Source organism: Streptomyces sp. NPDC048504 (assembly GCF_043200035.1).
GTDB lineage: Bacteria > Actinomycetota > Actinomycetes > Streptomycetales > Streptomycetaceae > Streptomyces.
The window spans coordinates 56,138-113,010 of record NZ_JBICXA010000018.1 but is presented as its reverse complement, the minus strand read 5'-3'; the positions used below and the strand labels follow the sequence as shown (position 1 = coordinate 113,010).

54 protein-coding genes are annotated in these 56,873 nt (G+C 68.8%); 35 read left to right on the top strand and 19 right to left on the bottom strand.

The window, feature by feature from the left end; all coding sequences use genetic code 11:
- Positions 1–561: 561 nt before the first annotated feature.
- Positions 562–1,128: a Uma2 family endonuclease gene (locus tag ACGFY9_RS36995; protein WP_393761655.1), complete on the bottom strand. Its 567-nt coding sequence runs from the start codon at positions 1,126–1,128 to the stop codon at positions 562–564.
- 176 nt (positions 1,129–1,304) lie between these two features.
- Between ACGFY9_RS36995 and ACGFY9_RS36990 the strand changes: the two genes are divergently transcribed.
- From ACGFY9_RS36990 to ACGFY9_RS36970, 5 genes are all read left to right on the top strand, one after another.
- Entirely contained in the window at positions 1,305–3,338 is a 2,034-nt protein-coding gene (locus tag ACGFY9_RS36990; protein ID WP_393761653.1) for a thioredoxin domain-containing protein, read from the top strand.
- Between the two features lie 191 nt (positions 3,339–3,529).
- Positions 3,530–4,798, top strand: a complete 1,269-nt coding sequence (locus ACGFY9_RS36985; RefSeq protein WP_393761651.1) for a glycosyltransferase — start codon at positions 3,530–3,532, stop codon at positions 4,796–4,798.
- Positions 4,795–6,441 (top strand): ArnT family glycosyltransferase, encoded by a 1,647-nt coding sequence (locus tag ACGFY9_RS36980; RefSeq protein ID WP_393761649.1) that lies wholly within the window; start codon positions 4,795–4,797, stop codon positions 6,439–6,441. Before ACGFY9_RS36985 ends, ACGFY9_RS36980 begins: the two co-directional genes overlap by 4 nt.
- Complete coding sequence (locus ACGFY9_RS36975; protein ID WP_393761647.1) at positions 6,441–7,643, top strand: glycosyltransferase; 1,203 nt, start codon at positions 6,441–6,443, stop codon at positions 7,641–7,643. The genes ACGFY9_RS36980 and ACGFY9_RS36975 overlap by 1 nt, the downstream gene beginning before the upstream one ends.
- Entirely contained in the window at positions 7,640–10,054 is a 2,415-nt protein-coding gene (locus ACGFY9_RS36970) for a galactose oxidase-like domain-containing protein (protein WP_393761645.1), read from the top strand. The genes ACGFY9_RS36975 and ACGFY9_RS36970 overlap by 4 nt, the downstream gene beginning before the upstream one ends.
- Positions 10,055–10,073: 19 nt before the next feature.
- Here ACGFY9_RS36970 and ACGFY9_RS36965 read toward each other — a convergent pair whose 3' ends face one another.
- The 3 genes from ACGFY9_RS36965 to ACGFY9_RS36955 form a co-directional block, all read right to left on the bottom strand.
- Positions 10,074–10,706: a TetR/AcrR family transcriptional regulator gene (locus ACGFY9_RS36965; protein ID WP_393761644.1), complete on the bottom strand. Its 633-nt coding sequence runs from the start codon at positions 10,704–10,706 to the stop codon at positions 10,074–10,076.
- Positions 10,703–12,283, bottom strand: coding sequence for a DHA2 family efflux MFS transporter permease subunit (locus ACGFY9_RS36960; RefSeq protein WP_393761642.1), 1,581 nt, complete (start codon positions 12,281–12,283; stop codon positions 10,703–10,705). Before ACGFY9_RS36960 ends, ACGFY9_RS36965 begins: the two co-directional genes overlap by 4 nt.
- Before the next feature lie 145 nt (positions 12,284–12,428).
- Entirely contained in the window at positions 12,429–13,142 is a 714-nt protein-coding gene (locus tag ACGFY9_RS36955) for a hemolysin III family protein (RefSeq protein ID WP_327401650.1), read from the bottom strand.
- 328 nt (positions 13,143–13,470) lie between these two features.
- On the opposite strand from ACGFY9_RS36955, the gene ACGFY9_RS36950 reads away from it, so the two are divergent.
- From ACGFY9_RS36950 to ACGFY9_RS36920, 7 genes are all read left to right on the top strand, one after another.
- On the top strand, positions 13,471–15,294 hold the full coding sequence (locus tag ACGFY9_RS36950) for a phosphoenolpyruvate carboxykinase (GTP) (RefSeq protein ID WP_393761640.1): 1,824 nt from the start codon (positions 13,471–13,473) through the stop codon (positions 15,292–15,294).
- 251 nt (positions 15,295–15,545) lie between these two features.
- Positions 15,546–16,529, top strand: coding sequence for a serine/threonine-protein kinase (locus ACGFY9_RS36945; RefSeq protein WP_393761638.1), 984 nt, complete (start codon positions 15,546–15,548; stop codon positions 16,527–16,529).
- Positions 16,516–16,977 carry a hypothetical protein gene (locus ACGFY9_RS36940; protein WP_365305381.1) on the top strand — a complete coding sequence of 154 codons (462 nt, stop codon included), beginning with the start codon at positions 16,516–16,518 and terminating at the stop codon, positions 16,975–16,977. Before ACGFY9_RS36945 ends, ACGFY9_RS36940 begins: the two co-directional genes overlap by 14 nt.
- Positions 16,978–17,057: 80 nt before the next feature.
- Positions 17,058–17,969, top strand: coding sequence for a hypothetical protein (locus tag ACGFY9_RS36935; protein WP_393761636.1), 912 nt, complete (start codon positions 17,058–17,060; stop codon positions 17,967–17,969).
- Between the two features lie 32 nt (positions 17,970–18,001).
- Positions 18,002–18,763 carry a VWA domain-containing protein gene (locus ACGFY9_RS36930; protein WP_393761634.1) on the top strand — a complete coding sequence of 254 codons (762 nt, stop codon included), beginning with the start codon at positions 18,002–18,004 and terminating at the stop codon, positions 18,761–18,763.
- Between the two features lie 3 nt (positions 18,764–18,766).
- Entirely contained in the window at positions 18,767–19,558 is a 792-nt protein-coding gene (locus ACGFY9_RS36925; protein ID WP_393761632.1) for a PP2C family serine/threonine-protein phosphatase, read from the top strand.
- On the top strand, positions 19,555–20,715 hold the full coding sequence (locus ACGFY9_RS36920) for a hypothetical protein (protein ID WP_393761630.1): 1,161 nt from the start codon (positions 19,555–19,557) through the stop codon (positions 20,713–20,715). Before ACGFY9_RS36925 ends, ACGFY9_RS36920 begins: the two co-directional genes overlap by 4 nt.
- 4 nt (positions 20,716–20,719) lie before the next feature.
- Here ACGFY9_RS36920 and ACGFY9_RS36915 read toward each other — a convergent pair whose 3' ends face one another.
- The 6 genes from ACGFY9_RS36915 to ACGFY9_RS36890 form a co-directional block, all read right to left on the bottom strand.
- The gene (locus ACGFY9_RS36915; protein ID WP_393761628.1) at positions 20,720–21,331 is read right to left on the bottom strand and encodes a hypothetical protein; all 612 of its coding nucleotides are present in this window, start codon (positions 21,329–21,331) and stop codon (positions 20,720–20,722) included.
- On the bottom strand, positions 21,318–22,856 hold the full coding sequence (locus ACGFY9_RS36910; RefSeq protein WP_393761626.1) for a substrate-binding domain-containing protein: 1,539 nt from the start codon (positions 22,854–22,856) through the stop codon (positions 21,318–21,320). Before ACGFY9_RS36910 ends, ACGFY9_RS36915 begins: the two co-directional genes overlap by 14 nt.
- Complete coding sequence (locus ACGFY9_RS36905; RefSeq protein ID WP_393761624.1) at positions 22,853–24,070, bottom strand: toxic anion resistance protein; 1,218 nt, start codon at positions 24,068–24,070, stop codon at positions 22,853–22,855. Before ACGFY9_RS36905 ends, ACGFY9_RS36910 begins: the two co-directional genes overlap by 4 nt.
- 14 nt (positions 24,071–24,084) lie before the next feature.
- Positions 24,085–25,164 carry a substrate-binding domain-containing protein gene (locus tag ACGFY9_RS36900; protein ID WP_393761622.1) on the bottom strand — a complete coding sequence of 360 codons (1,080 nt, stop codon included), beginning with the start codon at positions 25,162–25,164 and terminating at the stop codon, positions 24,085–24,087.
- Between the two features lie 267 nt (positions 25,165–25,431).
- Positions 25,432–25,836, bottom strand: a complete 405-nt coding sequence (locus ACGFY9_RS36895; protein ID WP_393761620.1) for a hypothetical protein — start codon at positions 25,834–25,836, stop codon at positions 25,432–25,434.
- A 132-nt stretch (positions 25,837–25,968) separates the two neighbouring features.
- Positions 25,969–27,180 (bottom strand): pyridoxal phosphate-dependent aminotransferase, encoded by a 1,212-nt coding sequence (locus ACGFY9_RS36890; RefSeq protein WP_393761618.1) that lies wholly within the window; start codon positions 27,178–27,180, stop codon positions 25,969–25,971.
- Between the two features lie 180 nt (positions 27,181–27,360).
- Here ACGFY9_RS36890 and ACGFY9_RS36885 point away from each other — a divergent pair, with 180 nt between their 5' ends.
- Positions 27,361–28,197, top strand: coding sequence for a trypsin-like serine peptidase (locus ACGFY9_RS36885; protein ID WP_393761616.1), 837 nt, complete (start codon positions 27,361–27,363; stop codon positions 28,195–28,197).
- 81 nt (positions 28,198–28,278) lie between these two features.
- Here ACGFY9_RS36885 and ACGFY9_RS36880 read toward each other — a convergent pair whose 3' ends face one another.
- Entirely contained in the window at positions 28,279–29,874 is a 1,596-nt protein-coding gene (locus tag ACGFY9_RS36880; protein ID WP_393761614.1) for an amidohydrolase family protein, read from the bottom strand.
- Between the two features lie 25 nt (positions 29,875–29,899).
- On the bottom strand, positions 29,900–31,177 hold the full coding sequence (locus ACGFY9_RS36875) for an amino acid deaminase (protein WP_393761612.1): 1,278 nt from the start codon (positions 31,175–31,177) through the stop codon (positions 29,900–29,902).
- A 138-nt stretch (positions 31,178–31,315) separates the two neighbouring features.
- On the opposite strand from ACGFY9_RS36875, the gene ACGFY9_RS36870 reads away from it, so the two are divergent.
- The 5 genes from ACGFY9_RS36870 (at position 31,316) to ACGFY9_RS36850 (ending at position 35,838) form a co-directional block, all read left to right on the top strand.
- Positions 31,316–32,362, top strand: coding sequence for a sugar kinase (locus tag ACGFY9_RS36870; protein ID WP_393761610.1), 1,047 nt, complete (start codon positions 31,316–31,318; stop codon positions 32,360–32,362).
- Positions 32,359–33,120, top strand: a complete 762-nt coding sequence (locus tag ACGFY9_RS36865) for an IclR family transcriptional regulator (RefSeq protein WP_393761608.1) — start codon at positions 32,359–32,361, stop codon at positions 33,118–33,120. Before ACGFY9_RS36870 ends, ACGFY9_RS36865 begins: the two co-directional genes overlap by 4 nt.
- Positions 33,117–33,521, top strand: a complete 405-nt coding sequence (locus ACGFY9_RS36860) for a RidA family protein (protein ID WP_393761606.1) — start codon at positions 33,117–33,119, stop codon at positions 33,519–33,521. Before ACGFY9_RS36865 ends, ACGFY9_RS36860 begins: the two co-directional genes overlap by 4 nt.
- A gap of 109 nt (positions 33,522–33,630) precedes the next feature.
- Positions 33,631–35,106, top strand: coding sequence for a GntP family permease (locus tag ACGFY9_RS36855; protein WP_393761604.1), 1,476 nt, complete (start codon positions 33,631–33,633; stop codon positions 35,104–35,106).
- A gap of 75 nt (positions 35,107–35,181) precedes the next feature.
- Positions 35,182–35,838 carry a hypothetical protein gene (locus ACGFY9_RS36850; RefSeq protein WP_393761602.1) on the top strand — a complete coding sequence of 219 codons (657 nt, stop codon included), beginning with the start codon at positions 35,182–35,184 and terminating at the stop codon, positions 35,836–35,838.
- Here the strand turns inward: ACGFY9_RS36850 and ACGFY9_RS36845 are convergent, their stop codons facing one another.
- From ACGFY9_RS36845 to ACGFY9_RS36835, 3 genes are all read right to left on the bottom strand, one after another.
- Positions 35,839–37,209, bottom strand: a complete 1,371-nt coding sequence (locus ACGFY9_RS36845) for a M14 family metallopeptidase (RefSeq protein ID WP_393761600.1) — start codon at positions 37,207–37,209, stop codon at positions 35,839–35,841.
- 151 nt (positions 37,210–37,360) lie between these two features.
- Complete coding sequence (locus tag ACGFY9_RS36840) at positions 37,361–38,614, bottom strand: hypothetical protein (RefSeq protein WP_393761598.1); 1,254 nt, start codon at positions 38,612–38,614, stop codon at positions 37,361–37,363.
- A gap of 114 nt (positions 38,615–38,728) precedes the next feature.
- A complete protein-coding gene (locus ACGFY9_RS36835) occupies positions 38,729–39,247 on the bottom strand; it encodes a SigE family RNA polymerase sigma factor (protein ID WP_393761596.1) in 519 nt (172 codons plus the stop codon).
- A gap of 401 nt (positions 39,248–39,648) precedes the next feature.
- On the opposite strand from ACGFY9_RS36835, the gene ACGFY9_RS36830 reads away from it, so the two are divergent.
- Positions 39,649–39,873, top strand: coding sequence for an antitoxin (locus ACGFY9_RS36830; RefSeq protein ID WP_393761594.1), 225 nt, complete (start codon positions 39,649–39,651; stop codon positions 39,871–39,873).
- A 25-nt stretch (positions 39,874–39,898) separates the two neighbouring features.
- On the opposite strand, the gene ACGFY9_RS36825 is transcribed toward ACGFY9_RS36830, so the two are convergent.
- Positions 39,899–41,173: an MFS transporter gene (locus ACGFY9_RS36825; protein WP_393761592.1), complete on the bottom strand. Its 1,275-nt coding sequence runs from the start codon at positions 41,171–41,173 to the stop codon at positions 39,899–39,901.
- A gap of 113 nt (positions 41,174–41,286) precedes the next feature.
- Entirely contained in the window at positions 41,287–42,975 is a 1,689-nt protein-coding gene (locus ACGFY9_RS36820) for a chitinase (RefSeq protein ID WP_393761900.1), read from the bottom strand.
- 354 nt (positions 42,976–43,329) lie between these two features.
- Between ACGFY9_RS36820 and ACGFY9_RS36815 the strand changes: the two genes are divergently transcribed.
- The 14 genes from ACGFY9_RS36815 (at position 43,330) to ACGFY9_RS36750 (ending at position 55,040) form a co-directional block, all read left to right on the top strand.
- The gene (locus tag ACGFY9_RS36815; protein ID WP_393761590.1) at positions 43,330–44,172 is read left to right on the top strand and encodes a hypothetical protein; all 843 of its coding nucleotides are present in this window, start codon (positions 43,330–43,332) and stop codon (positions 44,170–44,172) included.
- A gap of 103 nt (positions 44,173–44,275) precedes the next feature.
- Positions 44,276–44,989 (top strand): Flp pilus assembly protein CpaB, encoded by a 714-nt coding sequence (cpaB, locus tag ACGFY9_RS36810; RefSeq protein ID WP_393761588.1) that lies wholly within the window; start codon positions 44,276–44,278, stop codon positions 44,987–44,989.
- 9 nt (positions 44,990–44,998) lie between these two features.
- Complete coding sequence (locus tag ACGFY9_RS36805; RefSeq protein WP_393761586.1) at positions 44,999–46,249, top strand: AAA family ATPase; 1,251 nt, start codon at positions 44,999–45,001, stop codon at positions 46,247–46,249.
- A 6-nt stretch (positions 46,250–46,255) separates the two neighbouring features.
- Positions 46,256–46,660: a TadE/TadG family type IV pilus assembly protein gene (locus ACGFY9_RS36800; RefSeq protein ID WP_393761584.1), complete on the top strand. Its 405-nt coding sequence runs from the start codon at positions 46,256–46,258 to the stop codon at positions 46,658–46,660.
- A gap of 1 nt (position 46,661) precedes the next feature.
- Positions 46,662–47,027 carry a TadE/TadG family type IV pilus assembly protein gene (locus ACGFY9_RS36795; protein ID WP_393761582.1) on the top strand — a complete coding sequence of 122 codons (366 nt, stop codon included), beginning with the start codon at positions 46,662–46,664 and terminating at the stop codon, positions 47,025–47,027.
- A 25-nt stretch (positions 47,028–47,052) separates the two neighbouring features.
- Positions 47,053–48,393, top strand: coding sequence for a CpaF family protein (locus tag ACGFY9_RS36790; RefSeq protein ID WP_033285200.1), 1,341 nt, complete (start codon positions 47,053–47,055; stop codon positions 48,391–48,393).
- 11 nt (positions 48,394–48,404) lie between these two features.
- Positions 48,405–49,346: a type II secretion system F family protein gene (locus tag ACGFY9_RS36785; RefSeq protein ID WP_393761580.1), complete on the top strand. Its 942-nt coding sequence runs from the start codon at positions 48,405–48,407 to the stop codon at positions 49,344–49,346.
- A 16-nt stretch (positions 49,347–49,362) separates the two neighbouring features.
- A complete protein-coding gene (locus ACGFY9_RS36780) occupies positions 49,363–50,253 on the top strand; it encodes a DUF5936 domain-containing protein (protein WP_393761578.1) in 891 nt (296 codons plus the stop codon).
- 24 nt (positions 50,254–50,277) lie between these two features.
- Positions 50,278–51,837, top strand: coding sequence for a histidine kinase (locus tag ACGFY9_RS36775; protein WP_393761576.1), 1,560 nt, complete (start codon positions 50,278–50,280; stop codon positions 51,835–51,837).
- Between the two features lie 60 nt (positions 51,838–51,897).
- On the top strand, positions 51,898–52,773 hold the full coding sequence (locus ACGFY9_RS36770; RefSeq protein ID WP_393761574.1) for a response regulator: 876 nt from the start codon (positions 51,898–51,900) through the stop codon (positions 52,771–52,773).
- A 211-nt stretch (positions 52,774–52,984) separates the two neighbouring features.
- Positions 52,985–53,182, top strand: coding sequence for a hypothetical protein (locus tag ACGFY9_RS36765; protein ID WP_329349594.1), 198 nt, complete (start codon positions 52,985–52,987; stop codon positions 53,180–53,182).
- Positions 53,182–53,784 (top strand): pilus assembly protein TadG-related protein, encoded by a 603-nt coding sequence (locus ACGFY9_RS36760; protein WP_393761572.1) that lies wholly within the window; start codon positions 53,182–53,184, stop codon positions 53,782–53,784. Before ACGFY9_RS36765 ends, ACGFY9_RS36760 begins: the two co-directional genes overlap by 1 nt.
- A gap of 34 nt (positions 53,785–53,818) precedes the next feature.
- Entirely contained in the window at positions 53,819–54,397 is a 579-nt protein-coding gene (locus ACGFY9_RS36755) for a hypothetical protein (RefSeq protein ID WP_393761570.1), read from the top strand.
- A 55-nt stretch (positions 54,398–54,452) separates the two neighbouring features.
- Positions 54,453–55,040 carry an OmpA family protein gene (locus ACGFY9_RS36750; protein WP_393761898.1) on the top strand — a complete coding sequence of 196 codons (588 nt, stop codon included), beginning with the start codon at positions 54,453–54,455 and terminating at the stop codon, positions 55,038–55,040.
- A 12-nt stretch (positions 55,041–55,052) separates the two neighbouring features.
- On the opposite strand, the gene ACGFY9_RS36745 is transcribed toward ACGFY9_RS36750, so the two are convergent.
- On the bottom strand, positions 55,053–55,346 hold the full coding sequence (locus ACGFY9_RS36745; protein WP_393761568.1) for a GntR family transcriptional regulator: 294 nt from the start codon (positions 55,344–55,346) through the stop codon (positions 55,053–55,055).
- Positions 55,347–55,510: 164 nt separating this feature from the next.
- On the opposite strand from ACGFY9_RS36745, the gene ACGFY9_RS36740 reads away from it, so the two are divergent.
- Both ACGFY9_RS36740 and ACGFY9_RS36735 read left to right on the top strand, forming a co-directional pair.
- Positions 55,511–55,834 carry a hypothetical protein gene (locus ACGFY9_RS36740; RefSeq protein WP_393761566.1) on the top strand — a complete coding sequence of 108 codons (324 nt, stop codon included), beginning with the start codon at positions 55,511–55,513 and terminating at the stop codon, positions 55,832–55,834.
- Positions 55,834–56,208 (top strand): hypothetical protein, encoded by a 375-nt coding sequence (locus ACGFY9_RS36735; protein ID WP_393761564.1) that lies wholly within the window; start codon positions 55,834–55,836, stop codon positions 56,206–56,208. Before ACGFY9_RS36740 ends, ACGFY9_RS36735 begins: the two co-directional genes overlap by 1 nt.
- 230 nt (positions 56,209–56,438) lie before the next feature.
- On the opposite strand, the gene ACGFY9_RS36730 is transcribed toward ACGFY9_RS36735, so the two are convergent.
- Positions 56,439–56,690: a hypothetical protein gene (locus ACGFY9_RS36730; RefSeq protein ID WP_393761562.1), complete on the bottom strand. Its 252-nt coding sequence runs from the start codon at positions 56,688–56,690 to the stop codon at positions 56,439–56,441.
- Between the last annotated feature and the right edge of the window lie 183 nt (positions 56,691–56,873).

Sequence of the window (56,873 nt, the reverse complement as noted above, 5' to 3'; positions counted from 1 at the left end):
TTGGCGGTACGGGAGCGGCAGTTCGGCTTTCAGCGAGCCGGAAGCCGAACAGACCTCTCTTGATCCTCCGACGCTGTTTGCGCCTCGCTCGTTGTTCTGACCTTGCCCTCGGATCAACGGGGGAGTGGAATGCCAAAGGTGCCTGAGAGCGGGCGCGTTGGACGTATGGCCGTTAATGAGGTGCGTGCGCTGCTGGAGCGGCACGGGCACATCGTGCAGGAAGTCGACGGCCGTAACGACCACGGCGAGGACCTGTACGTCAGGACGAAACCGCCGCTCTCTCTGGCTTCTGCCAATTGAGCCGCGACTGCCCCGTCCGCGTCACGCTCCTGATAGGCCGGGAGGGGCGGGGCGCCCTCCAGACGACTCGTTCGGTGTACGCCCAGATTCAGGGGCCGGGCGTCAGCCACTGGGCAGATCGGAATCCGGACCGCACCTACCGAGATGTGACGCGATTCTTCCTGCGGCGGAGGGGAACTCTTCGCTCGTGCTGCGCGCAGCAGGCGATCCCAGGCTGCTGGGTCGGCTGTGCTCAGTCACGAAGAAAAAATCTTCCGGCTGTCAGATGGTTCCCAAGTCCACGGTGACGGCGAAGGGCGCAGCAGCCTTGATCACGCCAGTGAACATCTCGCCGTCCCGATACGTCTTGGTGGCTGGGTCGAGAACGTACGTGTAGACGATCGGGACACCGGTGGCGGCCTGTTCGACCCGCCAGTAGAAGGGGATGCTGGCTTTGGCGTACTGGTCCACCTTCACGATCCGGTCCGTGGTCTCCGAGCCGGGCGACACGACCTCGACGACCAGGAGTACGTGTTCGGGGCGGGTGGGCGTGAGATCGATGGTTTCTGCCTGGTAGACGGCGACGTCCGGACGCCGGTTGGTGAGCGGAACGTCCTGCAGGCGCACGTCGAAGTCCGTGTCGGCGTTCCAGTCCGGGCCTGCGGCCGCGTCCAGGGCATTGGCCAGGATTCGGGCCAGCCGGTTGTGCCGCTTGGACGCGCTCGGGCTCACCACGACCATCCCGTCCACGATCTCGATGCCGGCGCACTGCTCCTCGGACCAGGAGTCGTACTGCTCCGCGCTGATCTGCAGGTGCATCCAGGCGGGCGCGACCATCTCGGCGGTCATGGCGTACCTCCTTCGAGGATGCTCGACAGTTCCGGTGCTGCTCGGCTCAGCGTACTGTCCTGTGCCGCCAGGGCGCCCGACTGCAGATGAGAGGTGTGGGGGCCGGAGCCCGCCGTGGGATCGGTCGCCCTTCAGGCGCGGGCCGCCGGGCCGCCGGGGAGCGACGTGAGAGGGTGATGGTCGTGAACCGACTGGCCCATGAGACATCCCCGTATCTGCTTCAGCACGCCGACAACCCCGTCGACTGGTGGCCCTGGTCGGCCGAGGCCTTCGGTGAGGCTCGGAGGACCGGTCGGCCGGTGCTGCTCAGCGTCGGGTACAGCAGCTGTCACTGGTGCCACGTCATGGCACATGAGTCCTTCGAGGACCAGCCGACCGCCGACTATCTGAACGAGCACTTCGTCAGCATCAAGGTCGACCGCGAGGAACGGCCCGACGTCGACGCCGTCTACATGGAGGCCGTGCAGGCGGCCACCGGGCAGGGCGGCTGGCCCATGACCGTGTTTCTCACGCCGGACGCCGAGCCCTTCTACTTCGGGACGTACTTCCCGCCCGCGCCCCGCCACGGCATGCCCTCCTTCCGGCAGGTGCTGGAGGGGGTGCGCAGTGCGTGGACCGACCGGCGGGACGAGGTCGCCGAGGTCGCCGGGAAGATCACGCGGGATCTGTCCCAGCGCGAGATCGACTACGGCAGCACCGAGGCCCCCGGCGAGGAGGAGCTGTCCGGCGCACTCCTCGGGCTCACCCGCGAGTACGACCCGCAGCGCGGCGGATTCGGCGGCGCGCCCAAGTTCCCGCCGTCCATGGCACTTGAGTTCCTGCTGCGCCACCACGCCCGCACCGGCTCCGAGGGCGCCCTGGAGATGGCGCGGGACACCTGTGAGCGGATGGCGCGCGGCGGCATCTACGACCAGCTCGCGGGCGGTTTCGCGCGCTACTCCGTCGACCGCGAGTGGACCGTCCCGCACTTCGAGAAGATGCTCTACGACAACGCCCTGCTGTGTCGTGTGTATGCGCACCTGTGGCGGAGTACCGGTTCGGAGCTGGCCCGGCGCGTGGCCGTCGAGACCGCCGACTTCATCGTGCGTGAACTCCGCACCGACGAGGGCGGGTTCGCCTCCGCCCTCGACGCCGACAGTGACGACGGGACCGGCAAGCACGTCGAAGGTGCCTACTACGTCTGGACCCCCACGCAGCTCACCGAGGTTCTCGGGGAGGCGGATGCCCGACTCGCCGCCGACTACTTCGGCGTGACCGAGGACGGCACCTTCGAGGAAGGGCAGTCCGTCCTTCAACTCCCGCAGGACGAAGGGGTCTTCGACGCCGCGAAGATCGAGTCGGTCAAGAGCAGTCTCCTGGACGCCCGTTCACAGCGTCCCGCCCCCGGCCGCGACGACAAGGTGGTCGCCGCCTGGAACGGCCTCGCGATCGCCGCACTCGCCGAGACCGGCGCCTACTTCGACCGCCCCGACCTGGTCGAGGCCGCCGTCTCCGCCGCCGATCTCCTCGTACGCCTGCACCTGGACGAGCACGCCAAGCTGGCCCGCACCAGCAAGGACGGCCAAGTCGGGGCGAACGCCGGGGTGTTGGAGGACTACGCCGATGTCGCGGAGGGCTTCCTCGCGCTGGCCTCGGTCACGGGGGAGGGGGTGTGGCTGGAGTTCGCCGGGTTCCTGCTCGACCACGTTCTCGCCGGGTTCGTCGATGAGTCCGGGGCGCTCTACGACACCGCCTCCGATGCCGAGCAGCTGATCCGGCGGCCGCAGGATCCGACCGACAACGCCACCCCGTCCGGCTGGACCGCCGCTGCCGGTGCCCTGCTGAGTTATGCCGCGCAGACCGGCGCCGAACCCCATCGCACCGCCGCGGAGCGGGCGTTGGGGGTCGTGAAGGCGCTCGGGCCGCGCGTGCCGCGGTTCATCGGGTGGGGGCTGGCCGTCGCCGAGGCCTACCTCGACGGGCCGCGCGAGGTGGCCGTCGTAGGGCCGTCGCTCACCGACGAAGGCACAAAAGCCCTGCGCCGTACGGCACTTCTGGGGACCGCGCCCGGGGCCGTGGTCGCCTTCGGGGTGGCGGGGAGTGACGAACTGCCGTTGCTCGCCGACCGGCCGCTGGTCGATGGTGGACCGGCCGCGTATGTCTGCCGTAACTTCACCTGTGACGCGCCGACGACCGACCCCGAGCGGCTGCGCACCGCGCTGAACAGGTGAAATGTCACGGTCGTAACCGTCCCAAACGTGACCTGTGCGAGAAATGCTCACGGGCGAGACTCAATGTGATGAAACACGCTCTTCACTGAAATCACCTGTCCGCTTCACAGACCGCCCATAGTCTCGGCCCCGGGACGCGACGGATGTAACTCACCGTCGCGCCGGGGGTATTGGGATCCTGGGGGGATCTGTTGCTGACGTCTGTCTTCATCGCTGTCGTTTCGCTGGCCCTGTTCTGGATGGCCGCCTTCACCCTGTGGTGGCAGATGCACGCGTGGCGTACGCCCGAAGTGCTCGCCTCCACCCGATTCAGCAGCCCGGACGGGGACGAGCACGTCTCGTTCTCCCTGCTGCTGCCGGCCCGGCACGAACAGGCCGTGCTCGACCACACCATCCAGCGCCTGCTGGAATCCACGCACACCGACTTCGAGATCATCGTGATCGTGGGGCACGACGACCCCGAGACTACGGCGGTGGCCAACAGTGCCGCCGAGCGCGACCCGCGCGTACGGGTCGTCGTCGACACGCACGAGAAGAAGAACAAACCGAAGGCCATGAACACGGCGCTGCCGCACTGCCGCGGCGATGTCGTCGGGGTCTTCGACGCCGAGGACCAGGTCCATCCGGCGCTGCTCGCCCACGTCGACCACGCGTTCCGGACGACGGGAGCGGACGTCGTCCAAGGGGGCGTCCAGCTCATCAACTTCCAGTCCAGCTGGTACAGCCTGCGCAACTGCCTGGAGTACTTCTTCTGGTTCCGGTCCCGGCTGCACCTGCACGCGCAGAAGGGGTTCATCCCGCTGGGCGGCAACACCGTCTTCGTGCGGACCGACGTCCTGCGCGAGGCCGACGGCTGGGACCCCAACTGCCTCGCCGAGGACTGCGACTTGGGCGTCCGGCTGTCCAGCGTCGGCAAGAAGGTCGTCGTCGCCTACGACTCCGACATGGTGACCCGGGAGGAGACTCCGGGCTCGCTGATGTCCTTGCTGAAGCAGCGAACTCGCTGGAACCAGGGCTTCCTTCAGGTCTACCGCAAGAAGGACTGGAAGCAACTCCCGGGATTCGGGCAGCGGTTGCTCGCCCGCTACACGCTGATGACGCCGTTCCTGCAGGCCTTCTCCGGGGTCATCATCCCGCTCAACGCCGCGGTCGCGCTCTTCCTGGACGTGCCGGTGGGCATCGCGTTCCTCACCTTCCTGCCACTGGTCACCGCCGCCGTCACCTTCGTGTTCGAGGTCGTCGGCCTGCACGACTTCGGCAAGCAGTACGGACTTCGCGTCCGCGCCGTCCACTATCTCAAGCTCGTCGTGGGCGGCCCCTTCTACCAGGTGCTGCTCGCCGGAGCCGCGATTCGCGCAGTGTGGCGTGAGCAACGCGGCCGTAACGACTGGGAGTTGACCTCCCACGTCGGCGCGCACCTCACCGAAACCGCAGTGATCCGAGAGGACGTTCCTGCGTGACTTCCACACTTCCCGCGGTGACCACCACGGTCCCCGCGCAGCGGCAGCCTGCGCCTGAAACCGGTTCGGCGGGTCGAACAGAGCCCCCGGGCAGACTCCGTTCCTCCCGCTCCGACCTCCTCCTCTGCGGCCTGCTCCTCGTCGCGATCCTCGTCGTGCAGGGCTGGAACATCGCCGACTACCCGACCCTCAGCGACGACGAGGGCACCTACCTCGCTCAGGCCTGGGCCGTCCAACAGGGCACCGGCCTGGCCCACTACACCTACTGGTACGACCACCCGCCGCTCGGCTGGATCCAGATCGCCCTGCTCACCTGGATCCCCGCGCACTTCAGCCCCGGCTCGATGACCGTCGGCACCATGCGCCTCGCGATGCTGGTCATCAGCGCGATCAGCGCGGTCCTCGTCTACGTCCTCGCCCGCCGGCTCTCGCTCCCGCGCTGGGCGGCCGGACTCGCCATGGTGCTCTTCGGGCTGTCCCCGCTGTCCGTGATCCTCCAGCGGGAGATCTTCCTCGACAACATCGCCGTGATGTGGATGCTGCTCGCGTTCTGCCTCGCCGCATCCCCAAGTCGCCATCTCTGGCACCACTTTGGAGCGGGCCTGGCCGGCGCGGCTTCGGTCCTCACCAAGGAGACGATGCTCGTCATCCTGCCCGCGCTGCTGCTCACCATGTGGCGCCACGGACACCGCGACACGAGGAAGTTCGCGCTCACCGGCGCCATCACCGCCTGCGTCCTGATCGGCTTCGCGTACCCTCTCTTCGCCCTGCTCAAGGGCGAGTTGCTCCCGGGCAGCGGCCATGTCTCCCTGTGGGACGGCCTCAAGTACCAGATGACCAGACCGGGATCGGGCTTCATCCTCGACCAGGGCACGGGCTCCTACGGCGTCCTCCACTCCTGGCTGTACTACGACCGCGTCCTGCCGCTGGGCGGCCTCGCCGGGGCGCTGCTCCTGCTGCTCACCTGGCGCTGGTCGGTCACCGCCCGCTCCCTCGCCGGACCGGCCATGACCGTGGCGATCCTCGCCCTGGTGTCCATGCGGCCCAACGGCTATCTGCCCGCGATGTACATCATCGGCGCGCTGCCCTTCCTCGCGCTCGTGCTGGCCGGGGGCACCGCCTCCGTCACCCACGCGGTACTCCGCAGATGGCGGAGCGAGGGGGAGAAACGGTACGTCACCGGGGGCCGCTACACGCTCGCCGTGGTCCTCGCGATCGCGGCCGGCGCCTATGTCGTACCGAAGTGGTACGACGGCGACCGCACTGCCATGACCACCGACGCCAACGCCCCCTACCGGGCCGCCTCCAAGTGGCTGTCCACCGAGGTCGCCGACCCGAAGGACACCCGCGTCCTCGTCGACGACGCGCTCTGGCTGGACCTGGTGCACGCCGGGTACCGGCCCGGGCTCGGGGTCATCTGGTTCTACAAGGCCGACCTCGACCCGGCCGTCACCAAGACGATGCCGCACGGCTGGAAGGACATCGACTACGTCGTGGCCTCCCCGACGGTACGGCGCGACGCGGTCGACCTGCCCAACGTCAAGGCGGCGATCGAGCACTCCACCCCGGTCGCCACCTTCGGCACCGGCGACGACCGCATCGAGATCCGGCAGATCCAGTCCGAGACCGTGGGAGCCCAGTGATGAGCCAAGAGTCCATGGTCCCCGGGGAGTTGGGCGATCCGGCCGTACGCGGCGCGGAGATCGCGGAGCCGGGCGCCGTCACCATCGTCGTACCGACCTTCAACGAGTCCGCGAACGTACGGGAGTTGCTGCACCGCATCACCGAATCCGTGCCGACCAGGCTGCCTTGTGAGGTCGTCTTCGTGGACGACTCCACCGACGACACCCCGGAGGTGATCTCCGAGGCGGCGCAGGACTGCCCGTTCCCGGTCACCGTGCTGCACCGGGAGGAGCCGGTCGGCGGGCTCGGCGGCGCGGTCGTCGAGGGGATCAAGGCGGCGACGTCCGACTGGATCGTCGTCATGGACGGCGACCTGCAGCATCCGCCGTCCCTGGTACCGGAGTTGGTCGGCACCGGCGAGCGCGCGAACGCCGGGCTCGTCGTCGCCTCCCGGTACATCAAGGGCGGCAGCCGCGAGGGCCTCGCCGGCGGATACCGCATCGCCGTGTCGCGCGGGGCGACCTGGCTGACCAAGACGCTCTTCCCGCGCAAACTCCGCGGTATCAGCGACCCGATGAGCGGCTTCTTCGCGATCCGGCGCAGCGTTGTGACGGCGGAGGCGCTCAAGCCGCTCGGCTACAAGATCCTGCTCGAACTCGCCGTCCGCAGCCGTCCGCGCCAGGTGACCGAGGTGCCGTTCGTCTTCCAGGACCGGTTCGCGGGGGAGTCCAAGTCGACGGCGCAGGAAGGCTTTCGCTTCCTCCGCCACCTCCTCGGCCTGCGCACCGCCTCGCCGGTCGCGCGCATGATCGTGTTCGGCCTGATCGGCGCCACGGGCTTCATCCCGAACCTGGTCGGCCTGTGGGCGCTCACCAAGACGGGCATGCACTACGTCCCGGCCGAGATCCTCGCCAACCAGCTGGGCGTGGCCTGGAACTTCTATCTCATCGAGCACCTCCTGTTCCGCGACCGGCGCCTGCACCGCAACTGGTGGGACCGGGCAGGCCGGTTCGCGCTGCTCGCCAACGCCGATCTGGTGCTGCGGATCCCGCTGATCGCCCTGTTCATCCACAAGTTCGGCATGGGCGCCGTGTCGGCGACCGCGCTCGCGCTGGTCATGACGTTCGTCCTGCGCTTCGTGGGCACAGAGGCGTTGGTCTACCTCCCGCGCCGTAAAGGGAGTCGCAAGGAGAGCCGTACAGCACCGAGGAGAGCCGTGTGAACAAGTACCGCAGAAGAACCGCCTTCGTCGGGGTGGGCGCCCTGACCGCCGGACTGCTGCTCACCTCGCCGCAGTCCGCCGAGGCCGCGAACCTGGTCATCAACCCGGGCTTCGAGACGGCGGGCAGTGACGGGATGCCGTACTGCTGGGAGAAGTCCGGCTGGGGCGACAACGACTTCGATTTCTCCACGACTTCGGACGCACACTCGGGTTCGAAGGCCATGAAGGTCACCGTGACGCGGCGGGTGGACGGCGACCGCAAGGCGCTGATCACCGAGTCGACGACCTGCGCGCCGGTGGTGACTGCGGGCAAGCAGTACGACCTCGGGCTCTGGTACAAGACGACGACGCCGGACGCGAACATCACGCTGTTCCGGCACGACGCGACGGCCGGGTGGCAGTACTGGACCGACCTCAAGACCCTGGAGATGCAGGGCAGTTGGACCCAGGCCACGGTCCGCACACCCGAAGTGCCCGCCGGTACCGACCGGATCACGTGGGGTGTCTCGGTCTACGGCACCGGGTCCGCGACCACCGACGACTACACGATGGACCAGGTCCCGGACACGCTTCCGCCCGCGACCTGTACGGCGACCGCCGAGGAGTGCGCGAACGGCCGTTGGGACGTGCTGCCGACCCAGAACCCGGTGCGCTCGATGCACTCCGTCGTCCTCAACAACGGCAAGGTGCTGCTGATCGCGGGGTCCGGGAACAGCGAGGAGCAGTTCGACGCGGGGACGTTCACGAGCGCGGTGTACGACCCGGTGGCCGGGACGTACAAGGTGATCCCGACGCCGAAGGACATGTTCTGCTCGGGACACATCCAGCTGCAGGACGGCCGGGTGCTGGTGCTGAGCGGCAACAAGGCGTTCCCGGTCGCGGGCGGGCACGGGTACGAGGGGTACAAGGACTCGTACATCTTCGACCCGGTGACCGAGACGTACAGCAAGACGAACGACCTCAACGACGGTCACTGGTACCCGTCGGCGACCGAGCTCGGCAACGGTGACGTCATCTCCTTCGGCGGGCTGCGCGAGGACTCGACGGGTTCGGTGACCGCCGAGTACTGGTCGGACGCCCAGCAGAAGTGGCTGCCGTTGTCGCAGGTCAACCAGACCTGGTCGTACTGGGGGCTGTACCCGTCGATGGTCCTGATGCAGGACGGCCGGCTCTTCTACACGGGAAGCCATGTCTTCGGGAACAACATCCCGGGGACGGGCAGCGCGATCTACGACTACTCCGCCAACACGATCACGTCGGTCTCGGGGCTCCAGAACAAGGACCAACGCGACCAGTCCGCAAGCGTGTTGCTGCCGCCGGCTCAGGACCAGAAGGTCCTCACCATCGGCGGCGGCAACATCGACTCCAACCCGGACGCGAACCGGCTGACCGACATCATCGACCTCAAGGCCGCGAACCCGACGTACACGGTCGGTCCCCAGATCCCGCAGGGGACAGTCGACTTGGGGAACGGTCCGGTGGCCGAGACCGGCGCTCAGGGCAAGATGTACGTGTCCGCCGTAGTCCTGCCGGACGGCACGGTGCTGGAGACGGGCGGCGGGCTGCACAACCGGGCGAACCCGGTGTACGAGGCGTCGATCTTCGACCCGGCGACGACGACGTTCGACCCGGTGGCGGCGGACCCCGAGGCCCGCGGCTACCACTCGTCCTCGTTCCTGCTGCCGGACGGCCGGGTGATGTCGACCGGTGACAACCCGGGCAACGGCACCTGGAACCACAACGTGTCGATCTACACCCCGCCGTACCTCCTCAAGGGCACGCGGCCGACGATCACTTCGGTCATCGACAACGAGTGGGAGTACGGCGACACCCAGACGATCACCGTCGACCGGCCCATCGCCAAGGCCGAGTTGATCCGCCCGGCCGCGGTCACGCACTCCTCGGACCCGAACCAGCGATTCGTGGATCTGCCGCTCTCGGTGGACGGCAACACGGTCGACCTGAACGTGACGAGCAATCCCAACCTGGCCCCGCCCGGCTGGTACATGCTCTTCGCGGTCGACGCCAACGGGGTCCCGTCGGTGGCCAAGTGGGTCCATCTGCAAGGCCCTTCGGCGCTCACCACGGACACCGCCTCCGCCCATGTCCACTCCTTCGCGGACTCCCTGACGGGCAAGGTCACCGAGCCCGGCAAGAAGCGCACCTCGCAGAAGGTCAGCACGACCATCTCCGGCTGCGACCGCCACTACGGCACGATCAACGTCTGCGTCCCGACCGTGTTCCCGTCGGAGGTCAAGTCGACTACTGCGGCCCGCTGTTCGTGGCTCCAGCAGAACGACTACGGCCGCCTGAAGGTCAACGGCAAGGACGACCCGCTGCGGCTCGACCCGAACAAGGACGGGGTGGCCTGCGGGAAGGGCGACGTGAAGACCGTAAAGAAGAAGGGGTAGTTGTCGCTGGAGCGCGGGCTCAGTCAGTGAGCCCGTGCTCCAGTACGTCCATCGCCCGCTCCATCAGGTCCGAGAGCTCCCCCTGGTGGCCGCTCTCCGCCCAGTACAAGGACGTCTCCATCAGGCCGCCGACGATGGACATCGCGTAGACCCGTACCTCCAGGCTCTCCGGGTCCCGGCCGGTGCGTTCCGCGATGGCCTGGCAGAGCATGTTGCCGGTGACCGACATGCTTTCCATCATCCGTGAGCGCACGGCCGGGACCTGGACCATGAGGTGGGAGCGGAGGCGGGAGATCTCCTGGTCCTCCTTGATGCCGAACTGGAGGGCCTTGCGGATGACGTACCTGAGGGTGACCATCCATGGTTCGTCGGCGGGGCGGGCCCGCAGCTCCTCCATGATGACCGGGTCGAACTCGTCCGTGATGACGATGTCTTCCTTGGTGGGGAAGTAGCGGAAGACGGTCGACGGCGACACCTCGGCGCGCTCGGCGATCTGCTCGATCGTGGTCGCGTCGTACCCCTGTTCCTTGACCAGTGCGTACGTCGCGGTGCGGATCGCCTCGCGGGTCTTGATCTTCTTGCGCTCGCGGAGGCCCAGTTGAGGGCGGTCGGCGGGGCTGAAGGGGGAGGGTGTTGCCGTCATGGTGTTCATTGTCCGGCATCCGCCAGAGCGATGGCCACGGCAGTGGCCGGGTCTTCCTCGGCCTCTTCCTGCTGGGAGGGCGCGGCCGGCGTGTTCGGCAGGAACGCCGCCGACAGCAGCGCGGTGACCAGGGCCGCGACGCCGCACACCAGCAGGACCAGGCCCATGCCGTGGACGTAGGCGCTGTTCGCGGAGGCCACCAGGTCTGCCGATCCTGCCTTCTGCGCCACCAGGTGCGCCGCTACGACGGACTCGCCGGCCGTGTCGGCCGCCTTCGCGGGCAGGCTGGTGACGTCGAGGCGGTCGCGGAAGGTGCTCGCGAGCAGGCTGCCCAGCAGGGCGATGCCGATCGCGGCGCCGACCTGGCGCATGGTCATGAGGAGCCCGGAGCCGCTGCCGGCCCGGTCGCGGGGCAGGGCACCCAGCGCGCCGTCCATCGCGGGGACGATCGAGAAGCCGAAGCCGAACCCGGTGATGGACAGCCACAGCGCGGTGAAGCCGTAGCCGGAGTCGACGGTCGTACGGCTGCCGAGCAGGGCGGCGAAGGCCAGCACCACGAGGCCCGCGCAGACCACGGCACGGGAGCCGAACTTGTTGACGAGCGGCTGTGCGGCCCGGGCCGCGATGATCAGGCCGCCCATCATGGGCAGCAGCCGGACGCCGGTGCCGAGCGCGTCATGGCCGAGGACCGCCTGGAGGTACTGCGGGAGCACGAACAGCAGGCCGGACAGGACGAACATCACCAGGGTCGCCGCGATCGAGCTGAACAGGAAGCCGCGGTGGCGGAGCAGGGTCATGTCGAGCATGGGGCGTTCCATGCGCCGCTCGCGCAGCACGAGCGCGGCGATGAGGATCGCGGCTCCGACGAGCATGCCCACGATCAGCGGGTCGCCCCAACCGCGGCTGGGCGCCTCGATGATGGCGTAGATGAGGGCGCCGAGGCCGGCCGCCGTGAACGCGGTGGAGAGGGCGTCGACCCGGGGCGAGGCGGGGTCCTTGGTCTCGGGCAGGAGGAAGACGCAGGCCGCTATGCCGATCGCGGCCATCGGGATGTTGACCAGGAAGACCGAGCCCCACCAGAAGTGGTTGAGCAGCCAGCCGCCGATGATCGGGCCGAGCGGCAGCCCGAGCGACGAGGCCGCGGAGATGATGCCGACGGCCTTGGTGCGCTCGTCGGGGCCGAAGAGGGAGGGCAGCACGGACAGGGCGAGCGGGGTGACCAGGGCCGCGCCGACGCCCATCACCGTGCGGGCCGCGATGACCCAGTTGACGTCGCCGGCCAGGGCGCCCGCCACGGAACCGGCGAGGAAGATGCCGAGCCCCGCGATCAGCATGCGGCGCCGTCCGAAGCGGTCGCCGAGCAGTCCCGCCGGGAGCATGAGCGCCGCGAAGACGATGACGTACGAGTCCGCCATCCACTGCTGCTGGCCGGTGGTGGCGCCGAGTTCGCCGGCCATCGTGGGCAGGGCGACATTGAGGATCGTCGTGTCGAAGCCGAGCGTGAGCATGCTCGCGACCAGGGCCCCGAGGGCCCACCAGCGGCGCGGGTCGCGCCGGACGGCATGGGGTTGAGTGACAGTAGCCATAAAATGAGAGTAGCTCTCAAAAGGTGGTTGATGTCAACCGGGATCTTCTGTCAAAACATGGCGATCGGGCGGCCGGCAGCCGAACGGGCATGAAAAATGGCCACGGCTCGAAAGCCGTGGCCATGAGGAGAAGGTGCCGCAGGTGCTACCCGTGCTGGTACGCCACCAGCGAGATCCCCACGTAGTGCACCAGGAATGCCGCCACCGTGAGGGAGTGGAAGACCTCGTGGAAACCGAACCAGCGCGGTGACGGGTTCGGGCGCTTGATGCCGTAGATCACGCCGCCCGCGCTGTAGAGCAGTCCGCCGACGACCACCAGGACCAGGACGGCGATGCCGCCCGTGCGCATGAAGTCGGGCAGGAAGAAGACGGCCGCCCAGCCCATCGCGATGTAGCAGGGGGTGTAGAGCCAGCGCGGTGCGCCGACCCAGAAGACGCGGAAGGCGATGCCGGCCGCGGCCGCGCCCCAGATGCTCCACAGCAGCCATTGGCCCTTGGCGCCCGGCAGCAGCAGCATCGTCAGGGGCGTGTACGTGCCCGCGATGATCAGGAAGATGTTGGCGTGGTCGAGTCTGCGCAGGACGCCGTCCATGCGCGGGCTCCAGTCGCCCCGGTGGTACAGGGCGCTGACGCCGAAGAGCAGGCAGGCCGTCAGGGCGAAGATCCCGCAGGCGATACGGGCCCGGGGTGTGTCGGCGAGAGCGGTGAGCACCAGGCCGGAGACGAGTACGGCCGGGAACATGCCGAGGTGCAGCCAGCCGCGCAACTTCGGTTTGACGTGGTCGGGGAGGGAGAGCGCGGAGGGACCGTGGCCGTCTGTCGGCGTGTCCGTGGGCGCGTCGGGGACGGACGCAGTCATGCGCTCAATCGTACCTACGGAACCGTAAGTTACGTATCAGTGCGGCGAGATGGGGGCCAGAAGTGGCCACTGTCTCATGCGTAGCCGACAACCGGGTACCCGGGGTGAATCGATGGTGACGCACGGAAAACATGCCGATGAGTGGTTGATGAGTGGCGATCCTCACGTCGCTCGTATGTGAGGCCCTCTGGACATATGGGCGGACGCGTCGGATGATCAAATGAGTGCGGTCGGCACCGGATGAGCGCCAAGATCGACCATCGTGAAGCATCCGGGTCGCGGCCCCCACGGGGCAACAAGGACAAAATCCCTCATCATAGGAGCAATCGTGGCGCGCGACATCGCGGCTCCCCCCGTCATCCCAACCGAACACAAGGAACTGATCTCGTGGGTCAACGAGATCGCCGAACTGACCCAGCCGGACAGCGTGGTCTGGTGTGACGGATCCGAAGCGGAGTACGAGCGGCTCAGCGAGGAGCTCGTCCAAAAGGGCACCTTCAGGAAGCTCGACCCGATCAAGCGCCCCAACTCGTACTACGCCGCCTCCGACCCGACCGATGTCGCCCGGGTCGAGGACAGGACGTTCATCTGCTCCGAGCAGGAGCAGGACGCGGGTCCGACCAACCACTGGAAGGCTCCCGCGGAAATGCGGGACATCTTCGCGGGAGAAAAGGGCATCTTCCGCGGCTCCATGAAGGGCCGGACGATGTACGTCGTCCCGTTCTGCATGGGCCCCCTCGGTTCGGACCTCTCCGCGATCGGCGTCGAGATCACCGACTCCGCCTATGTCGCCGTCTCCATGCGCACCATGACCCGCATGGGACAGCCCGTCCTCGACGAACTCGGTACCGACGGATTCTTCGTGCGTGCTGTGCACACGCTCGGAGCGCCGCTGGCCGAGGGCGAGGCGGACGTGCCGTGGCCGTGCAACTCCACCAAGTACATCTCGCACTTCCCCGAGAGCCGCGAGATCTGGTCCTACGGCTCCGGCTACGGCGGGAACGCGCTGCTCGGCAAGAAGTGCTACGCCCTGCGCATCGCCTCCGTGATGGCGCGGGACGAGGGCTGGCTCGCGGAGCACATGCTGATCCTCAAACTGACGCCCCCGCAGGGTGAGTCGAAGTACGTCGCCGCCGCTTTCCCGAGCGCCTGCGGCAAGACGAACCTCGCGATGCTGGAGCCCACCGTTTCCGGTTGGACCGTCGAGACGATCGGTGACGACATCGCCTGGATGCGGTTCGGGGAGGACGGCCGGCTCTACGCGATCAACCCCGAGGCCGGTTTCTTCGGCGTCGCGCCCGGCACCGGTGAGCACACCAACGCCAACGCGATGAAGACGCTGTGGGGCAACTCCGTCTTCACCAACGTGGCGTTGACCGACGACAACGACATCTGGTGGGAGGGCATGACGGAGGAGACTCCGGCCCACCTCACGGACTGGAAGGGCAACTCCTGGACGCCGGAGTCCGGTTCGCCCGCCGCCCACCCCAACGCCCGCTTCACCGTGCCCGCTTCGCAGTGCCCGATCATCGCGCCCGAGTGGGAGGACCCCAAGGGCGTGCCGATCTCGGCGATCCTGTTCGGCGGCCGGCGCGCCTCGGCCGTACCGCTGGTGACGGAGTCCTTCGACTGGAACCACGGTGTCTTCCTCGGCGCCAACGTGGCCTCCGAGAAGACCGCCGCCGCCGAGGGCAAGGTCGGCGAGCTGCGCCGCGACCCCTTCGCCATGCTGCCGTTCTGCGGCTACAACATGGGTGACTACATGGGCCACTGGGTCGATGTGGCCAAGGGCCGCGACCAGGCGACGCTCCCGAAGATCTACTACGTGAACTGGTTCCGCAAGAACGACGCGGGCAAGTTCGTGTGGCCCGGCTTCGGCGAGAACAGCCGGGTCCTGAAGTGGATCGTGGAACGCCTCGACGGCAAGGCCGAAGGCGTCGAGACCCCGATCGGCGTGCTGCCGGCCAAGGGCGCCCTCGACACCAAGGGCCTCGACCTGTCCGAGGCGGACCTGGACTTCCTGCTCACCGTCGACAAGGACGTGTGGCGCGAGGAGGCCGCCCTGGTCCCCGACCACCTCAACACCTTCGGCGACCACACGCCGAAGGAACTGTGGGACGAGTACCGGGCGCTGGTGCAGCGCCTGGGCTAGCGCCCACCGAAACTCCGCGGCCGGCCGCCGATTGTGCCCTGACCAGCAATGTCGTCACAGGCCGGCCGCGGTGGCAGTACGACGGGCAGGGCCCCGCACAACGGCGTGCGGGGCCCTGCCCGTTGCCGTTACACCAACGGGGCTCCACGGCGCACCCCTGACCGCCATTTCACGCATCTCCCCTGCCCAAGACGGGATTTCGGGGGACACTCGGGACAACCTGCAACGAACCCCGAAGTGAGGTGAGCGGGGTGCGCACACCGGTCAGCGATCCCCTGAGCGTGGGGCCGTACCGGATCGCCGGGCGGCTCGGCTCCGGCGGGATGGGATGGGTGTATCTCGGCCGTTCGCCGGCCGGGCGTGAGGTGGCGGTGAAGGTCGTACGGCCCGAACTGGCCGCGGAGAGCGAGTTCCGCGAGCGCTTCGCCCGCGAGGTCGCCGCCGCCCGGCTGGTCAGCGGCGCCTACACCGCGGCCGTCGTCGACGCCGACACCGAGGCCGAACTCCCTTGGCTGGCAACGATGTACGTGCCCGGGCCGTCGCTCGCCGAGGCCGTCAGATCGGACGGTCCGCTGCCCGAGGCGCAGGTCCGCAGGCTCGGTGCGTTCCTCGTCGAGGCGCTCCAGGCGATCCATGCGGCCAACCTGGTCCACCGCGACCTCAAACCGGCCAACGTGCTGCTCGCCTCCGACGGCCCCCGCGTCATCGACTTCGGCATCTCCCGCGTCGAGGGCGCCCCGAGCCTCACCCAGGCCGGGATCGTGGTGGGCACCCCGCCGTTCATGTCCCCGGAGCAGATGACGGCCGGTCAGATCGGCCCGCCCAGCGATGTGTTCTCCCTCGGCGGTGTCCTGGTGTACGCGCTGACGGGCCGCCCGCCGTTCGGCACGGGCGAGGCGGTGAGCCTGCGGGTCGTGCACCGCCCACCCGAACTGGACGGCGTACCACCGGGGATACGGCCGCTGCTCGCGCGGTGTCTGGCCAAGCGGCCCGAGGACCGGCCCCAACTGGACGTGCTGCTCGGCGAGTTGCTCGCGCAGCCGCGCCCCGCGACCTGGCCGCCGCCCGCCGTGGCCCGCACGATCGAGGTCCGGCGCAGTGAACTGGAGGCCCGGCGCGGGGGCGGCACCAGCCTGCCGGTGCCGTCCTGTCTGCTGCTGCACGCGCAGGCCCTGCTGGACGCGGGCCTCACCGACGACATGATCACGCAGGCGGTGGTCCGTGGCGACGCCTGAGGCCTCCCTCCCGCCCGGCCGGGACTACGACATCGGTTCGTCCTGGCGGCAGTTGACCCACACCTGGGGCGCCCGCCGGAATTACCACGTCGAGAGCGATGTCGATTCCGTCTCCCTGCAATTCGATCTAGAGGCGTCCGGGCGCACGCTCACCGTGCGTTTCATGACCACGAAAAGACTCCTTGTCGCCTTTGTCACCGACGGTCATTCTCTGCGCAAGGATCAATTGGCGATCGCCGCCGCCGCGTCGAACGCGTGGAACACCGAACAGCTGAATCCCATGCTCTCGGTATGGGACGTGCGCGGACCGAGACCGTGCCTCGCCGGGGTCTGCGACCTCCCGCTGACCTGCCGGATCTCCCAGGCGGATTTCGATGTTCTGGCCAGTGATTGGGTGGAACGGGCGCGACAGATGTTCACCCGTTGTCATCAGGTTTTCCAGCTTTAGAAGTGAATTGAGCATTCTCAGTCAACCCCTTTCGGCCACCGCCCTGTTGCCTCCACTATGGGCGCCAACGGGGGGTCGTCATGAGACATACGTTGTTCACCGCTCTGCTGTTCGGCTTGTTGATCGCGGTGATTCCGGCGGGGCCGGCGGCCGCGGCCGGCGCGGACTGCGGCAAGAACTTTCCGACGCGGCTGGGCTGTTGGCAGGACGCGCTGGACGACGGGGCCGTGGTCACGGTCACGCTGAACAAGCCGCTGGGCTTCGACGCCGGCCAGCAGGGCAGCCAGGCCGCCGTCCGCGCGGACCTCAAGAACCTTCGGGTCCAGGTACCGGCCGACGTCCACACCGGGCAGGGCGGCACCGCGCTGATCGTCCTGGCCGGCCACGCACTTGTCGACCGGGACGCCCAGATCGACCAGTTGGACGACAAGACCCTGGGCGAACTCCCCGCCTGCGGCAGCGACTTGTGCAAGGCGCTCAAGAGGTCCACGCTCACCGGCGGCCAACTGATCGACAAGAAGGTGGGCGTCGCCGAACTCGGGGGCGGACACAAGTCCACGGACTACACGCGAGTCCTGCTGTTCGCCCTGACCGCCGTACTCCTGCTCCTGCTCCTGGCCCTCCTCCTCGCGGTCCGCCGCTCCCGCACCCCGGCCGTCGCAGGCGCCACGGAGGCCCGCTCCGAGGAGACCACCACCGAGACCACCGCCCGGCTGCGCCCCGTCCCGCCCGCACCGGCCCCGTCCTCCTACGGCCGCCGGGTCGGCCCCCGCACCGGACCGTCCCGAACGGCCGTCGTGCGTACGGCACTTCACCCGCAGGGCTACGTCGAACTCGACCACGTCCTGTACCGCGCGGTGTGGGCCGAACCGGACCGGACGCCGCCCGTGCCCGGCGCGTACGTCGAGGTCACCGACGCCCACGAAGCCGACTCCGACGTCCTGTACGCCTTCCCGCCTGCCGCCCGGCACCACGCGCGCGGCACCTCGTGACCCCCGTACCGCCCGGTCGACCAGGAGACGCCATGCACAGCGAATACCCGCCCACGATGCCGGCGGAGTACGCCGACATCGAGTTCGAGAACAACGCGCAACGGCTGCCGCTCGTGCTGTGCCTGGACACATCGAGTTCCATGGCGGGCGCGCCGATCCAGACGCTCAACGACGCGCTCGCCGAGTGGACCAGGGAACTCCACGACGACGTCTCCCTCAGCTACAGCGTCGAGGTCGCCGTGATCACCTTCGGCGGCCGGGGCGTCGGCGCCTGGCGCGGACCCCAACTCCTCGACCCGCGCGCCCCGGTGAGCCCCTTCGTGCCCGCGCACGCCTTCCAGGCGCCCCGGTTCACCGCGTCCGGCGTGACCCTGATGACGGAGGCGCTGGAGCTGGCCATGCATGTCGTCGCGGCCCGCAAGGCGGAGTTGCGCGCCTCCGGACTCCAGTACTACCGCCCGCAGATCTGCCTGGTCACCGACGGCCTCCCCACCGATGCCACCGGCCACATGACCGACTCCTGGCACCGGCTGCTGCCCGTCCTCGCCGACCAGCAACAGGCCCGCCGCTTCCGGCTGTACGCGATCGGCGTCGGCGGCATCACCGACCGCGGCGAGCAGGTGCTCCAGGCCTTCGCGCCGAAGTTCAACGCGCGCATCCAGGGCTTCCCGTTCCGCGAGCTGCTGCAGATGATGTCGGCCAGTGCGAACGCCGAGCAGAAGGGCGCGGGCGACGAGGTCTTCGAGAAGATCTTCAGCCAGTTCAAGACCCAGCGTCCGGCCTGGGAGAGCTGAGCGGTGGCCGAATCGCCCTGGCGCATCCACGGCCTGAGCGTCGAGGGCTACCGGCACCGCCGTACCGGCACGCCCTGCCAGGACGCCTGCACCTACACGACCTCGGCGTCCGTGTCCGTCCTCGCCGTCGCGGATGGCTCGGGCAGCCGCCCGCACTCCGACCAAGGGGCCCTGCACGCCGTCGAGTTGGCGGCCGAGCACTTCCGGCGCCGGGCGGCCGCCGCGTCCGGCTGCCCGCCGGGGGAGGAGGTCCACGACCTGCTCTCGGACGCCTTCCACGACGTCAGCAAGATCTTCCTGGACACCTACGGCAGTACGGCCCCCGACTACGCGACCACCCTCACCGTCGTGGTCCTCACGCCCGGCTGGCTGGGCCATCTCAGCGTCGGCGACGGCTTCGTCGTGGTCCGCGCCGGAACGGAGGACGGGGAACGGCAGTTCCACCTCCTCCCGCAGCCGCCCGCCGTCAGCGAGTACAGCAACGAGACCGTCTTCCTCACCTCGCCCGACGCGCCCCGCCGACTGCGCACCGACTGCGTCGCGGACCCGCGCGTCGACGGCGTCCTGCTGTCCACGGACGGCCTCACGCAGGCCGCCCTGTCCCTCACCGGCGGCGGCCCGCCACAGCCCAACACCTCTTTCGTGGATGCGGTGTTGGGCTCCCTCGACACCCCTGGACCGGTGACCGACAAAGCGCACGACAGCCTCGCCGCCCTCCTGAGGTCGGACCGGCTCACCAGCCTCAACGCCGACGACAAGACCCTGCTGCGAGCCGTGCGCGCGGTGACCCCATGAGCGGCCGCACGGTCCACCTGGACGGCAAGCTCGTCACCCTCGCCGAACTCCCCCTCAAGGGCGGCGGCCAGGCGGCCGTCTTCCCGGTGGAGGGCGACGACACGATCGTCGTCAAGCTCTACCGCGACCGCCCCGGCCCGGACTTGGAGCGCCGCCTCGCCCGCATGCTCACGATGTCCCCCCTGGCCGCCCGCCCCACCGACGCCAACCAGCCACCCGAACTCGCCTGGCCCACCGCCATCGCCCGCAGCCCCGAGGGCGAGTTCCTCGGCTACGCCATGCGCCGCTTCGGCGAACCCCAACACGTCCAGCTGGTGGGCTTGTTCACCCGCGCCCAGCGCCTGCGCCTCTTCGGCGACCGCGCCGACTGGCGCTTCCTGCTCGGCGTCGCCTGGAACCTCGCCTTCATGACCGCCCGCATGCACTACGACCAGCTCGTCATCGGCGACTTCTCCAGCAGCAACGTCGTCGTCGACGCCAACGGCTTCGTCACGTTCCTCGACTGCGACTCCATCGCCTTCACCGACCCCGTCACCGGCGAGCCCTTCCCCTGCCTGATGCACACCACCGACTACTCCTCACCGGAACGCCAGTCGGGCGCCGCGGCCACCGAGGAGAGCGACAACTTCGCGCTGGCGGTGCTCATTTACCAGCTCCTCACGGCCGGCAACCACCCCTTCGGCGGCGTCCCGCACGAGAGCACACCCGAGTCGACGGTCAAGGACAACATCGCCGCGAGCGTCTCCTACGTCGTCCGCCCCGAGGCGGTCGTCATCCCCCGCGGCACCGTCGACCCCTCGGTCCTCCCGCCCGGCCTCCTGACCCTGGCCCACACGGCGTTCGGCGCGGGCGTCCACGCCCCCTCCGCCCGCCCCACCCCGGAAGTCTGGCTGCGCGCCCTGGACCAGGAGCGCTCCCGCGTCCAGGTCTGCCCGCAACGCCCCCTGCACTCCTACGGCTCCCACCTCCCGACCTGCCCGTGGTGCACGCGGGCCGCGGTGACGGGACACGACGTGTTCAACCTGCCGGTACGGCCGACGGTTCCGGTGGTACCGCCACCGCCGGGCGACGCGCAGGGCTCCCGGTTCGGCCCCCTGAAGGTGGTGGGCGTGGTGCTCGTACTCGTCCTGCTGATCGTCCTGATCGGGGTGCTCTGAGAGTTCAGCCGTTCTGCGAACGCCCCCGGTCCTCCAGATACCGCGTGTGCGACTCCTGCCGCCGCGCCTCCACCTCACGCAGGCTGGTCGCCAAGCCCTGCGCCTCCTCCTGAAGCACCGTCAACTGCCGTTCCAGGTGCCGCTCAGGGGGCTCGGTACCGGGTGCCAACCGCGTCCACCACCGCGTCCGTACGAACGTGTCGACCGCCTCCGGTACGTCCTGCCGGATCGCCCGCGACAGGATGTGCACGCCCTCCGGGTCCTGCGCGAGGTCGTGCGTGACCTGCGGATCGAGGAGCCCGGCGAGGAGCTGGTTCAGCTCGGTGAGCCGGCCCGCTGCGGCGGGCGGGAGTTCGATGCCGGTGAGGTAGCCGCCGAGCTTCTCGAAGTCGTCCCGCAGTTCCTCCAGTTGGGCCGACGGGTCCGGGAAGTCGGGCAGCGGCGGCCGCTCCGGCGGGGCGATCAGCGCACCCGCGCCGTACAGACCGACGACCACGACCGGCCAGTAGGGCCCGGCCACGCCGACGAACGTCAGCACCAGGCCGAGGAGTCCGCACGCGCTGCCGGTGAGGTTCTTGCGGGACTCCAAGTAGCCCAGGAACCTACTGGTAGCCACGGATCTCCTCGAAGGCGCCGTCCAGCGAGCCCTGTTGGGCGTCGAAGAGCCGGCCGCCGGTCAGGTCGGCGATGTGCTGGAGCTCCGCCTTGTCCGAGTCGCCGAAGAGGATGGGAAAGACGGGGATGTCCCGCTGGGAGGTGGGGAGTTGCCGGTAGAAGCCGTCGAACTCCTTCGCCTTGGCGCCGGTCGTGTTCTCGCCGTCCGTCATCAGCACGATCGAGGTGAACGTGTCGCCGCCGGTGCCGAGATGCTCGTACGCCTTCTCCAGCGAGGTGTAGATCGCGGTGGCCCCGTCAGCGCTGAGCGCCTTGGTGTCCTTGCGGATCGCGTTCAGCCCGGCCTGCGGATCACTCGGGCTCACCACATGAGTCCGCACCCTCTTCACGGCCGACCCGAACGGCATCAGCGTGACCTCCTCGCGCTGCCGGAAGTCGCCGGTCAGATCGGTGAGGGCCTTCTTCAGCCGGGACAGCCGGTCGCCCTCCATCGAGCCCGAGGTGTCCAGCACGTACACGGTCCGCGACGGACGGCGCAGCTTGTTCTCGTACGAGTCCAGGAGTCCGTCGGCGACGGACTGGCTGCCGGGGAACGGGAGTTCACGCCGTCGGCTGGTGTCCAGGCCGGACGCGGGAGGCACGGAGGCGACGACCGGGCGGCGGTGCGTGCCGGTGGTGATCAGCTGCTGCAGGGCGTCCGTGCGCAGGTCCGCCGTCACGCGCCGGACGTCCTCGCGGGTCGTGGCGTCCGTCGAGGCGAGGGACGTCAACGGGTAGTCGGCGGTGACGACTCCGTCGCTCGGGCGGATCACGGTCAGGCCCGGGATGCCCTTGAGGACGGACTCGTAGTTGAGCAACGCGTCGACGTTTCCCCGGCGTTGGTAGGCCGTGGCCAACCAGCCGGAGGAACCCGAGGTCAGCTTCTGCCCCTTGAAGAACTCCTTCAGCCGGGGAGTCGCCTTGGTGACGTCCGCGTCGGTGAGCGCCGACTGGGCGTCGGAGAGGGCGGAGGCGACCGAGATGAGGGTCGAGAAACCGGAATTGGAGCGGGACGGGTCCGTCATGCCGTAGGTCAACTTGCCGTCCTGGACGGCCTGTTCGATCTGCGACCAGGTGACCTTGTCCGGAGCCCAGCCCAGTGCCGTGACGGTGGCTGTCTTCACACCGATCGCGACCGGGCTCGACATGATCGGGGTCTCCGAGACGACCTTCTTCGCCGCGTCGGGCCGTAGCCGCAGATAGTCGTTCGAGGACAGCCACAGGGCGTCGTACTGACCGTCGACCTTGCCCTTCGCCAGGAGGTCCACCGCGTCGAGGGTGCCCATGTAGGTGGGGCGGATCGTGATGCCCGTGTCCTTGCGGACCTGGTCGAACACCGGGGTCATGTCGCTGAGTTCACTGGAGGCGAGGACGCGCAGGGTGCCGGGCTTGGGGGCGTTGTCGGCCTCGGCCTTCGTGTCATGGGCCGACGTGCAGGCCGTGAGCAGCGCGGCCGTGCCGAGGGCGAGCGCGAGGAGACGTCTCATCCGAGACCCCCTTCCAGGGCGCTCTGCGACCGGCTGCGCTCCAAGTACGTGCTGGCGTTCTGGAGTTCGGACGTCAGGGACTCCACGGTCGCAGCCATCACCTCGGTCGCCTGGACCTTGTAGGTGTCGATGGCGTCGAGCGTGCGGTAGATCTGCTGGAAGGCCGTGCGCAGCGTCTCCGCGCCCACCGCCGGGTCGGCCGCGATGCGCTGGATCTCGCCGCTCTGGGTGGAGAGCATCTCGGCATTGCCCCGGATGAGGTCCTCGGTCGTACCGCGCAGGGCGTTGACCTGGTCGACGACCTTGCGCTGGTTCTCCAGGGCCGAGGCGAGCATGACGGAGATCCGAAGGGCGGAGACAGTGGTCGTAGCCGCCCGGTCGACCCCCTTGATCAGCTCGTCGTTGTTGCGCCGTACGACGTCCATCGCCAAGTAGCCCTGTGCGCACACCGCGAGCTGGGTCAGCAGGTCCTGGTGCTTCTGCCGGACCGGGAAGAGGACGTCCGCGCGCAGGGTGTCGGCCTGGCCGGGGTCGGCGGCCTCGACGCCGGTGATGTGCTGCTCGACGGCCGTGTCGAGGGCCTGGGTGAGGACGACGTACTCCTGCAGCTTGCCCATGGTCTCCCAGAGGCGGACCCGCTCGGTCTGCAACGCCGCATTGTCGCGCCGGAGTTCGTCCTGGCCGCCGCGCAGCGAGCCCACGATCTTGTTCAACGTGCCTTGCGCGGAGGCGTACTTGGCGACGTGGTCGCGCAGCTTGTTGCCGCCCGGGAGCCGGGACAGGAGCTTCCGCCCCTTGGAGGCGGGCAGGTCGCGCGGGTCCAAGTCCTCGACGACACGCCGTAGTTCCACGAGCGAGCCCGCCACCTGCGACTGAGCGTCCCCGCCCTTCGACGGCAGGCTCCGCACGGTCCGCTCCAGCATCCGGTTGGACTGCGCGGTCGCGGTGCGCATCTCACCGGCGCCGAGCGCGCTGATCTCCCCTACCTTGCCCGCGAATTCGGGCGAGCGGGCATCCAGCGAGGCAAGCCCCTCGACGTAGGCGGCGGCCTTCTGAGCCATATCCGTACGGACGGAGTCATCGACGGGCACGAGCCCGCCGGCCTTCTCCTTGGGCACCGGTGCGACGGCCTCCGGCGGGGTGAGGGTGAAGACGTCGTCCCCGCTCTGGGTGTGCTGACTGCTGTTCTGGCTGGTGTTGAAACTGCTGCTCATGTGGTTCCCCCCGTTCAACCGCGCGCCCGGCGCGCCATGTCGTGCAGCACCGTCGAGGTGGGCACGGGCGCCTGCCGGACGCCGGTCAGCGTCTGGTTGAGATAGCTGGAGTGGGCGGCGGTGGCCGCGACGAACTCGGCGGTGTCACCCTGCGGCCGGAACCCGTGCCGTACGGCGAGCTTGCGCAACGTCGGGTCGCTGCTGAGGAGTTGACCCAGCTCACGGCCCTCCGGAGTGAGCGGTACGACGGTGTGGTCGCTGTTGGCCGTGGTGTCCGGGTAGAGCACGACGAGGTCGCCGACCGGCTGCTTGTCGAAGAGCAGTGAGGCCACCTGCGACTCGTACACGAGGACCAGCGGATTGCCGGCGCCGCTGATGAAGTCCCTGAACGGCGCGTCCGAGCTGGACTGTTGGGCACCCTGCACGCTGATCAGCTTGTGCATCAGGGGCGCGGTGCGATCCACATCGGCGCTACTGGCCGCCACCCGCCCGCCGCTTGCGACGTACGAAGCGGCGGCGAGGTACAGAGCACCCGAGTTGGAGGTCTCGGGGTCGGTGGTGGCGATGTAGAGGGTGCCGGTCAACTCCCCGTGTTTCGAGGCCCCCTTGAGTTGCTGCCAGGTCAGATCCCGCTTGGCGGCGTCGAGATAGGCGCCCATCTTCAGCGTGCCGCGGTCCTGGCTCTTGTCCAGCGTGGCGAGCCCGTTGTCCGCGAGCACCTGGGCGGCGCTGCGGTGGGCCACGACGACGAGCGGCGAGTAGAAGGGCCGCGGCAACGGCTGCCGCACCTTGTACTTGTCGGCGAGCGCGTCGGCCGGCGCCTGACTGGAGGGGAAGGCGAAGTCGTACCCCTTGAGGTTGAGCCCTTCCATGGCCCAGGACCCGGAGGTCTCCGTCTTCACGGTGAAGCCCTTGGCGGCGAAGGCCTTCACCACATCGGGATCGGCGAAGAAGTCCGCCTTCTCCGAACCGATCACACCACGCACGGTCTTCGTTGCCGTGCCCTTGTCCCCGTTGTCCCGGCCCGCTACGACGGCTGCCACCACGCCACCGATCAGCAACACCGCAAGGACGATTCCCGCGATACGTCTCACGAGGGGCAGCGTGCTCGCGGAACCCAACATTCCCCGAGGAAAGGGATGAACGGAGAGTGTCGGCCGGGTCCCGGATCAACACGGCCCAGAGGAGCGCCCCTTTAGGGGCGCGGGGCTGTATCGATATGCGGCTCCGCCGCGTGGGCGCGACCAGCCACAACGGGCGTGCACCCGTGGTTTTTAGGGGCGCGGGGAACTGCGCGACCAGCCACAGCGGACGCGCACTCGCAAGACAACAGAACCGCCACGGCGATAAGGCGCGACAGCTCAGGCGACCACAGTCACCGCATGCGCATCCATCCGCTCAGCAGACAGAATCGCCGCCGCAGTATCCGCCCGGGACGCAGCAACAACCAAGGCCCGCCCGGCAAGCGCATGAGCCCGCTGATGCAGGGCATCCAACCGCGCCGTAGAAGAGGGCACTGCCGCCCTGCTCGGCGAGGCGGCACCCCCACGCAACCGAGTCAACTGCCCGGCAAGCCTCTCCGCAGCCACGTCCAACTCGGCAGAAGGCTCCAGCGCCCGCAGTTCGTCGGTCACCGCAAGCAGCGCAGCGAGATGCCCCGCAAGCTGAATGTCCAGCTCCTCCTCACGCGACCGATGCGGAAAGTCGGAGGAAGGGGTGCGGGCCACCGTGCTGTGGACCGACTTCGTGCGGATCGGTTCGTACATGGCATGGTCTCCTGTGCTCAGACAGGAAACCATCCTAGCTTAGATCTCGTCTAAAGTTGTGCTGGCCGAAAAATTGGCCGGAAGGATCCCAAGAAAACCGCCCCGCGAGGTTTAGCGCGGCTCCACCACCGTTTACGGCTGGCTGTACCCGTCCAGGAAGTTCCCGATCCGCGTCACCGCGTCCCGCAGATCCCCGACCGACGGCAGCGTCACGACCCGGAAGTGATCGGGCTCGGACCAGTTGAACCCGGTGCCGTGGACGACCATGATCTTCTCCTGGCGCAGCAGGTCGAGCACCATCTGCCGGTCGTCCTTGACCTTGAACACCTGCGGATCGAGCCGCGGAAACAGATACAGCGCGCCCTTCGGCTTCACGCAGGTCACACCCGGGATCTGGGTCAGCAGGTCGTACGCGACATCCCGCTGCTCCTTCAGCCGGCCACCCGGAAGCACCAGGTCGTTGATGGTCTGCCGCCCGCTGAGCGCGGCGACGACCCCGTGCTGCCCGGGCATGTTCGCGCAGAGCCGCATATTGGCCAGGATCGTCAGACCCTCGATGTAGGAGTCGGCGTGCGCGCGCGGCCCCGAGATCGACATCCACCCGACCCGGTATCCGGCCACCCGGTACGCCTTCGACATCCCGTTGAAGGTGAGGGTGAGCAGATCCGGGGCGACCTTCGCGGTCGGGGTGTGCGTGGCGCCGTCGTAGAGGATCTTGTCGTAGATCTCGTCCGAGCAGACGAGGAGGTTGTGGCGGCGGGCGATGTCGGTGAGGCCCTTGATCATCGCCTCGTCGTACACGGCGCCGGTCGGGTTGTTCGGGTTGATGATGACGATCGCCTTGGTGCGGTCGCTGACCTTCCGCTCCACGTCGGCGGGGTCGGGCATCCAGTCGGACTGCTCGTCGCAGCGGTAGTGGACGGCGGTCCCGCCGGAGAGTGAGACGGCGGCGGTCCACAGCGGGTAGTCCGGCGACGGTACGAGGACCTCGTCGCCGTCGTCGAGCAGGCCCTGCATCGCCATGACGATCAGCTCGGAGACGCCGTTGCCGATGAAGACGTGTTCTACGTCCGTCTCGATGCCCAGGGTCTGGTTGTGCATCACGACCGCGCGGCGGGCGGCCAGCAGGCCCTTCGCGTCGCCGTACCCGTGCGCCGACGACACGTTCCGGAGGATGTCCTCCAGGATCTCGGGCGGGCACTCGAACCCGAACGCTGCCGGGTTCCCGGTGTTCAGCTTGAGGATGCGGTGCCCGGCCGCTTCCAGACGCATCGCCTCTTCGAGAACCGGGCCCCGGATCTCGTAACAGACGTTGGAGAGCTTGGTCGACTGGATCACCTGCATGTCGGTGAGCTTACGGCGCGGTAACGAGACTTGGCTCGTGCTTTCCGCCACATGAGACACCGCCGCGAACGGCCGGAAACCGCTCCTTGCCCCCTCCCCTCTCAACGATCACAATGCCCATGACAAAAAGGCGGCGGCCGGAAGATCTCCGGTCGTCTCGTCATAAGAGGGGACCCCCACATGAACAAGCCTCTCCTTGCCGCGCTCTCCACCCTGGCCATCGCCGGGGCGGGCGTGGCACCCGCGGTCGCCGCACCCCAGGTGGCGCCGAAGGCCGCCGCGGTGACCGTCGACTTCGCCGGTACCGTCTCGCTCAGCAACTGCTCCGGCTCGGTCATCCGCTTCCCGAACTCGACCGACACCGCTCCGGCGCTGGTCATGACCAACGGCCACTGCCTGGAGACCGGGTTCCCGGCGGCCGGTCAGGTCATCACCGGCCAGTCCTCCAGCCGTACCTTCGGGCTGCTGAACTCGGCCGGCACCAAGGTCGCCACACTCCGCGCCAACCAGGTCGTCTACTCGACGATGACCGACACGGACGTGACGATCTACCGCACCACCACGACGTACGCGGCGATCAAGAGCGCGTACAACATCAGCCCGCTCACCGTGAGCGCCACGCACCCGACCGCCGGCACCGCGATCAAGGTCGTCTCCGGGTACTGGAAGACGATCTACAGCTGCAGCATCGACGGGTTCGTGTACCGGCTGAAGGAGGGCGACTGGACCTGGAAGGACTCGGTCCGTTACACCTCCGCGTGCAACACCATCGGTGGTACGTCGGGGTCTCCGGTGATCGACACCAGTACCGGGCAGGTCGTCGCGGTCAACAACACGGGTAACGAGGACGGGGAGACCTGCACCGAGAACAACCCGTGCGAGGTCTCGGAGAACGGCACGGTGACGGTTCGCGAGGGCATCAACTACGCCGAGGAGACGTACAACATCCCGGGGTGCTTCACCTCGGCGAACGTGCTCAGCCTCAGCGCGTCGGGTTGCACCCTGCCTAAGCCGTAGTGCGCCGCTGAGTGTGTCGTTTTTGTCTGCGGGTGCGTGGGGGCTGGTCGCGCAGTTCCCCGCGCCCCTAAAAACAGGGCGCTATCGCGTGCGGCGGATTGATCTGCCCGGGAGTTCGGTTGTTCGGTGGCCGTCCTCGATCACGAAGCGGCCGTCGATCAGTACGTGGGGGATGCCGGTCGGTAGGTTGCGCGGCTCTTCGAATGTTGAACCTGCCGCTACCGTCTGCGGGTTGAAGAGGACGAGGTCCGCCTTGTAGCCCTCCTTGATCAGGCCCCGGTCCGGCAGGCGTAGGCGGGCTGCCGGGCGGGACGTCAGGTGGGCTACGCACTCCTCCAGGGTCAGGAGTCCCAACTCCCGTACGTAGTGGCCGAGGTAGCGCGGGAACGTGCCGTACGCCCGCGGGTGCGGCTTCGCGCCCTGGAGGATGCCGTCGGAGCCGCCGGTGTGGACGCGGTGCCGCATGATCTGCCGGACGTTCTCCTCGTGGCCCACGTGCTGGAGGATCGACGGGGCGAGTCGGTCGGAAAGGAGGAGATGGCGGGCTGTGGTCCAGTTGTCGAGGCGGCGGCCTACGTACTCCGCCAGCGCGGGATTTGTGACCCCCGAGATCTCGATCGTGTCCCACTCCATCGGCACCCCGTGGCAGCCGTCCGAGCCGATCACCTCCAGGTGGTGGCGGATACGGTCGGCGATCTCGTCGTCCGCCAGGCGCCTCAGGATCTCCTCCGGGCCGCCCTCGCTCGCCCAACTCGGCAGCATGGCCACGAGAGTTGTGCAGCCGGGGGTGTAGGGGTAGGTGTCGAGGCTGATGTCCGCGCCGGTCGCCAGCGCCTCGTCCAGGAGGGACAGGAGCTCGGGTGCGCGGCCCTCGTTGACGCCGAAGTTCATGGTGGCGTGGGCCAGATGGAGGGAGCAGCCCGCTTCGCGGCTCAGCTCCACCATCTCCTCGTAGGCCTCCAGCGCGCCCGCGCCGTACGAGCGGTGGTGGGGGCAGTAGTAGCCGTCGTACGACGCCACCACCCGGCAGAGTTCGGTGAGTTCGGCGTCCTTGGCGTACATGCCGGGGGTGTAGGTGAGCCCGGACGACATGCCGACCGCGCCCTGCTCCATGCCCTCGGCGACCAACTGCCGCATCCGGTCCAGCTCTTGGGGTGTCGCCTCCCGGTCCTCCCACCCGACGGCGAGCATCCGGACCGTGCCCTGCGGGATCAAGTAGGCCGCGTTGACCGCGATTCCGCGCCCACCGAATGCGGAGTCCAGCCGGTCCAAGTACTCGCCCACCGAACGCCAGTCGAAGTCGATGTCGTCGCCGTACCCGTTCCACCCGGTGATCGCCCGGCGCACCTCGGCCAGCGTGCGGTCGTCGACAGGGGCGTACGACAGCCCGTCCTGGCCGATGACTTCGAGGGTCACCCCCTGTGCGGCCTTGGCGCTGTGGTCCGGGTCACGGAGGAGGGCCAGGTCGCTGTGGGCGTGCATGTCGATGAAACCGGGGGAGAGGGTCAGGCCCTCCGCGTCCAACTCCCGGCGCGCCTTGGGACGTTGACACCCCGCCGCCGCGGCCTCCTGGACGATCGAGACGATCCTGCCGCCGTCGATCACGACATCGGCGCGGTAGGACGGTCCACCGCTGCCGTCCACGACGTCCGCGTCCCGGATGACGAGCTCTTCCACAACTCCTCCAAGAAGAACGTGCGGATCAGAAGAACGTACGGATGTAGTCGACGACCGTCCCGTCCGCCTCCGCCACCGGGATCAGCTGCCACTTGTCGAAGGACGTGCAGGGGTGGGACAGGCCCATCCCGATCCAGTCGCCCACCTCAAGGTCCGCCTCCGGGGCCGTCCGCAGCCAGGCGTGCTGGTCGGACAGGCCCGTGACCTCGATGCCGGTCGCCGGGCGCTCGGTGCCGTCCCGGCGGACGACCTGGGCTACGGGGAGATCCAGGTCGTAGGCCGCGTCCCGCTTGCCCGCGTTGGCGAAGGCCTGCTCGGGGGAGGGGCGGGAGACGATCTGCGCCCAGAGCCGGAACGCGGGCTCCAGGGCGCCCTCCTCGGGGATGCGGGTGAAGGGGGTGATCTCGCGGTAGTGGCCGTCGTCGTGCGAGACGTAGGCGCCGGAGCGCAGCAACTTCAGCGCGGGGAGCGAGAGTTCGGGCAGCTCGGCGAAGACGTCGGCCACCGCGTCGAACCACGCGCTGCCGCCCGCGCTGACGACGATCTCGTCAACTCCCTGGAAACGCCCGCCCTTGTCGAACTCCACGGCCAGGGAGGTCAGCCGCCGCAGCCACGCGTGCACCCGCTCCGGATCGGCCTGGGGCACCTCCCCCTCGTACCCGGCGACCCCCACCAACCGCAGTGTCCCTACGGCGGCCACCGCGTCCGCGACCGCCGCGCACTCCGCCTCCGTGCGCACGCCGGTGCGGGCGCCCTCGCCGGCGGCCAGTTCGACGACGACGTCCAGCGGGCGGGCGGCGCCGCGCAGGGCCGCGTCCATCAACTCGACGCCGCGCACGGAGTCGACGTAGCAGATGAGACGGAAGCCGTCGTCCGCGTCCAGTTGCGAGGAGATCCACTTCAGGGCCGCCGGGTCGACCAGCTCGTTGGCCAGGAAGATGCGATCGATGCCGAACTCCCTTGCCACGCGCACCTGGTGGGGGACCGCGAGGGTGATGCCCCAGGCGCCGTGGGCCAGTTGGCGGTGGAAGAGCTGGGGGGCCATGGAGGTCTTGCCGTGCGGGGCGAAGGCGAGGCCGTGGCGGGTCGCGTACGTCTCCATGAGGCGGAGGTTGTGGTCCAGGCGCTCGGCGGAGAGGGCGAGGACGGGGGTGGGGAAGCCGCCGGTGAAGAGGTTGCGGCGCTGGGCCGCCAGCTCGGCGACCGTGACGCCGTCCGCGTCCGGGGGGAGGCCCTTGAAACGGTGGTCGACGCGTTCCCCGGCGAGCCGGGCGAGCGCTTCGGTACCGGTGTCGCGGACCATGGGGCCTCCCTGAGCTGGAGTGTTGCAGTCTCTGCAACATTCATTGCGTATATCGCTTACCGCTGTCTAACATCTCGCCCAACACCGGGTCAACGGAGCCGCCGCCCCCGGCGCACCGGACGAGGAGCCATCACCATCGTGACCGCCGACGGACAGTCCACCGCCGCCCGTGACGTCGTGGACGTCGTAGCGCTGGGCGAGTCCATGGTCACGTTCCTACCCAGCCGGCCGGGTCGCCTCGCCGACGTGCCGTCCTTCGACCGCGCCATCGGCGGCGCCGAGTCGAATGTGGCGTGCGTGCTGGCGGCGGCCGGACACTCGGTCCGGTGGGTCAGCCGGGTCGGGGACGACGGCTTCGGTGATCACCTCGTCGAGACGGTCGGCGGCTACGGCGTCGACGTCTCCGCCGTACGGCGTGATCCCGAGCGCCCGACCGGCATCTACTTCCGCACCGCCGGGGACCGGGCCACCGACGCGCACGAGGTGGCGTACTACCGGGCCGGTTCCGCGGCCTCCGCGATGGCCGTCGACACCGTGGACCTGGCCGCCGTACGAGCCGGACGGGTGCTGCATCTGTCCGGGATCACCCCGATGCTGTCCGAGGACTGTCTCGGCCTGGTCCGTGAGCTGACCGCGATCCGCGCGCACCGCCCGCTGATCTCCTTCGACGTCAACCACCGTCCCGCGCTGGGGCGTTCGGCCGACGGGCCGAGCGTGCTGCTGGAGCTGGCGCGCGGCGCGGACCTCGTGTTCGTCGGAGAGGACGAGGCCGCCGAGGTCTGGGGGCTGGTCGGGGCCGATGCCGTACGGGACGCGTTCCCCGACCCCGAGACGCTCGTAGTCAAGCAGGGCGGACGCGGGGCCACCGTCTTCCACCGGGGCGACGCCACCTTCGTGCCCGCGCCGCACGTCGACGTGGTCGCGGCGGTCGGCGCCGGGGACGCCTTCGCCGCCGGGTTCCTCTCCGCGACCCTGCGGGGACTTCCCGTACGGGACCGGCTGCGGCATGGCCATCTCACGGCCGCCGCCGCCCTCACCGTCCCCGGCGACCTCGCCGCGCCTCCCGTCCGCGACCACGCCGACCGGCTGGTCGCCCTGGACGAGCAGGCGTGGGGGAGACTTCGACTCGGCCCCGGCTGGACCGACGCCGCCGACTGGGCCGACGAGGAGGTATGTACGCCATGAGTCAGACCGTCGACCGCGCGCTCAGCATCCTGCCGCTGCTCGCCGAGGGCCCCGCCGACCTCGGCCAGGTCGCCGAGCGTCTCGACGTCCACAAGTCGACGGCCCTGCGCCTCCTGCGCACCCTGCACGAACACGGCCTGGTCTACCGCCAGTCCGACCAGCGCTACCGCCTCGGTGCCCGCCTCATCGCCCTCGCCCAGGAGGCGATGGAGAACCTCGACATCCGCGAGATCGCCCACCCCCATCTCGTCCGGCTGAACGAACAGTGCGGTCATACCGTCCACCTCGCGGTGTACGAGGAGAACGAGGTCCTCTACATCGACAAGGTGGAGAGCCGCTACCCGGTGCGCATGTACTCACGGATCGGGAAGCCGGTCGCCATCACGGTCGCGGGCGTGGCCAAGCTGCTGCTCGCCGACTTTCCGGAGATCGAGCGCCGGGCCCTCGCCGACAAGCTCGAATACCCCATGTACACCGCCCGTTCCACCCCCAACGCCCCCGCTTTCCTGCGGGAGTTGGAGAAGGTGCGGGAACAGGGCTGGGCCACCGACCTCGGCGGCCACGAAGAGTCCATCAACTGCGTCGCCGCGCCGATCCGGGGCGCCGACGGACGGGTGGCCGCCGCGATGTCGGTCTCCGCGCCCAACGTCGTCGTCACCGCCGACGAACTCCTCACCCTGCTCCCCTTGGTCCGTCGTACGGCGGACGCCATCAGTGGTGAGTACTCCGGCAGAACAACAACCAGGGATACCGAATGACCGACAAGATCGCGCTCACCCCCAAGACCCACACCGCCCCGCCCGCCAAGTTCTCGCACGGCGTGCGCAAGGGGAACATCCTTCAGGTCGCCGGCCAGGTCGGCTTCCTCCCCGCCGAGGAGGGCAAGCCGCCGACGCCGGCCGGCCCGACCCTGCGCGAGCAGACCCTCCAGACCCTCGCCAACGTCCAGGCGATCCTGGAGGAGGGCGGCGCGAGCTGGGAGGACGCGATGATGATCCGCGTCTATCTGACGGACGTGGACCACTTCGCCGAGATGAACGCGATCTACAACGAGTACTTCGAGGGCCGCGTCGAGGTCCCCGCCGCACGCACGACGGTCTACGTCGGCCTGCCCGCCGGGCTGCTCATCGAGATCGACGCGCTGGCCGTTCTGAGCTGACGCACCCTCAACTCCCGCACACCGTAAAACGGTTCGGCACCTCCAGGGGCGCCGGACCGCGATCTCCCCTGCCCGAAAGCCCGATGTACTTACGTAGAGGACCCCCCAAATGTCCTATCCGCTCGCCGCAACCGCCCCCACACCCCCACCCCACACCGGAGGCCTGCTCCTCCTACTGGACGGCACAGCAGGCCTGTTGACGGTCGCCGCCCTCGGGATCGCGCTCCTCCTCTTCCTGATCATCAAGGTCAGACTCCAGCCCTTCGTGGCCCTCCTCGCCGTCTCGATAACCGTCGGCCTGCTCTCCGGTCTTTCGGTCACCGAACTCTTCGGCACGGTCCAGCGCTCCGACGCCGTCTCCACCATCGAGTCCGGCATGGGCGGCATCCTCGGCCATGTCGCGATCATCATCGGCCTGGGCACGATGCTCGGCGCGATCCTCGAAGTCAGCGGCGGGGCAGAGGTGTTGGCGTCCCGGCTGCTGAACCTCTTCGGTGAGAAGCGAGCGCCCCTCGCCATGGGCCTCACCGGCCTGATCTTCGGCATCCCGGTCTTCTTCGACGTCGGCATCTTCGTCCTCGCGCCGATCGTGTACGCGGCCGCCAAGCGCGGCGGCAAGTCGATCCTGCTGTACTGCCTGCCGCTGCTCGCGGGCCTGTCGATGACCCACGCGTTCCTGCCGCCGCACCCCGGCCCGGTGGCCGCGGCCGGCCTGCTCCACGTCCAGCTCGGCTGGGTCATCCTCATGGGCATCGTCTGCGGCATCCCCGCCGTACTCGCCGCGTGGGCCTACGCCGCCTGGATCGGCAAGCGGATCTTCGTCGCCGTACCGCAGGACATGGTCGAGGCGGCGGCCGAGGCGAAGCAGGCGGTCATCGACGAACAGCGTGCGTCCGGCGTCGTACCGCAGGAGAAGCCGGTGTCGCTGGGCACGGTTCTCGCGATCATCGGTACGCCCCTCGTCCTGATCCTCGCGGCCACCTTCTCGTCGATCGCCTTCGACCCGTCGACCGGCCGCTCGGTCGTGGAGTTCTTCGGCAGCCCGTTCGTCGCCCTGACGATCGCGCTCCTCCTCGCGTACTACCTCCTGGGTCTGAGGCGCGGCTGGTCCCGCAAGTCCCTGGAGACCGTCTCCACCGCGTCCCTCAAGCCGGTCGGCAACATCCTGCTGGTCGTCGGCGCGGGCGGGATCTTCGGTGCCGTCCTGAAGGCGAGCGGGGTCGCGCAGGCACTCTCGGACACCTTCCACGACGTAGGCCTCCCGGTGCTGGTCCTGTCGTACCTGATCTCGCTGGTACTACGGGTCGCGCAGGGGTCGGCGACGGTGGCGATCGTGACGACGGCGGGCATCGTGGCCCCGCTGCTGGCCGAGGGCGACCACTCGCAGGCGTTCGTCGCGCTGGTCATCATGGCGATCTCGGCGGGGTCGATCTTCGCCTCGCACGTCAACGACGGCGGCTTCTGGATGGTGGCGAAGTACTTCGGGATCAGCGAGCGGGACACGCTCAAGACATGGACCGTGCTGGAGTCGGTGCTGTCGGTCGCGGGGTTCGCGGTGGCCGCTGTGCTCAGTGTGTTCGTGTAAGCCGCTTGTAGGCGTCTGATAACAAAGTTGGGGCTGGCTGTGCCCGACACAGGATCGTCGACCATACTGCCCGCTGTGGAGCAGCGCATAGGTTCGAGCAGCCAGCCCCTGGAGGGCGAGCCCGTGAAGGGTGCCGGATTCGACCCGGCCTTCATCCCGGGGCTCACCGCACCCGCCGTGTCCTCCGACGCACCGGAGGACACGAAGGCCGAGGCGGCGGAGCCGGAGAAGGCGTCGGTCGAGGAGACCGAGGTCGAGGTCGAGAAGGCGGACGTCGGCAAGACGAACGTCGAGAAGGCCGTTGCCGAGGATGACGCCGCCGCCGACGCCGCTGACGACGACGCGGATGAAGTCGGCGAGGAGTCGTCCGGCGGCGGCCCGGTCTTCGAGGCGTCCGACCGTCGTGCGGAGATCGTCGCGGACGAGAAGGGCGTACGACTGCGCCTGGACGACCAGAACTGCGAGTTCCGCTGGGACGAGATCGGCGCCATCGAGACCGAGTCCCCGCGCTTCGGCAGGCGGTTCACCATCACGGTGCACACTCCTGACCGCCGTTGGTACCCGATCGAGATCGAGGCGGCGGCCAGGAGCAGGTTCGCCGAGTGGGAGACGCAGCTGGACGCGGTCCTCGACGCCTACTTCGACGACGGTGACGACGACGAGGCCGACGGGTCCGACGAGGTGGACGAGGCGGCGCTCGCCGCGGCGGAGGCAGAGGTCCGCGAGGACTGACTAGCCGCAGTACTGGGCCTCTTTGCCGATGGACCGGTACATGCAGTCCGCGTTCTCCAGCAGTTGGAACACCGCGTCCCGGTTCCGGGAGGTCTCCCGCTCGATGACCTCGTCGGGCGGGTAGAAACCGCCCGCGGAACTGGACGTCGGATACATCTCGAAGGTGTAGTCGAAGATCTTCTGAGTGCCCCAGAGGTAGTCGTCGATGGAACCATCGGTGATGTACAGGTCGCTGGACTGCTCGGCCGTGTAGCCGTTGCTCGCGCCCATCTTCTGCCCGACCGCCTTGAACGCGGCGGCGTCGTCCGCGGTCATCCCGGTCGCCGTGTCCGAGTACGTGTACCCGAACGGCCACAGCACGAGTTCGCTGTACGTGTGGAAGTCGATCCCCGCGGTGATCTGCTGCTTCCCGCCGACCACCCGGCTGCGCACGAAGTCCGCGACCACCTTCACCTCGGGCGCCGACTCGGCGGACGTGCCCCGGTAGGTCTCGGACGAGGTCGAGCCCGAAGAGCCGCCGCAGCAGCCCCACTTGTAGTTCCAGTTCCGGTTGAGGTCCGTACCGACGTAACTGGAACCGGAGTTGGGCTGGCGGTTCTTGCGCCAGGACCGGTAGGCGCCGGTGGCGATGTCGTACTCGCCGCCGTCCGGGTTCAGGTCGGGCACTATCCAGATCTCGCGGTTGTTCACGATGTTCGTGACGCGGGAGTCGGTGCCGTATCCCGCGCCCAACTCGCGCAGCAGGTACAGCGCCATCTCCACCGTGAGGTGCTCGCGGGCGTGCTGGTGGAACGTGAAGACGACCTCGGGTTCGCTCTCGTCGGTGGCCACGTTGTCGCTGACCTTGATGGCGACGATGTCCCGGCCCTGGTACGACTTGCCGATGACTTTCTTGCTCATGATGCCGGGGTAGGCGGCGAGCCGCTGGTCGATCTCCGTGTTCGCCTCGGCGTAGTTGTGGTACTTCGAGTCGGCCGAGGGGAAGTCGAGGAGGCGTGGGGCGTCCGCGGCCGACGAGCGGTCCGGGGCGGAGCCCAACAGCGAGACGGCGTAACCCTGTTGACGCAGTTTCTCGATCTGGGCCGAGCGGCCGGAGACGACCACGGTCTCCTCGTCGGACTCGTCCACGGAGACACCGGCCGCCGCGATGGCCGTACGCGTGACCGGGGTGTTGTGGTCGACGTGGATCTCGTACTGGCGGATGTCGTCCGCGGCCGGAGCGCCCTTGTGTGTGCTGTCGGCGGTGGCCTTGGACGCGGTGGCCGCCGTGACGGGGGCGGCGAGGGCGAGGGCCATCAGGGCGGCGAGCGCGGCGGTGCGTCTGCCGCTGCGGGGGCCGCTGGTGGCTGAGCCGCGAATCCGGAGTCGCATGAAATCTCCTTGCTGGAGTTGGGGGGTGTTTCAGTGCGACGTGCGTGAAGTACGGCGTGCGGGTGGGGTGTTGGTGTGAGCGTTCCTGTGTGCCGCCTATGTTGATGTGTTGGCATGGTCAGGTCAAGAGTGCTCAAAGTCGTCGGCCGGATTACCGCCACTTCGGGCTGAGGGCGATCTCCCGGAGCTGCTTCATGGTCAGGGCCGGGGACTTGCGGGTCGCGGTGGTGTCCTGGGCGCCGGAGTTGAAGGCGCTGATCACCACCCGCCTGCCGTCGGTCCTGATGGTGTCGACGGTCCACATCACGACACCGGAACCGCCCTTCTCGCCCGGCCCCTGATGCTCGGCGACCTTCGTGCCGTCGGACAGGACCTCGGCGTCGGAGCCGAACAACTGGCCCTCGACATCCGACATGTCCGCCTGGACGTTGACCTGTACGAGGGTCCTGCCCTTGCCGTCGTCGACGACGACGTAGCCGAACTCGGAGTCCTCGGTGTCGCCGGCCTCGGACAGCGTGAGGCCCTTCGGCAGCAGGGTCCGGAGTGTGGACGTGACGGACACGGTGGCCTCCGTGGAGCTCGGACTCGGTGGTGTGACCGGTGAGTTCGGGTCCACCGGCATCGCGTCGATCGCGTCCCGCCAGGCCGTGTCAGCGGCCACCTTCCTCAACTGGGCCGGGGACAGCGGCGGTTGGCTCCTGGTGATCGGCGCGTCCTTCTCGGCGGCGGCGTTCCACTCGCTGATGCCGACGTGCTGCCCCTGCGGGGTGACGAGTTCGGCGCTCCACAACTTGGTGTCCACCCGGCGGTCCGGATACTCGTACCCCTGAAGGACCATGACCACCGAACCGTCCGCCAGCCGGCTCGTACGGCACGCGTCGTAGTGCGTGAACACCTTCGCCGGGCACGTGGTGGTCTGCCGCGCCTCGTCGCTCCCCGGCTCCACCCGGCCCAGGCTGAGCTCCACGGCCGACTTGCCCTTCCCGTCGTCGAAGACGACATGGACGTACGGCGACAGTCCCTCGTCCGTGCCACGGGCCTCGACCTTGGAGTACGCGCCGTCGCCCACCAGGAGTGTGAGCACCCGGAACAGGGCCTCGCCGGAGACGGGAGCGGGGGCGGAGGAGGTGGCGGAGGCGCTGGTGGACGTGGCCCGGGAAGCCTGTGTGCCGGGGGAGCCGCTCGGCAGGAGCAGCGCGCCGCCCACGCCGACTAGGGCGATGCCGGCCGCGCCGCTCATGACGGCGGCGTTGCGGCGGCGCAGCAGGCTTCGGCGGCCCTTGAGGGCGCCGGCGGTGGCGAGGGCGGCCCGGTCGGTCTCGAAGGCGTTGCCCGCGTCGTGCAGGCCGGCGGCGAGCCGTTCCTCGAAGGGGTCGAGGGGTTCGCTGTGCTGGGTGTCGGGCATGGCGGACCACCGTTTCGTGTAAGCGGATGTAAAGGGTGTATGGGGTGCTGGGGGATTGAGGGGTGTAACGGGTGCGCGGGAGAAGGGAGTTGAGGCGGGGTGCGGGTCGGGTGTTCAGGGGCGGGCGTATTCGTCGAGGTTCTCGCCGAGCAGTTCGCGCAGCCGGCCGAGCGCGCGGACGCAGCGGGTGCGTACGGCGGCCGAGCTGACGTGCATCACGTCGGCGGTCTCCTCGACGGACCGGTCCTCCCAGTACCGCAGGACGACCACGGCACGGTCCTTGGCGGGCAGCCGGGAGAGGGCCTGGAGCAGGGTCAGCCGTAGCGTCGTGTCGGCGCCCGGGGCGCCGGGGTCGGGCAGGTCGGGCAGGACGTCGGTGGCGCGTTCGGTGCTGCTGCGGCGCCGCTGGTGGGCGAGGTAGGTACGGGTGAGGACGGTCTGGGCGTACCCGGCGGGGTTGCCGACCCGGGACAGCCGTCCCCAGCCGACGTACAGCTTGCCGAGGGTCTCCTGGACCAGGTCCTCGGCGAGATGTGTGTCCCCGGCGGTCAGCAGACAGGCGGACCGGTAGAGATGCCCGGCGCGCGCGGAGGCGAACTCCGCGTACTCGTCGGCACGTTCGTGTCGTCTCATGCCTGATCCCCCTGGTTTCGCGGGCTGTTGCCGGCGCCGCCCTCACTTGTACTGATGCGATGGGCCCACGGAAATGTTTCAGGTCGGTGGGATCGGTGGGGTGGGCGGGTGCGACGGACTCGGGGAAGGCGGGGCGCGGTGGGCGTAGGGCGGGCGACGACCTTCCCGTGCCCACGACTTGGGGCCGGCGGCCGCCCCTCGACCCCGGCAAGCCGGTGCTGCGACGCCCGGCGGGGCGCTGATCTGAAACTCTCGCCCCGATCCATGTGCGCCCCGAACACGCCCCGCCCCGCGCCTCCGCCCGCCGGGGCATCCGCGTCGGGGCCACCTTGTCCTCCGGGGCCGATCGTGACGACCATGTCCCTGACCGCGTAAGCCCGTTGCAGCGAGGGGGAACTGTCGTGTTCGACAACCTGGGAGACCTGGGGAAGCTCAAGGACAAGGCCGAGGAGATCGCCGAGGAGCACGGAGACAAGATCGCCGACGGGCTGGAGAAGGCCGGGGATGTCGTCGACGAGAAGACGGACGGCAAGCACAGCGAGCAGATCGACACCGCGGTCGACAAGGCGCAGGACCTGGTGGCGAGGCTCGCCGCGCAGGCCGCGGACGGTGAGAAGAAGGACTGACAGCCGCTGACCGGAGGGTGAACTCTCAGCCCACGGGGTCGAGTTCACCGCTTCCCGTCGGGAGCGTGCGCATCGTACGGAGCGGTGACAGGAAGTTCGGGAGGACGCTCGCCGTCATGCCCGCCGCGCCGATCCACAGCGTCGCCGTCGCTCCGAACACCGAGCCCGACGTCCCGCCCAGCAGTCCGCCCAGCGGGATTCCGCCCCAGGACACGAACCGGGCCGTCGCACTCACGCGGCCCAGGAGCCGGTCCGGGGTGAGGGCCTGCTGGAAGCTCGACTGGGCCACGACGCGGACGACTCCGCCGAAGGAGAGCGAGGCGAGGCCGGCCGCCGCCACGCACACACTCCAGCCCGGGTGGGCCAACGGCATCAGGACGGTCAGCGGGCACGTCACCAGCGACGCGAGCCAGATGACCCGGCCCTGGCCGACCCACCGCGCGACCCGGGTCGCCGACAGCGCGCCCAGCAGGGCACCGCAGCCCATCCCCGAGAGGACGAGGCCGATACCGGAGGAGTCGAGCCCCAACTCCCGTTCCAGGAAGACCAGCAGCATGGTCTGGTACATCACCAGGAAGAGGTTGAAGATCGCGTCGCTCAGCGTGATCGCGCGCAGGGCCGGGTACTTGAGGACGAACCTCAGGCCCTCCTTGATGTCGCGGCCCAGCTGAGACCGCTCGCTGGGCCCCAACTCCCGTTCCGGCCGGACTTCTTGCTTGCGGATGGTGATCGCCAGCAGCCCCGACAGCGCCATCCCGGCCGCGCTCACCAACAGTGTCGCGGGCGCGCCCACCCAGCCGACCAGCGGCCCGGCGATCCCCGGCCCGCTGATGCTGGTCACCGAGCGGATCGCCGAGAGTTTCGCGTTCCCCTCGACGAGGTTGGCGCGCCCCACCAGATGCGGCAGGTAGCTGACGTACGCCACATCGAAGAAGACCGTCAGCACCCCATGGACCAACGCGACCGCGTACAGCCACCACACGGTGAGCAGGCCCGCCCACCACGCCACCGGTACGGTCACGAGAACCAGCGCCCGCGTGAGATCGGTGCTGATCATCACCGACCGTTTCCGCATCCGGTCCACCCACGCACCCGCCGGCAGCCCGACCAGCAGCGAACCCGCCGTGGTCATCGCGGTCAGCAGCCCGACCTGGAACTCGTCCGCGTCCAGCGCCACGATGGCGACGAGCGGCAACGCCAGAAAGATGATCCGGTCGCCCAACTGCCCGAGCGCGGTGGCGGCGAACAGCCGCCCGAAGTCCGGTTCGCGGAGGAGTCCGAGCCGCGCGGGTAAAGGCATACGAGGCACCTGCCAGGGGGTCGACGTCGCGGATGATCACGTCAACCTAACCGACAGATGGGGAGCGCGACCCGACAGCGGCCGCACTCCCCACGCTCCCTGCCTACCGAGTGCTACGGCAACGCGTGCACATGCGCCCCCACCGAGTTCGACCACGAACTCCCCGCGGCCGCGTCCCAGTTCGTCGACCATGTCATCGCGCCCCGCAGGTCGGGATACGTCTTCGACGGTTTGAAGGTGCCGCAGTTGGTGCCGGCCGTCAGGCAGTCGAGGGCGTTGTTCACGATGGTCGGGGAGACGTAGCCGCTGCCGGCCGCGCTCGTGGAGGCCGGGAGGCCCAGGCCCACCTGGGACGGGGCGAGGCCGCCCTGGAGCTGGATGCAGGCCAGCGCCGTCAGGAAGTCGACCGTGCCCTGGCCGTAGACCTTGCCGTCGCAGCCCAGCATCGTGCCGCTGTTGTAGTACTGCATGTTGACGACCGTGAGGATGTCCTTGATGTTCAGGGCCGTCTGGAAGTACGCGTTCGACGTGGACTGCATGTCGATCGTCTGCGGGGCCATCGTGATGACGAGGGACGAGCCCGCCTTCGACGACAGAGACCTCAACGCCTGTGTCATGTAGGTCGCGTTGATGCCGTTCTCCAGGTCGATGTCGACGCCGTCGAAGCCGTACGTCTGCATCAGGGAGTAGACCGAGTTGGCGAAGTTCGTCGCGGATGTCGAGTCGCTCACCGAGATCGTGCCGTTCTGGCCGCCGATCGAGATGACGACCTTCTTGCCGGCCGCGTGCTTGGCCGCGATGTCCGCCTTGAACTGGTCGACCGTGTAGCCGCCGAGGCCGGCCGAGTCGAGCGTGAAGGAGACCGCGCCCGGCGTCGAGGTCGCGTCCGCGAAGGCCACCGCGATGATGTCGTACTGGGAGGAGACGGCCGAGAGCTTCTGGACGGTCGCGCCGTTGTTGAAGTTCTGCCAGTAGCCGGTCACCGCGTGCTTCGGCAGACCCGTACCGCCGTTGCCGCCTGTTGCCGTCGTCGTGCCCGTCACCGCCGTCGACTTGCCCGACTCACCGGCCGAGTTGGTCGCCGTGACCTGGAAGGAGTACGCCGTCGACGCCGTAAGTCCCGTGATCGTGGCCGACGTTCCCGTCACTGCCGTGATCTTCGTGCCGCTGCGGTAGACGTTGTAGCCCGTCGCTCCCGACACCGCGCTCCAGGCAAGGGAGACCGACGAGGACGTCGTGGAGGACACGGTCAGGCCCGTCGGTGTCGCCGGGACCGTCGGGGCCGGGTCGCTGCCACCGCCGCCGTCCGGGCCGTAGACCGAGATGTCGTCCGCGTAGTACGCGGCCTGGCCGTACCAGCCGTGCGTGTACACCGAGACGGACGTCGTCGAGGCGCCCGTCGTGAACGTCGTCGAGAGCTGCTTCCACGACGTGGTGTCGGGGGTCCACGTCGACACGTCCGTCGTGCCCGTGCCTGTCACGCCCAGGTAGGAGTAGCCGCCCTGCACCCACGCGCTCAGCGTGTACGTCGAGTTGGGCTTCACCGCCACCGACTCGCTGCACTGGGCGTTGTCCTGGCCGGCCGGGGTGGCCTTCAGGGCCGCCGCGCCGCTGTGGACCGGGGACGAGACGGTCGTGCCGCTGCCCGCCGTACAGGTCCAGTTGGTCAGGCCCGACTCGAAGCCGGCGTTCTTGGCGTTGTTGATGTCGGCGGCGGACGCCTGGCCGGTGCCCGCGAAGGAGAGAGCGAGGGCGGCCATGGCGACCCCGGCCCACAGACGTCTGTTCCTGAGGACGGGCATGCCTGGTGCGCGGTCCACTGATGCCTCCGGTGGGGGAGTTTGGAGGGGATGTGACTGTGACTGTGCCGACGGTGGCCACCGCTGGGAGTCCCAGAGTTGGTCCAGACCAATCCGATGTCAAGAGGTCCAGACCAACTTCGCCGACACCGGTCTCGGTACTCCCGTCGCGATCGGATGCGCGACCTGCCCCGATTTGGCGTGTTGTGTGCGATGACAGTTGCCGCACAGCTACAGAAACGCTGTTCTCCGGCCACAGGGGCGTGGTTACAGTGCTGAGGTAGTCACGCAGTGAAGTCAACTCGGTGTGCCGGAGTAATGCCGGCGGGCCGACAGGCGTGAGACGGGGAGCTGCGCGTGCCAACTGCCATTGCCGTGACCAGCGCCGACATGGCGCTGCCGCCACAGGACGAACGGACCCTGCCCGCCGTCGTCCTGCGGGACCTCGATCAACGACCGCTGGACCAGGCGCTGTCGGAGATGCAGGCCCTGATCGACCAGCACGGGCATGTCGTCGTCGTGTCCTCGCAGGCCGTGTCCGAGGGCGTCGACCGACGGCTGCACACGATCCGGTCCATCCTGGAGAGCGACCGGATCGCCCTGTTCCGTCCGAATCTGCCCCCGCTCGGACTCGCCGTCCTGGCCCGGCAGTTGAGGCAGCTCGCGTCCTGCGACCTCAGTCCCGGCGTCCTCGCTTCGGCGGGCCGACTGCTCACGCACTACATCCACGCCGGCGCGCTCCTCGGCTCGGTCACCAGGCTGGACCGGGTCCCCGTCGGCCTCAAGTCGCACGCCAAGTCCTGGGTGCCCGGCAGCCAGTTCGCCGTGATCGCCCACCCCGAGCCGCAGTTGATCCGGGTCGGCCCCGGAGTCGCGCTGGAGGGGCCGGAGTTCGGCACCTGGATGCTGGTCGCCAAGGGGCAGCTCCAGTCCGACTGGATCGGCACCACCCTCGCCCCGGCGTGGAACGCGATGGGGCTGCGCGAGGCCACCCTGCCCGCCGAATCGGTGACTTGGTGGGGTACGAACAAGCTGATCGAGTTCTGTACGTATCTGCCCGACCTGTCGGTGCTGTACCAACTGGTCACCTCTGTACGGCAGTCCGTGTGCCACTGGTGCGGCATCGACGTCATCGGCGACCGTTGTGTCTTCTGCTCCGCCACACCGCCCGTTCACGAGAACCAAACATCGAGCGGATAAGTCCTCAACACACAGGACACGCTTACAGCACACGAATTCGCCAGACCTGGTTCGATCCGCTCATTTCCGCTCGACCGATATCCCCAATGAGGTTGTACGGTTCATGAACTCCCGTCAGCGCCGCGGCGTGATACTCCTGCTCCTGTCGGTGATCTGCGCCCTCGGCGCGTTCGCCGGCGTCCTCTCCGTCATCCGTGACGTGAAGTCCAAGGTCGGTCCCGAGGTCACGGCGTACCAGGTCAAGGACAACGTGGCGCCCTACACGGCCCTCACCGCCGCGCAGTTCAAGAAGATCGAGATGCCCAAGCGGTGGCTGTCGGACAACGCCGTGACCGATCTCCGCCAGATCCAGGGCAAGATCGCGGTGACCACCCTGCGCGGCGGCTCCCTGCTGCAGACCGACATGATCGTGGACCAGCCGGCCCTGCAGCCCGGGCAGCAGGAGGTCGCCATCATGATCGACGCGGCGACCGGCGTCGCCGGCAAGATCACGCCGGGCTCCACGGTCAACGTGTACGCGACCTTCGAGGGCGCGAAAGCGGGTGACCCCGACCAGTCCAAGATCATCGTGACCAACGCGAAGGTCATCGACGTCGGCCACATCACCGCCCTCGACCCCGGCAGCAACAGCGACAAAAACCAGCAGACGTCCACCGACGGCGTGCCGATCACCTTCGCGCTCTCCACGCTCGACGCCCAACGGATCACCTACGCCGAGTCGTTCGCCGAGCGGGTGCGGCTCGCGCTGGTGGCACCCGGCACCGATACGACCGTCCCCGACAAGGACCGGACGTACGAACTCGCGAAGGACAAGTGAGAGGCCCGCATGCCCACCAGGATTCTTCCGGCGGTCGGAGACGCGGACGCCATCCGCGCCATCACGACCCTGCTCAGCCAGCTCCCGGACGCCGACCCGGTGGCCCCGGTGGCCGACTCGACGCAGCTCATCGACACCCTGGCCCGGCTCGCCGCCGAGTCCGTCGACGAACTGCCCGAGGTCGTGGTGGTGCATGAACGCATCGGTCCCGTACCGGCGTTGGAGCTGGTCCGCGAGGTCGCGCTGCGCTTCCCCGCGGTGGGCGTCATCCTCGTCACCACCGACGCGAGCCCCGGCCTCTTCCAGGCCGCCATGGACTCCGGCGCCCGCGGTCTGATCGCCCTCCCGCTGAGCTACGAGGAGTTGGCCAACCGCGTCCAGGCCGTTGCCGCCTGGTCGGTGGGCGTACGGCGCCATCTGGGCCACGGCGGCGACGTGTTCACCGGTGTCGGCGGCACCGTCGTCACCGTCAGCGGCTCCAAGGGCGGGGTCGGCGCCACCCTCGCCGCGATCCAACTCGCCCTAGCCGCCCAGACGTCGGGCCGTACCGTCGCGCTTGTCGACATGGACCTCCAGACCGGGGACATCGCCTCCTACCTGGACGTCCAGTTCCGCCGCTCCGTCGTCGACCTCGCCGCGATCACCGACATCTCGCCGCGCGTCCTGGCCGACGCCGTGTTCCGGCACGACACGGGCATCGCGCTGCTGCTCGCCCCCGGCGAGGGCGAGCGCGGCGAGGAGGTCACCGACCGGGCCGCCCGCCAGATCGTCAGCGCCCTGCGCTCCCGCTACGAGGTCGTCGTCATCGACTGCGGGGCCCAGATGAGCGGCGCGAGCGCGGCCGCCGTCGAAATGGCCGACACGGCCCTGCTGTTCACCACCCCGGACGTGGTCGCCGTACGCGCCGCGAAGCGCACCGTCCGCATGTGGGACCGGCTGCAGATCCGCAAGGCCGAGGAGACGACCATCGTCGTCAACCGCTACACGCGCGGTACGGAGATCCAGCCGGCGCTCATCCAGCGCATCACCGGCACGACGGTCGCCGCCACCGCGATCCCCGCCAACTTCAAGGAACTCCAGGGCGCGGTGGACGCGGGCCGGCTGCACGAACTCGACAACAAGAGCGTGGTGAAACAGGCCCTTTGGGGTCTCGCGGGCGAACTCGGACTGGTCAAGGTCCCCGAAGTCGCCCAGAAGAGCGGGCGGTCGCGGGGCGGCGGCGATCGCGGCTCGGTGAGCTTCCGGCGCCGGAGAGAGTGAACGGGGATGCGTATGTCTTTGATCTCTGCGCACGGGCGGGACAGGGGCCGGGACCGGGGCCAGGTCACCATCGAGTTCCTCGGCATGACCCCGCTGATCATCCTGACGCTGGTGCTGATGTGGCAGTTCGTGCTGGTGGGGTACACCTTCACCCTCGCGGGGAATGCTGCGGACGAGGCGGTGCGGGCGGGGACGGCCGCCGCCCCGGGGGACCGGGAGGCCGCCTGCGAACAGGCCGGCCTCGACAAGCTGGACGGTGCGTGGAAGGGGGACGCCACGGTGACCTGCCAAGGCACGGGGTTCGTCACGGCCGACGTCGACCTCAAGGTGCCCGTCCTCTTCCCGGGCGCGATCGGCTTCCCCTTCACGGTGCACGGCCACGCGGGCGCCGTAGAGGAGGCGAAGGACTGAGATGCGGAAGCACAGGAGGGAGAAGGGGAGGCGGGACCGTGGCCAAGTCGCCATCGAGTACCTCGGGTTCATCCCGGTCCTGATCCTCGTCGCCATGGCGGGAGTACAGCTCGGGCTGATCGCGTACACCGCGATCCAGGCCGGCACGGCGGCCAGGACCGGGGCGCGCAGTGCCTCGCTGGAGCAGAACTACGCACAGGACTGCAAGGACGCGGTCAGCGGATTCCTGGCGGGCGGCACCAGTTGCAGCCGGGCCGACCTGGGCAGGTCCGTCCAGGTCACCTCCACCGTGAACATCCCGTCGATCGTGCCCGGTTGGGACTTCGGCACGGCCAGCAAGACCGCCACCATGCCGCTCGACCACTGAACGCGGAGCAAGGAGCACAGCACTCATGGGCCTGCGGGAACGAGTCAACCATCCCGAGGAGAACGGCCATCGGGGCGAGGACGGCCACATGGTCGCCTCGTACCGCGCCAAACTCCTGGAGGAGATCGACCTCGCGGAGATGAGCGCGCTGGCCGCCGCCGAGCGACGGGCCCGCCTGGAGCGGGTGCTCGGGCACATCATCAGCCGTGAGGGCCCGGTCCTCTCGACCGTCGAGCGCTCGCAGCTGATCCGCCGGGTCGTCGACGAGGCGCTCGGCCTCGGCATACTCGAACCGCTCCTCGAAGACGCGTCGATCACCGAGATCATGGTGAATGGCCCGGACGCGATCTTCGTCGAACGGGGCGGCCGCGTCGAGCAGTTGCCGCTCCGCTTCCCCTCCCACGACCAGCTGATGCAGACGATCGAGCGGATCGTGTCGACGGTCAACCGCCGCGTGGACGAGTCGAATCCGATGGTCGACGCGCGACTGCCGTCCGGCGAGCGCGTCAACGTCATCATCCCGCCGCTGTCGTTGACGGGCGCGACGCTCACGATCCGCCGCTTCCCGCGCTCCTTCACGCTCCAGGAGATGGTCGGCTTCGGCTCGCTGGACGAACACATGCTGTATCTCCTCGCGGGCCTGGTGCACGCGAAGTTCAACATCATCGTGTCCGGCGCCACCGGCACCGGGAAGACCACGCTCCTCAACGCGCTCTCCGGCCTGATCCCGGAGACCGAGCGCATCATCACCATCGAGGACTCCGCCGAACTCCAGCTCCAGCAGTCGCACGTGATCCGCCTGGAGGCACGCCCGCCGAACGTCGAGGGCAAGGGCCAGGTCACGATCCGCGACCTGGTGCGCAACTCGCTCCGCATGCGCCCCGACCGGATCGTCGTAGGAGAGGTCCGAGGCGGCGAATCCCTCGACATGCTCCAGGCGATGTCGACGGGCCACGACGGCTCCCTCGCCACCGTCCACGCCAACAGCGCGGAGGACGCGCTGATGCGCCTGAAGACCCTGGCGTCCATGTCCGAGGTGGAGATCCCCTTCGAAGCCCTCCACGACCAGATCAACAGCGCCATCGACGTCATCATCCAGCTCACCCGCTTCGCCGACGGCGCCCGCCGCATCACCGAGATCGCCCTCCTCGACAGCCACGGCAGCGAGCCGTACCGGCTGGCGACGGTGGCCCGCTTCAGCCCGCAGCCCATCTCCGCCGACGGCCGGGTCTATGGCACCTTCGAGTACTTCCCGCTCTCCCGCCGCACCGCCGACCGGCTCTACATGGCGAGCCAGCCCCTGCCGCAGGCCTTCGGCGTCGCCCACACCGCGGAACAGCTCGCCCTCAGAGAAGCCAGTAGGTAGGGACCGACCCCATGGATCTCCAGACGATCGTCACGCTCACCACCGGCGTCACCCTGCTGACCTGTGTCCTGGGTGTCGCCGGCGTGCACGCCTACGCCACGGGCAAGGCGCAGCGCGCGGCCCTGGTCGACCGCCTCTCCTCGACCGGTCAGATCCAGGTCGGCCGCGTCCGCCGCTTCCGCGACCTGGACCGCAGACTGCGCCGTACCCGGCTCGGCCGCCAGCTCGAACTGCGCCTGGCAGCAACGGGGTTGGACATGACGCCGGGCGAGTTCTTCGTCTACATGCTGGGCACGGTCGCGGCCCTCTGGCTGATCGGACAGGCCTCGCTCGCCCCCTTCTTCGGGCCGATAGCAGGCCTGTTGGGCATCGGGGTGGCGATCCAGTTCCTCAACTGGCAGCGCCAGAAGCGCATCGAGAAGTTCATCAACCAACTCCCCGAACTGGCCCGCATCATGGCCAACGCCACCCACGCGGGCCTGGCGCTGCGCACCTCGATCAGCATGGCGGCGGAGGAACTGGAGGCACCGGCGGGAGAGGAACTCGCCAAGGTGGCCAACCAGTTGGCGGTAGGGGCGTCCATGGACGACGCGCTGAGCGAACTGGCGGACCGCCTCCCGTCCCGCGAACTCGTCGTCCTCGTCACGACGTTGGTGCTCTCGAACCGGGCGGGCGGCCAGGTGGTCAGCGCCCTGCGCAACCTCACGGAGACCCTGGAGGAACGCAAGGAGACCCGCCGCGAGGTCCGCACCCAGCTCTCCCAGGTCAACATGACGTCGTACGCCGTTCCGGTGATGGGCGTGGGCGCCCTCTTCCTGATGAACGGCGTCAAACCCGGCGCCCTGGACCGGATGACGGGCTCCCCGATCGGCCAGGCCTGCGTGATCATCGCCTTCGGGCTGTACGCGGTCGGTTTCATCCTCATCCGCCGCCTGTCCCGCATCGACGTCTGAGGGGAGGAGAGCAGACATGGTGGCACTCGTCCTCGGACTGGTCATGGGCCTCAGCGTGTGGGGCGTCTTCGCCGGCATCCGCATGTACCGCGCCGACGCGAAACTCCCCAGCGACCTCGTCCTGGCCCTGGAGGTCGGCGCGACCCGCACCGGCGCGGTCGACTCCCTCATCGACCGCATGGGCATGCGCTACGCCCCGATGGTGCTGCGCCTGATGGGCCCGAAGCTGGTCGCCAAGTACCGCCGCAAGATAGACCTCGCGGGCAACCCCGGCGGCCTCACCATCGACCGCTACGCGGCCCGCCGGGCGGTCTACGGCTTCCTCGGCGGCTTCGGCGGCCTGCTGATGCTCCTGGAGGGGCACTACATCGTCGCCGTCATCCTGTTCGCCTTCGGCGCGTTCTGGACGGAGGTCGGCATCTGGTCGGCGATCCGCATCCGCAGGGACGTGATCGAACGGACCCTGCCGGACTTCCTCGACGTGCTCGCGGTGGTGGTGAGCGCGGGCCTGGGCTTCCGCCAGGCGCTCGACCGCGTCGCCTCGAAGTACGAGGGCCCGTGGGCGGACGAACTCCGCATCACCCTCCGCCAGATGGACCTCGGCATGAGCCGCCGCGCCGCCTTCACGGAACTCCGGCGACGCAACGACAGCGAGCAAGTCGCCATGTTCGTCACGGCGTTGCAGCAGGGGGAGGAACTGGGCGCGCCGATCGTCGACACCCTCGTCTCCCTGGCCAAGGACATGCGCCGCACGGACGCGCAGAACGCCCGCCGGAAGGCGGCCCGTGCGGTCCCCAAGGCCACCATGATGATCACCACGTTCATGGTCCCGGCCACGATGCTGCTCCTCGGCGCGGGCCTTCTCCTCGGCTCCGGCACGGACTTCAGCACGATCACCGGCAAGTAGGGACGGACGGGGGCGACTTGGACGATGGCGACGACGGACGAACGCGAACGTACGGGACTGCTACGACGCCGCCCCAAACCACCGGAGATCACGACACCACCGGCCGGGACGGTGCTGCCGGATCATGTGCGGTCGGGGGCGACGGACATTCCGGTGACGACGGTGACGCCGGCGTTGCCGGAGGGATGGGTACCGGTGCGGGCGAGGCTGTCGGGGGTACCGGCACCGCCGGAGCAGCCGGGTGTGGAACGGCTGGCCGCCGACGGCGGGGACACCCCACAGGGGCCACCCGCACCCGACGCCGACGACGAAGGCGAAACGGGTGGTGCGGGTGGGAGTCAAATCCCGGCCGAAGGCCGGGAAGTCGCCCTCCCCATCCAGATCAGCGCCCTACAGGCAATGTGCAGGCAGGTCTTCGGCTTCCGCCTGGCGATGATCGCCCTGGCCGCCCCCTCCGCCCTCGTGAACGCCACCCCCGGCGTAGCCACCCGCCTCGTTGGCGCAGCCGTAGTAGTCACGTTCATGGCCTCCTACGTCCTGTTCAGAGACTGGGAACGCTTCGGCCCCCTACTCCTACGCCACCCCTCCCTCCTGGCCGTGGACACCCTCTTCGGCTCCCTCCTCCTGATCTCGGCAGGGCCAACCAGCACGCTCGCCTACGTCAGCGTCTGCACCCCCCTCCTCGCCGGCATCGTCTACGGCTGGCGAGGCGCCGGCTGCTTCGCGAGCCTCCAGGCGGTGATCCTGGTGCTGGCGCAGACCGCCGCGGCGGACGCCCACAGGGTGGTGGCGCAGAGCTTCCTGCTCCCCGGCCTGTGCGTGATCGCCGGCGCGGTGGGAGTGACCCTGCGCAACCTGATGCTCCGCTTCGGCGAAGCCACCACCGCGTTGACGACGGTCCAGGCCCGGCTGGCCGTAACGGAGGCGGTGGGAGCGGAACGGGCGCGCCTGGCAAGGGAGTTGCACGACTCGGTGGCGAAGACCCTGCACGGTGTGGCCCTCGCGGCGGACGGCCTGGCGGGCTCGGCGGGCGCGGACCACATGAACCCGACCCTGATCCGACAGCAGGCGGAGCTGGTGGCCCGTTCGGCACGCAGGGCGGCCGCGGAATCCCGCGAACTCCTGGCGGACCTGCGGCGCGAGTCCAACCCGGCCGAGGGCACGGACGTACTGGTGGAACTGGCCGCCCGCACAAGGGACTTCAGCACCAGGACCGGCCTGCCCACGAGTTACCGCCCGACGGGCGAACACGGCGTACCGCCGGTCCCGCCCGCCGTGGCCCGCCAACTCCTCACCATCGCGACGGAAGCGATGGAGAACGCCCACCGCCACGCGACACCCACGAAGGTCGACGTGGAGGCCGGGGTCCACGACAGCCTCCTCCGCATCAGCGTCTACGACGACGGCCGCGGCCTGCCGCCCGGCACCACCCTCGAACAGCTGCGCAGGGCAGGCCACTTCGGCCTGGTCGGCATGGTCGAACGGGCCGCGTCGGTCGGCGCCCGCATCCGCATCGGCCGAGGCGGCCACGACGCGGGCACGGAGGTCCGCCTGGAACTCCCGCTGGGAGCCCTGACGACGTAGACCCATCCCCCACCCGTACAAACGACTTGAGAGACCTGAGAGACCTGAGAGGAGGCAGCCATGCCGGACCAGACGACGCCCCACCCCGGCGCTCCCCAGCCGCCACCGAACCCGTTCGCCAACTTCCCGCAACCGGCCCCGACTTCAGCCCTCCGGGTCGTCGTGGCCGACGACAACCCGGTGGTCCGGGCGGGCCTGACGGCCCTTTTGTCGGGCCGCGCGGACATCACGGTCGTGGCGGAGGCGGCGGACGGCCGGGAGGCGTACGAGGCGGCCCACTTCCACCGCCCCGACGTGGTCCTCCTGGACGTCCGCATGCCGGGCGTGGACGGCATCTCGGCGCTGCCGTACCTGGTGCGGATCGCACCGGTCGTGATGCTCACGTACAGCAGTGAGTCGGAGATCGTCCAGGAGGCGCTGCGGCGCGGGGCGGGCGGTTATCTGGTCCACGGCGAGTTCACGGCGGACGAACTGGTCGCCGCCGTAAGGGACATCAGGCAGGGCAGGGCCCATTTCACGCCATCGGCGGCGGGCGCACTGCTCGCACAGCTGCGACAGGAGCGGACGGGTCCCTACCTGCCCGAAGGTCTGGGCTCATACGACTCTCAACTAGGTGCTGCTGCAAACGGAACAATGCCTTCGGTGGCCCATCCCCAGCCGAATTCACCGCATGGCCTTTCGCAATTGCAACCATCTGTGAGACAGTCACCCTCGGACAGGTCACGGTTCCAACTGAGCGCGAGGGAGGCGGAGATCATGGACCACATCGCGTCCGGCATGACCAACCAGCAGATCGCCGCCACCTGCTTCATCTCCGAGAAGACCGTCAAGAACCACATCAACCGCATCTTCGCCAAGCTCCACAGCACCAGCCGCTCCGAGGCCGCGGCCAAGTGGCTTGGTACGGCGCCGGGTTCGGCCCGAGGGCTGGGGTGACCGGTGACGCGGCGACGGGGAACCCAACTGCCGGGCCGGTGGGCCCGGTTCGGCGACGGGCGGGCCCAGTGCGAAGCCCGGGACTCCGATTGGGCCCGATTTTGGGCCCTGGGGCCCTCTGGCGTACCCGTAGTTCGGGCATACCGTTCTCATGTCGAAAGCGGCACCGGCGACGAGGAAGCCGGGATCGAGTCTCTCGGAGGGGAACACCATGAGCAACTGGATCAACACCACCGTGACGTACCTTCAGGCCCGCGCCGCCCGCAGCGACAAGGGCCAGACCGCGGTGGAGTACCTGGGCATCATCGCTGTGGTGGTCGCGATCGTGCTGGCGATCACGGGAACGGACATCGGGCAGTCGATCTTCGACGCGATCACGACGAAGATCGGCGAGGTCACCGGCGGCTGATGCGGCCGCGTAGGTACAGCGACGCAGGGCAGGCCTTCCCCATCTACATCACGGTGGTGGCGGGTCTGCTCTTTCTCGCGTTCGCCTACGTCGCGGTCGGCCAGGCCGCAGTGAACCGGGGTGGCGCCCAGACGGCCGCGGACGCGGCAGCGCTCGCGGCGGCTCAGGACACCCGGGACCAACTTGCGGGCAAGTGGGTGGAGAACGTACTCGACCCGACCAAGTGGCAGGAGATCTTCGACGGCAACGTGGCGGGACTCGTCGACGGATGCGGGCGTGCCGATGAGCTCGCGGGGCAGAATGACGCCCACGTGACCGGCTGTTCACCGCCGACGGGGCTCCCCCTGCAGTACACGGTCGCCGTCGAGACGGACAAACCGGTCGGGGATTCGATCGTCCCCGGCACGGAGAGCACGTACTCGAAGACTCATGCCGTCGCCGTGATCGAGCCGCTCTGCACGTTCCAACTCCCCGGCGCGGACGCCGGAGATGACGTGCTGCCGAAGCTCACCTGCAAGGACAGGGACTGGGAACTCGACCCGACGGATCTCACCGATCTACCGGGACCCGAGGACCTCTTCGACGTCCATCTGGCCGACTGACAAGCGAACGACGAGTGATGAAGGAAGCAGAGTCATGAGCATTCGGTTCACTTCGACGGCCCGCAGGGGGACAGTCGCACTGGCTGTCGCGGCCGGTCTGGCCCTCGGTGTGGCCGGCTGCGGTAGTGGCGACGACAACAAGAAGCCGGACACTCCGGCATCGGCCTCCAAGAGCAGCGGATCCGATCCGAGCGCTCAGGAGGGGCAGTCGGACGAGCCCTTGGCCGAACTGAAAGGCTCGAACGGCCTGGTCCTGGACATCACTTCCGCCACTCGTGACTCGGGCGGCTTCATCACGGTGAACGGCAGTCTCAAGAACGACGGTGCCAACAGCATCGCGGTCCCGTCCGCGTTGAGCGGCAACGAGACCGAGATCATCAGGAACGGCAGGTCGTTGGGCGGCGCCACGCTCGTGGACTCCAAGGGCAAGAAGCGCTACTACGTACTGCGCGACACGGACGGCCGTCCGCTGACGACCACGGGCTTCTCGACCATCCGGTCTGGCGACGACCTGGCCGTTTTCATGCAGTTCCCGGCCCCGCCGACGACCACGACCGAGGTCTCCTTCGAGCTACCGACATTCTCCGTCGCCACGATCAAGATCTCCGGATGAGGCGGCCGTGACCACCACTCCCCGTCTCGCCCTGGTCGTGACCGCCGCTACGATCATGGTCGCCGCGAACATCGTCGGCGCGGTGGCGGCGCACGCCGACGACACCCCGAGCCCGAGCGTCCCACCGGGCACCGAGGCCTCGGCCTCCGCCCCGGTGCAGGTCGACCCGAACGACCCGGACCTGAAGCTCCCCGAAGGCGCGACGCTCGCCAACCCCAAGGTCCTGGACATCAAGTCGGTCGTGGAGGACCAGGGCGGTGAGGAACGCCGTGAGGACACCAACTCGGACGTGACCTTCGCCCTCCAGGCCGAGGTCCTCTTCAGCAAGGACAGTTCCAAGCTGAGCGCCGAGGCCAAGTCCCGTATCGACGCGATCGCCGAGGAGATCAAGAAGCAGAACGCGTCGACGGTCCGCGTCTTCGGGTTCACCGACAACCTCGGCTCGTCCGCGCACGGCGACATCCTCTCCAAGCAGCGCGCCGACGCCGTACAGGCCGTCCTGGACTCGGACCTGAACAACCCGAACATCACCTTCGAGGTACGCGGCTACGGCGAGCAGTACCCGATCGCCGACAACTCGACAGAGGCCGGCCGCAAGAAGAACCGCAGGGTCGAGGTGACGTTCCCGCGCACGGAGAGCTGACGTGGACGGCCGTCAGTCGGTGCTCTCGGTCTCGGCGGGGGCGTCGGCGGACGGCTTGTCAGCGCGGACGAAGGTGCCCTTGATGGGGACAGTGATGACAAGGCCTTGATCGCGAAGGTCCCGAACAGCCCGGCGGACGGTGTTGACGGCAACGCCGTATTGCTCAGCGAGGTCACGTTCGGCCGGAAGTCGCGCTCCCTCGGGCAAACGCCCAGAGCGGATCTGCTCGGCGATGTGATGCACGACCTGTAGATACACGTAGACGTGACTCGTCGGGTCGGGTCTCCACTCGCGGTCATCAACCATGCCTGCAAGCTAAGGCGCCTCGTAGCGGCCTACCACATGCGGGTGCAACCGTATGCTTCCTATTGCTACCTAACGCGTCCTAAGGCAAAATGCACGAGACAGCACAGACCCCGGCGGCCTGGCAGGGCCCCGGGGCATGGCCAACCTGAAGGAAGCAGGTCGACATGCACGATCTTATCCGCCGTCTCGCCGCGTGGCTGAGCCACCTGCTCGCCCCCGGCACGGGGAGCCATCGCGCCGGAGCTCACCCCGCAGCCGTACCCGCCCATCGTGAACGCTCGCCCTTCTCCCTTCCCGCCCACCGCTCCCCCTACGGTCTCGACCTCCCCCTCGACGCCACCGAAGCCGGTCTGGTCCGCCCCTATCTCGTCTCCCACGAGCGGGAACTCGTCCGTCGGCGGTGTCGGCGCCTCGCGCGCGTGGTGGCCGCAGATTTCGGGATCGAACTGGACCGGTATCCGGCCGGTGCGACGGAGGTGGCAGCGTGATGAGGTCGTTGAAGAAGGGGGAGTTGAAGGAACCGGGGGAATCGGTGGGCACTGTCACGCCCCTCCGTCTGCTGCCGTGGCCGTCGCCGGAGGGTAAGCCCTGCTATCTGTCGACCGACAGCGAGGGCGGGTACCTGTCGCGCCTCGCGGACGAGATGGAGGCCGTACAACTCGGCCTGGCCGCCGACGTGTTGGGCGGTGCCGGGAAGGTGCTGGACGACCCCATGTCCCCGTACACCGAGGTGCGATACGTGGCCATCCGGCTTGCCGAGTGCCTGACCGACGCCGTACGCGTAGCCGAGTCGCGTGGCGCACGCCTGGGCCCGCCGGACTCGGAGGCCGACGACCGCGGGGATGGGCGTCTTCGAAGTTGAGGGGTGCGCGGGGATGCCTCGTGCCAAGGGGGTGAGGCGCGAAAGTGTGACACTTCTCGCCGAAGTGTCACACTTCCACGGGGAAGGGCCCCTCCAGCAGGCACCGGCAAAGACACCCGCACCGCTCAAGTTGGAAGTCCCCCTTTGGTGAGGATGCGGCCTGAACGACCGGGCCGGGCGGGACTCGATCGGTGGGGATGACGCCAGGCCGACTGCTGAGGCTGATGACCTCACAGCTTGCCTAAGACCACTCCCCGCCAGGTCCAGCCGGACTTGGGGACGGTGTCGCGCAGCGGCTCGCGCATCTGGGCGCTGTCGAAACGGAAGGTCTCCGTCGTCTCCAGGCGACCGCCGGCCCCACGTCCGACGGTCCACTGGCGGCTGACGATCCGGCTCGGCCCTCGCGCGTACTCCGACGTCACCTGAAGTCTCGTCGGAGTGCCGACCCGGCTGAGCTCCCACTGCTCCTCAAGAGCGCGCACCTCGTGTTCCTTGTGGTCCAACCGCATCCGGATCCGCACGGCGTGACTGACCTCGGACCGGACGAAGACCTGCTGGTGGACAGCGCGCGTACACCGCCGATTAACTGCACCGAGACGCCTGAACGCCGCTTTTGGTTGTGCACGAATTTCATACCGATGTAATCACGAGTGCGTTCCAAGTGG

Bases quoted from the DNA above. Each gene is read 5' to 3' on its own strand.
- ACGFY9_RS36785 (WP_393761580.1), top strand. From the start codon at position 48,405: ATGGATCTCCAGACGATCGTCACGCTCACCACCGGCGTCACCCTGCTG.
- ACGFY9_RS36890 (WP_393761618.1), bottom strand. From the start codon at position 27,180: ATGCAGGTGATCCAGTCGACCAAGCTCTCCAACGTCTGTTACGAGATC.
- ACGFY9_RS36910 (WP_393761626.1), bottom strand. From the start codon at position 22,856: ATGAGACGTCTCCTCGCGCTCGCCCTCGGCACGGCCGCGCTGCTCACG.
- ACGFY9_RS36960 (WP_393761642.1), bottom strand. From the start codon at position 12,283: ATGGCTACTGTCACTCAACCCCATGCCGTCCGGCGCGACCCGCGCCGC.
- ACGFY9_RS36865 (WP_393761608.1), top strand. From the start codon at position 32,359: ATGAGTCAGACCGTCGACCGCGCGCTCAGCATCCTGCCGCTGCTCGCC.
- ACGFY9_RS36930 (WP_393761634.1), top strand. From the start codon at position 18,002: ATGCACAGCGAATACCCGCCCACGATGCCGGCGGAGTACGCCGACATC.
- ACGFY9_RS36750 (WP_393761898.1), top strand. From the start codon at position 54,453: ATGGTCGCCGCGAACATCGTCGGCGCGGTGGCGGCGCACGCCGACGAC.
- ACGFY9_RS36875 (WP_393761612.1), bottom strand. From the start codon at position 31,177: ATGGTCCGCGACACCGGTACCGAAGCGCTCGCCCGGCTCGCCGGGGAA.
- ACGFY9_RS36805 (WP_393761586.1), top strand. From the start codon at position 44,999: ATGCCCACCAGGATTCTTCCGGCGGTCGGAGACGCGGACGCCATCCGC.
- ACGFY9_RS36995 (WP_393761655.1), bottom strand. From the start codon at position 1,128: ATGACCGCCGAGATGGTCGCGCCCGCCTGGATGCACCTGCAGATCAGC.
- ACGFY9_RS36935 (WP_393761636.1), top strand. From the start codon at position 17,058: ATGAGACATACGTTGTTCACCGCTCTGCTGTTCGGCTTGTTGATCGCG.
- ACGFY9_RS36795 (WP_393761582.1), top strand. From the start codon at position 46,662: ATGCGGAAGCACAGGAGGGAGAAGGGGAGGCGGGACCGTGGCCAAGTC.
- ACGFY9_RS36825 (WP_393761592.1), bottom strand. From the start codon at position 41,173: ATGCCTTTACCCGCGCGGCTCGGACTCCTCCGCGAACCGGACTTCGGG.
- ACGFY9_RS36905 (WP_393761624.1), bottom strand. From the start codon at position 24,070: ATGAGCAGCAGTTTCAACACCAGCCAGAACAGCAGTCAGCACACCCAG.
- ACGFY9_RS36955 (WP_327401650.1), bottom strand. From the start codon at position 13,142: ATGACTGCGTCCGTCCCCGACGCGCCCACGGACACGCCGACAGACGGC.
- ACGFY9_RS36820 (WP_393761900.1), bottom strand. From the start codon at position 42,975: ATGCCCGTCCTCAGGAACAGACGTCTGTGGGCCGGGGTCGCCATGGCC.
- ACGFY9_RS36800 (WP_393761584.1), top strand. From the start codon at position 46,256: ATGCGTATGTCTTTGATCTCTGCGCACGGGCGGGACAGGGGCCGGGAC.
- ACGFY9_RS36780 (WP_393761578.1), top strand. From the start codon at position 49,363: ATGGTGGCACTCGTCCTCGGACTGGTCATGGGCCTCAGCGTGTGGGGC.
- ACGFY9_RS36740 (WP_393761566.1), top strand. From the start codon at position 55,511: ATGCACGATCTTATCCGCCGTCTCGCCGCGTGGCTGAGCCACCTGCTC.
- ACGFY9_RS36975 (WP_393761647.1), top strand. From the start codon at position 6,441: ATGAGCCAAGAGTCCATGGTCCCCGGGGAGTTGGGCGATCCGGCCGTA.
- ACGFY9_RS36775 (WP_393761576.1), top strand. From the start codon at position 50,278: ATGGCGACGACGGACGAACGCGAACGTACGGGACTGCTACGACGCCGC.
- ACGFY9_RS36895 (WP_393761620.1), bottom strand. From the start codon at position 25,836: ATGTACGAACCGATCCGCACGAAGTCGGTCCACAGCACGGTGGCCCGC.
- ACGFY9_RS36770 (WP_393761574.1), top strand. From the start codon at position 51,898: ATGCCGGACCAGACGACGCCCCACCCCGGCGCTCCCCAGCCGCCACCG.
- ACGFY9_RS36990 (WP_393761653.1), top strand. From the start codon at position 1,305: ATGGTCGTGAACCGACTGGCCCATGAGACATCCCCGTATCTGCTTCAG.
- ACGFY9_RS36765 (WP_329349594.1), top strand. From the start codon at position 52,985: ATGAGCAACTGGATCAACACCACCGTGACGTACCTTCAGGCCCGCGCC.
- cpaB (WP_393761588.1), top strand. From the start codon at position 44,276: ATGAACTCCCGTCAGCGCCGCGGCGTGATACTCCTGCTCCTGTCGGTG.
- ACGFY9_RS36860 (WP_393761606.1), top strand. From the start codon at position 33,117: ATGACCGACAAGATCGCGCTCACCCCCAAGACCCACACCGCCCCGCCC.
- ACGFY9_RS36755 (WP_393761570.1), top strand. From the start codon at position 53,819: ATGAGCATTCGGTTCACTTCGACGGCCCGCAGGGGGACAGTCGCACTG.
- ACGFY9_RS36920 (WP_393761630.1), top strand. From the start codon at position 19,555: ATGAGCGGCCGCACGGTCCACCTGGACGGCAAGCTCGTCACCCTCGCC.
- ACGFY9_RS36835 (WP_393761596.1), bottom strand. From the start codon at position 39,247: ATGAGACGACACGAACGTGCCGACGAGTACGCGGAGTTCGCCTCCGCG.
- ACGFY9_RS36855 (WP_393761604.1), top strand. From the start codon at position 33,631: ATGTCCTATCCGCTCGCCGCAACCGCCCCCACACCCCCACCCCACACC.
- ACGFY9_RS36735 (WP_393761564.1), top strand. From the start codon at position 55,834: ATGAGGTCGTTGAAGAAGGGGGAGTTGAAGGAACCGGGGGAATCGGTG.
- ACGFY9_RS36745 (WP_393761568.1), bottom strand. From the start codon at position 55,346: ATGGTTGATGACCGCGAGTGGAGACCCGACCCGACGAGTCACGTCTAC.
- ACGFY9_RS36760 (WP_393761572.1), top strand. From the start codon at position 53,182: ATGCGGCCGCGTAGGTACAGCGACGCAGGGCAGGCCTTCCCCATCTAC.
- ACGFY9_RS36840 (WP_393761598.1), bottom strand. From the start codon at position 38,614: ATGCCCGACACCCAGCACAGCGAACCCCTCGACCCCTTCGAGGAACGG.
- ACGFY9_RS36885 (WP_393761616.1), top strand. From the start codon at position 27,361: ATGAACAAGCCTCTCCTTGCCGCGCTCTCCACCCTGGCCATCGCCGGG.
- ACGFY9_RS36790 (WP_033285200.1), top strand. From the start codon at position 47,053: ATGGGCCTGCGGGAACGAGTCAACCATCCCGAGGAGAACGGCCATCGG.
- ACGFY9_RS36965 (WP_393761644.1), bottom strand. From the start codon at position 10,706: ATGAACACCATGACGGCAACACCCTCCCCCTTCAGCCCCGCCGACCGC.
- ACGFY9_RS36845 (WP_393761600.1), bottom strand. From the start codon at position 37,209: ATGCGACTCCGGATTCGCGGCTCAGCCACCAGCGGCCCCCGCAGCGGC.